We start from the raw sequence: 57,671 nt of genomic DNA, 5'->3' as shown, positions 1-57,671 counted from the left end.
ATACGTAATCTTAATATTATTTTTTTTAAACACTCAGTTATTCTCTCAAAATAATAATGAGTATTTAACAGCAACTATAATTGGCTCTGGATCACCAAAATTTAATACAGAACGCTCTGGCCCTTCAGTATTAATATCCTATAAAAACACTCATATTTTAGTAGATATGGGTAATGGAACACAAGCTAATTTGAATAAAGCAGGTATAAAAATTAAAAATATTGATGGATTGCTTTTTACACATCATCACTTAGACCACAATGAGGAGTTTGCCCCTATTTTTATAAAATCACTTCTTGGTGGTAATCAAATAATTATTGCTGGACCAGAACAAACCACATCTATAGTCGATAATATTCTTGAAATCTATAAAGAAGATATTACATACTGATTGTCAAGAACTAGAAGAAATACAAATAATGTCACTTCAAATTTTACTGCAAAAAATTTAAAAGGAAACACCTCCTTCTATATTGGTGATATTAAAATTACGTGTACTCCTGTAAAACACACCATTGCTACACTAGCCTATCGTTTTGATGTTGGTAATGAATCTATAGTAATTTCGGGAGATTTAACCTACTCAGAATCTTTACCAGTTTTAGCTAAAAATGCAGATTATTTAATAATGGACTCTGGTGGAGCTATTAGATTAGGAGCTAAAAAGATTAACAATAGAAATAAAAACATCCGCAAAACAAAACAAAAAGCCCACGTTAATCTAGCAGAAAGCTCACAAATGGCTAAAGAAGCTAATGTTAAAAATTTAGTTTTAACACACTTCAATTTTACCAATGTAGATGAAAATGCTACAAGTGCAGAGATAAGAAAGAATTATTCTGGAACAATTATATATGGCAAAGATTTAATGGTTTTACCTTTTAAATAAATATAACTACAAAACAGGACACAAATTTAAAACTTAGCTATCCAATTGTTGATACAGGGGTTAAAGACTACTATTTTAATACAACAAAATTACCCAATCCCTCCCCTTGTTGGAGAATCATTTTACAGACAAAAAACTAACTACAAAGTAAATCAACCCTCTTACACTAATAATGGTGACGGCACTATAACAGATAATGTTACAGGTTTATGTGGTAACAAGGTATAGGTAAAAGTTACTAAAACTTTATCGCATTTAAATCTTTACAGCTTTAGCTTAACCTTTATCTGTATTTTTTCAATAAATTTGCTTCGCTTAAAAAATAATTAATAGCAATTTTTATGAAAAATACAGCCTTAACTGAAACACACAAAGCTCTAGGTGCTAAAATGGTGCCTTTTGCAGGATTTAATATGCCTGTACAATACGAAGGCGTAAATATTGAACACGAAACCGTTAGAAACGCTGTTGGTGTGTTTGATGTATCTCATATGGGCGAGTTTTTAATTGAAGGCGAAACTGCCTTAGATTTGATTCAAAAAGTAAGTAGTAATGATGCTAGTAAGCTAACCATTGGTAAAGCCCAATATAGTTGTATGCCAAATGAAACGGGTGGTATAGTTGATGATTTAATTATTTATAGGATAAAAGAAAACACCTATTTACTGGTTGTTAATGCTAGTAATATTGATAAAGATTGGAATTGGATTGCCTCTAAAAACAACGTTGGTGCTACCATGAGAAATTTAAGTGATGACTATTCATTACTTGCTATTCAAGGTCCAAAAGCAGTTGAAGCTATGCAGAACTTAACAAGTCATGATTTATCTGCTATTAAATTCTATAATTTCATAGTTGGTGACTTTGCAGGTATTGAAAATGTTATTATTTCGGCTACAGGTTATACAGGCAGTGGTGGTTTTGAAATTTATTGTAAAAACACTGAGGTTAAACAAATTTGGGATAAAGTTTTTGAAGCAGGAGCTAATTATGGTATTAAACCAATTGGACTAGCTGCCCGAGATACTTTACGTTTAGAAATGGGCTATTGCCTTTATGGAAATGATATTGATGATACCACCTCTCCTATTGAAGCTGGTTTAGGCTGGATTACCAAATTCACCAAAGCATTTACAAATTCTGAAGCTTTAGAAGATGAAAAACGGCGTGGGCCAGAACGAAAACTGGTTGCCTTTGAATTAGATGAACGTGGTATCCCTAGAAATGGATATGATATTGTTGATGGCAACGGTAATAAAATAGGTAATGTTACATCTGGCACCATGTCTCCTAGTCTTAGTAAAGGCATAGGTTTAGGTTATGTACCCGTAGTGTTTTCTGAAATAGGCAGTAAAATTAATATTCAAATTCGAAAAAAAACTATTCCTGCAACGGTAGTAAAACTGCCATTTTATAAAAGCTAATGCCAGATTTTCAATCTATATTACGCACCATTTATAATAGTGCTACTAATCAAATTGAAAAAGGAACAGTAGCTACCTATATTCCAGAATTAGCAAAAATTGATATCAACAATTTTGGTATTTGCTTAAAAATAGTTGACGGAGAAAGTTTAGGTGTTGGTAATTTTAACACACCATTTTCAATTCAAAGTATCTCTAAAGTTTTGGCCTTAGCAAAGGCTATGGAATTGGTTAGAGAATCTATATGGAAACGTATTGATGTAGAACCTTCGGGTCACCCATTTAATCAACTAGCACTTCTTGAAGTTGAAAATGGCGTTCCTAGAAATCCGTTTATAAATTCTGGCGCCATTGTTATTGCAGATATATTGCTTTCAAATTTAAAAAATCCTAAAACCGATTTTTTAAATTTTGTTAGAGACTTATGTGGCGTAGATGATATAAATTATAACGCATCTGTGGCACTTTCAGAAAAACAGACAGGTTTTAAAAATTATGCGGCAGCCAATCTTTTAAAATCATTCAACAATCTTGAAAATGATGTAGAAGATGTTTTAGATTTTTATTTCCATCAATGTTCTTTAGAAATGACATGTAGTCAACTATCAAACGCTTTCTACTTTTTAGCCAATGATGGGTACTGCTTAAAAAATAAACTCCGCTTAACACGTTCTCAAGTAAAACGTATAAATGCTTTAATGCTAACTTGTGGGTTTTATGATGAAGCTGGCGAATTTGCTTTTGAAGTTGGTTTACCAGGAAAAAGTGGTGTTGGTGGCGGTATTGTTGCCTTATTGCCAAAGAATTTTATTATAACCACTTGGGCTCCAGGTTTAAATAAAAAAGGAAATTCACTATTAGGTATGACCGCTTTAGAGCAATTTACAACCAATACTAAACTTTCTATTTTTTAGTTTTAATATTCAAAAATTTATTGATTGTTAATGAAGAATGAAAAGCACAGAATATTAATACTTGGAGCTAGCGGATTTTTAGGAAATGCTATTTATAAAGAACTCTGCGCCTATTTCAACACCTACGGAACTTACCACACACCCAATAAACAATACGAAAAAAACCACCACTTTTTTGAATATAATTTTGAAGAAGATGATATTTATGAAATTTTAAATATTGTTAAACCAACCGTTATAGTTTCTGCACTTAGAGGTGATTTTTCTAAACAAGTTCTACTGCATGAGCATTTAATAGAATATGTGCGTTCTAAAAAAACAAAACTTATATTTTTATCATCAGCCAATGTTTTTGATGCTTATAGTAAATATCCAAGCTATGAAGAAGATAAAACATTAAGCAATAGTGTTTATGGGCATTTTAAAATAAAAATAGAAAACATGTTGCTTCGTTTGCCTAAAAAACAAATGGCCATTTTAAGATTACCAATGGTTTTTGGCGTACAATCTCCTAGGTTACAAGAAATTATTAAAAATATAAAAGAAAAAGAACCTGTAGAAGTTTTTCCAAACTTAGTAATGAATGTTACTAATGATGATAAACTTACACAACAAATACATTATATAATTAATAGAAATAAATCAGGAATTTTCCACTTAGGAAGCACAGATTTGGTGCATCATGATGATTTTATTAAAGAAATGGTAGAAACCCTTTGTCTGCCAAACGCTATTTACAAACACGTTTACACAACAAATGATGAGCGTTACTTAGCTGTTTTACCTAAAACAAACACACTACCAAAGCATTTAAAAATTGTAAGTGCAGATATTATAGAAGAGTTAAAAATAAATTGATTTAAAGCATATTATTCATTAATTTTAATTGCTTATTAATCCTTAATTATTATCATAATGAGTAAATTGTCAGAACAGGATATTGAAAAAAAATTGTTACATTTTCCAGATTGGGACTATTTTGATAACGCAATTCATGCCGAATTTGAATTTGAAAATTTTAAAGACTGCTTTAGTGCTATGAGCAGAATTGCTTTTGAATGTGAAGCACAAAACCATCACCCTAACTGGAGCAATGTATATAACGTGCTAACCATATCACTTTCTACACATGATGCTGGAGGTGTAACAAATAAAGATTTCAAATTAGCCGAAGCTATTGAAACTATTGTAGAACCGGTAGAATAATTTATTTTTGTCAAAATAAAAATTAACACAGTAATTTCGCTTACGCGGAAATAAAAAATACAAATTAATTATGGGAAGAGCTTTTGAGTTTAGAAAAGCAAGAAAATTAAAACGTTGGTCAGCAATGAGTAAAGCCTTTACTCGTATTGGTAAAGATATAGTAATGGCAGTAAAAGAAGGTGGTCCAGACCCCAGTAGTAATTCCCGCTTAAGAGCCGTTATACAGAATGCCAAATCTGTAAACATGCCTAAAGACAATATTGAGCGTGCTATAAAACGAGCTACAGATAAAAGCCAAGGCGATTATAAGGAAGTAATTTTTGAAGGTTATGCTCCTCACGGAATAGCTGTTTTAGTAGAAACTGCTACCGATAACAATACCCGTACCGTAGCCAATGTTCGTAGCTATTTTAATAAATGTGATGGTAGCTTAGGAACTTCGGGCTCTGTAGTTTTTATGTTTGATCACACTTGTAATTTTAAAATAAAAGGCGATAATTTAGATTTAGAGGAATTAGAACTTGAGCTAATAGATTTTGGTGTTGAAGAAATTTTTGAAGATACCGATGAAGATGCCGATGGTAATGAAGTTACTAGCGTAATGGTTTACGCGCCTTTTGAAAGTTTTGGCAAAATTCAATCATACTTAGAAGAAAATAATATTGAAATACTTTCATCTGGATTTGAGCGTATACCACAAGTAACTAAACAGCTTAATGCTGAACAAGCTGCAGATGTAGAAAAGCTTTTAGAAAAGCTAGAAGAAGATGATGATGTACAAAATGTATATCATACCATGCAAGAACTTACAGATTAAACATAAGTCAATTTAAAATATATGAACCCCAACGTAAAGTCAGTTACAAAAACAATTAAATGGGGAATTATAGGTTGTGGTAATGTTACCGAGGTTAAAAGTGGCCCTCCATATCAACAAACTAATGGGTTTGAATTAGTGGCAGTAATGAGGCGTAATGAAGAAAAAGCCAAAGATTACGCTAAAAGGCATCAAGTAAAAAAATACTACACCAATGCCAATGATTTAATTAATGATGATGAAATTAATGCTGTTTATATTGCCACCCCGCCAGATAGCCATAAAGAATATGCCCTAAAAGTGGCAAATGCTGGTAAAATTTGTTGTATTGAAAAACCAATGACTTCAAATTACCAAGATAGTTTAGCTATATATAAAACCTTTAAAGAAAAAAACATTCCACTTTTTGTAGCTTATTACAGGCGTTCATTACCTAGATTTCTAAAAGTAAAAGAATGGTTAGATGCTAATTTTATTGGTGAAATTAGACATATTAGTTGGATTCAAACCAAACCTGCTAGTGAGCTAGACAAATCTAAAGCATATAATTGGAGAACAGACTCTAAAATAGCTCCTGGTGGTTATTTTGATGATTTAGCTAGTCATGGTTTAGATTTATTCAATTTTTTACTAGGCAACATTAAAGATGCTTATGGCTTTAGCGCTAATCAGCAAAATTTATATAGTGCCAAAGATGCTTTTACTGCTAGCTGGATTCATGAAAACGGCATTACTGGCTCTGGAACATGGAATTTTGGTGCCTCTAACCATTTAGACTCAGTTACAATTTTTGGAAGCACAGGAAAAATTGAATTTGCAGTGTTTCATGAAACCCCCATTGTTTTAACTAGCCAATCTAAAAATGAAACCGTTTTTATTGAAAACCCAAAACATATTCAACATCCGCATGTTGAAGGTATGAGAGATGAGCTTGTTTTTAACAACTTTAAACACCCTTCAACAGGTGAAACTGCCTTACATGCTAATTGGGTAATGGATAAAATTTTAGGTAATCTATAATTCTTTTAAAGGTACAATCCTAAAAATTAATTATTGTAGACAATCTTAAAAATAAAAGCTATTTCTTTTGAAATAGCTTTTTGCTTTAAGTGTATTAGTTGATGTTTCTTTTTAGTGACAATAAATTGTTTACTTTATGTTTCATTTACTAGCACATCTACATATTTTCAAATTCTATGCCAAAAATTAAATTACTAAAATAGTATTAAGAATATTCGGGTATTTTCCCTTTTACGTTCTTAAAAAAATTACGAATAAACTTAAAATCTGCTTCGGTATCATTAGTTGGATAAAATGGTTCTGAAATTTTATTTTGCTTATTTTCAAAATCTAACGTAAACATTATTATTGGTACTTGTGCTTCTTTAGCAATATAATAAAATCCCGTTCTCCATTTTTCAACTTTTTCTCTTGTTCCTTCAGGAGACATGGCTAACCTAAACTCTTCTTTTTTCTTAAATATATTTGCTATTTCTTGAACTTGATTTTTATTTGAAGATCTGTTAACTGGTGCGCCACCAAGTGCTCTAAAAAACCATCCAAAAGGAAAAGCGAACAAACTTTTTTTACCAACAAAATTTGTTTTTACTCCTAAAACAGAGCGCAAAAGAACGCCTATATAGAAATCATGCCAACTAGTGTGGGGAGCAGCTATAATAACTGCTTTTTTAATTTGGTCTTTAGAAAGTGTTGTATTTCCAACAACTTTCCAACCAAGAATTTTATAGTAGATAAATTTAGCTAACCATTGCATATTACATTTTTTGGTATAGCTCTTTTAGCTTTTTTCTTGTAATTTTTTTCTGCCAATTTTTTCCTAAAGCATTTTCCCATAGCGGCACAAGGTCTAATGCTATATCTATCATTGTATCTAATTGGTCATCACTTAAATCGGCACAAATACCTTTAGGTAAAGAAATATTGTGTTTAATTTTCATTTCCTTAAAAAGTTTCACGCCTTCGGGATAAAACTCTTCTAAGTGGTCAAAAACAATACAATTACCAATGCCGTGTTTGGTACCTAATAGATAAGATAGACCATAACTCATAGCATGAGCTACCCCTACTTGAGAGTATGCAATACTCATACCTCCATGCCATGAAGCCATCATGAGTTTTTCTTGAATTTCAGTTTTTGACAATTCATCACTTAAAAATACTTCTTTACATAATGTTAAAGCAATATCTCCGTAACTCTGGCTAAAGGCGTTTAAATATGTTCCGTTTAATGATTCTATGCAATGAATGTAACAATCCATTCCTGTATAAAACCATTGGTCTGTGGGAACATTTTTTGTAAGTTCTGAATCTAAAACAACCTGATCAAACGGTGTGAAATCAGAATTAATTCCTAGCTTTTTACTTGGTCCTGTTAACACAGTAGTTCTAGAAACTTCGGCTCCTGTACCAGAAATAGTTGGAATACCTACGTGATAAACGGCAGGGTTTTTAACTAAATCCCAACCTTGATAATCTTTAGCTTCACCTTCATTGGTTAGCATTATGGCTACTGCTTTAGCCAAATCCAAAAGGGTACCGCCTCCTATGCCTATAATTCCAGAAGGTCTTTCTTTTGTGTTTAAAATAATTTCTTCAACCAAATCATCAACTTGTTCTGTTTTTGGTTCTTCATTTGCCGATATATAAAGAATTTTATCTTCATAAGATAATGGTATTCTTGAAGTTAACCATGTATCTGCCTTAAAAACATCATCTACTAAAAATATAAATGGAGCATTTATACTTAAGCGTTTTGGGGCTAAAATATCGCTTAACTGATTGAAACTACCTCTGCCAAAAATAACTCTTGGCACCATGGGAAAGTTTTTATAACTCATTTATTGTTGTTTTCTTTTTCAAAATGTAAAAATAAAACTATTTTAATTTTTACTGGTTGTAATACTGTTGAAATTTCTTCAGAATATATATTTATATTCTATGTTTTAATTTAATATTTTCAATAATTCTCTTAGAGAGCTTATAGTTTTATAGGATTTTCCGTTAGTTTCATTTTCACTAACTTCTTCATGTGCCCAAGTGGTATGAAAAGGAACATGTATGGCGTGGGCTTTTAAATTTACTATAGGTAATACATCAGATTTTAGAGAATTCCCTATCATTAAAAATTCTGAAGGTTGTACGTCTAAATGATTTAATAATTTAGAGTAATTGGCTTCTTTTTTATCGCTTAATACTTCAATGTGATGAAAATAGCTTGTTAATCCAGATTTTTCTAGTTTTCGTTCTTGATCCAATAAATCGCCTTTAGTAGCCAAAATTAAACGGTATTTTTTTGATAGCTCTTTTAACACATCTTCTACCCCATCTAACAATTCTACTGGCTTATTAAGCATATTTTTACCTATGTTTAATATTTTTTCTATGGTTTTATTTGAAACATTGTTGTTTGAAATTTCTAAAGCAGATTCTACCATTGACAAAACAAAGGCTTTAACACCATAACCATAAAGGTTTAGATTATTCATTTCCATTTTAAATAATTCTTGGTCTATTTTGTTAGGTGTTTCATATTCTAAAAGTAACTTACAAAATGCCTCTTCTGCCTCTCTAAAGTAGGTTTCGTTTACCCAAAGTGTATCATCGGCATCAAAGCCGATAACTTTTATGTTTTTATAATTTATTTCCATGCTTTTTTTGCGCGTTCTAAATCTTCAGGAGTATCAATTTCTATGCCTTGTACATTGGTTTCTACCATTTTTATTCTTTTTCCGTATTCTAAATACCTTAGTTGTTCTAATTTTTCTGAGGCTTCAAGCGTTAGCATGGGGAGTTTATAAAAATCCATTAACGCTTCTTTTCTAAAGGCATAAACCCCTTTATGTTTATAGTACTTAACATTTACATGCTTGTCTCTTGGGTATGGAATTGGACTTCGGGAAAAGTATAATGCAAAATCAAAAGTATCTATAATAACTTTTACAGTGTTAGGATTATTTATTTCGTCTTCATCTGTAATATGTACCATTAAAGAAGCTAAGTCAATTACCTTATCATCATCATTTTTAAAAACATTAATTAATTTAGATAGAGATTCTTTATCAGTAAAAGGTTCGTCTCCTTGCACATTAATAACAATATCAACATCCATATCTTCTACAGCTTCGGCTATTCTATCGCTACCAGAGTTATGTTCTTTTTTACTTTTTATGGCTTTACCACCATTATTAACAATTTCGTTATAAATAACATCACTATCGGTCACTACAAAAACATCATCAAATAAGTTAGTGCCAACCGTTGCTTGATAGGTTCTTAAAATAACAGACTTTCCGTTAAGGTCTTGCATGAGTTTTCCTGGAAATCTGGTTGCACTGTAACGTGCTGGAATCATTGAAATTATTCTCATAAGCTAATTAATCTACATGGCTTCAAAAATAGGATATTTTTTTATGGTTCAGCCTTTAGCCCTTTTAAACTTTTTATACAACTTTAAAATTATAAATAGAATTATTATAACCAATATAATGGCTAGAAAAGGCATAAAAATAGATACAACAGACATTACTACTGACGTTCCCGTTTCTAAAGTTGAAATTACAGGGTTTGCAACACCAGCTGTGGTAGCTGTTGATGCCAACCTTGTGGTACCAGATGTTCCTGCTATGGCTGCCGCTGTACCACCACCTGCAATAATAGCTAAAGACCAAGTAATTACGGGATCTAAATCTGCTACAGTAGAAAGCATAACTATGGTACCTGCAATACCTGCCAAAGGTACTGCAATGCTATCTAAAAGATTATCTATATATGGTATAAAATATGCTACAATTTCTACTAAAGTAGCCACTCCTAAAGTTATTAATGCTGTTGTGCTGCCTATCCATTGCCAAGATTCATTTAGGTGCCAAACATCAAAATATGCTGCTAAACTAAGTGCAAATAAAGGCAAAAACACTCTAAAACCTACTGAAGCAGCAAGTCCAATTCCTAAACATAAACTAATAATGGTTTCTGGTGTCATAGCTATAATTCTTCAAAAAAATCGTCTTTAAAACCAATAAGATACAATTTTTCTTTGGCTCTGGTTACAGCTGTGTAAAGCCAACGCAAATATTCTTTATCAATACCATTAGGTAAATATGGCTGCTCTACAAAAACGGTGTGCCATTGCCCGCCTTGAGATTTATGACAAGTTATAGCATATGAAAATTTCACTTGTAGTGCATTAAAGTGTTTGCTTGCTTTTATTTTTAAAAACTTGCGGTAGTTACTTTCGTTTTCAAAATCTTTGGCTACTTCTTGGTATAATCTGTTAGAATCTTCATAAGACAACGAAGGGGTTTCTGCATTAATTGTATCTAAAAGCAATACGGTTTCAAAAGGTCTCATTCTGGGGTAGTCTACCATTCTTATTTTAACTGTTGCAAACCTAAAACCATAGAGATCTTCAATTTTAAAAATTTCTAAAACTTCAATAATATCTCCATTGGCAATAAAACCAGCTTCGGTGGTTGGTTTAATCCAGAAATAATTGTTTTTAACTACCATTAAATAATCACCAGCAGATAATTCGTTTTCATTAAAAAGGATTCTACTTCTTATTTGTTGGTTGTATAAATTGGCGCGTTTATTACTTCTTACAATAATGGCGGTTTCTTCATTACCTAAATCACTATATGCGTCATTTATAGCATCCATAATTTCATGCCCATCAATAAGCCTTACAATATCTTTAAACCCTTTTAAATCAAATTTAAAATAATCAAACACTTCATTTGATAAAGCTTCACGTAATACCGTAGCGTTCATTAAAATACCAGAATCTTGTTCTTGCCTTACCACTTCATCAAGTTCCATTTTACTAACTTCTTTGTTGTAATTTAGGCTTAAAGTATTTTCGTTTAACGCCGGACTTAAATCTAATCTTACAGGAGGTAATTGTGCGGTATCACCAATTAAAAGTAGTTTACATTGGTGACCAGAATATACGTACTGCATTAAATCATCTAACAAAGAACCGTTTTCAAAAAGTTTAGAATCTCCAGGAGTATCAGGAATCATAGACGCTTCATCTACAATAAAAAGCGTGTTTTTATGCTTATTTGGCTGTAGCACAAATTTAACGCCTCCACCCTTTTCTTTTTTTGGAAAATAAATTTTTTTATGAATAGTAAAAGCCTCCTTTTTAGAGTAATTAGAAATTACTTTAGCAGCCCTACCTGTAGGCGCCATTAAAACAGCACTTTTTTTGGCTTTCCATAAATGAGTAACAATTGTACCTATAATTGTGGTCTTTCCTGTACCAGCATAACCTTTTAAAACGTATAAAGCATTTGGTGATTTACTAAAAATAAAGTTAGATAATTGCTGTAAAACAATATCTTGTTTTAAAGTAGGTTGAAACGGAAACTGCTGTTTTATAAGCGAATAAAATTCTGAACTTGTCATTAAAAAATAAATTATTCAAATATAGAATGATTTTTATTGAATTGGTGTTTTAACCATTAAAAAAAAATTGTAGATTTGCGAAAGACCTTTGATAACTTTTTAATTAAAATAACAATATAACAATGTTAAAATTTATTCTTATTGCTGTTGGTGTAGTACTATTAACTATTGTATTGGTTAAAATAGTAGACAAATTTGTACCACTAAAACTAAAACCTTTTTTAAGCATATTACTTTGGGTATTGATAGGATACCTTGGCTACCAAACTTACCAATCTATTTACGAGCCAATTAAATTCAATAAGATTAAGAAGAAGCGTTATGCTCAAGTAATAGAAAGTCTAAAAGATATTAGAGATGCTCAATTAGCACATAAAACGGTTACAGGTAAATTTGCTCAAGGTTTTGATGGATTAATCAAGTTTGTTGATACAGCGCAGTTTACTATTACACAACGAAGAGATACTAGTGTTTTAGATGTTGAAATGACTAAACGCTATCAAGTTGATATGTTTAAAGACGAAGTAATTATTGATACTTTAGGCTTTGTATCTGTTAAAGACTCTTTATTTAAAAATTCTGATAGATACAAAACTATGATGAATGTACCAGTAGGTAAACCAGGTGAAAAATTTAAAATGCAAGCTGGATTTTTAGAGCAAAATGGTTTAAACATACCTGTATTTGAAGCATCTGTTAAAAAAGATGTTATTCTATACGATTTAGATAAAGATTTATTAGTGCAAGAAAACCAAGTAGTTTCGGTAGATGGTGTTAATGGAGATGCCTTAAAAGTAGGATCAATGGAAGAGGTTAAAACTAATGGGAACTGGCCTAAAACATATGGCGATAACGAATAGAAATATAAATAAACTAACTAATAAACAATTGTCCATTCAACTTAGTTTGAATGGACTTTCTTTTTGTATTCTACAAAAAGATACAAATACTATTTCTACTTTAAAAGTTATTGACTTTGATAGAAAACTAAACCCTATAGAACTTTTAGATGAATTAAAAGGGCTATTCAACACAGAAACATCTCTACATGAAGACTTTGATAGCGTTTGCGTAATACACGATAATGAGTTGTCTACACTTGTACCCAAACCTCTATTTAATAAAGATGCCTTAGCAGATTATTTAAAATTCAACTCTAAAATTCTAAAGTCTGATTACATTACTTATGATAATGTTTTATTAAGCGATAGTGTTTGTGTTTATATACCATACATAAATATTAATAACTATTTAATTGATAAATTTGGGGCTTTTACTTTTAAACATATTTCAACCGTATTAATTGAATCCATTCTTCAATTAGAAAAAAATGCAGAAGTAACAAAAGTTTATGTAAACGTTAGCGCTAGCCACCTTGAAATAATAGTTATTGAAAAAGCAAAACTAATATTCTACAATACCTTTGAGTATATTACAAAAGAAGATTTTATTTATTACATTCTATTTACTGCCGAACAATTAAACTTAAATCCAGAAGTTTTTAATTTAGTATTTGTAGGCGATATAGATAAAGATGACGAGTTTTATAAAATTACATACCGATATGTAAGACATGTAACTTTTGGAAATAGAAACGACTCTTTTAAATTTATTGAAAATACAAAAACCAACTATTCAAATTTTGCTTTAATTAAAAGTTTTTAATGCGTATAATATCAGGAACATACAAAAGACGCAAAATTGTTGCGCCAAAAAACCTTCCAGTTCGCCCTACAACAGATATGGCAAAAGAATCGTTATTCAATATCTTAAATAACTCGTATTATTTTGAAGATATTTCGGTGCTAGATTTATTTGCTGGTACTGGTAACATTAGCTATGAATTTGCATCAAGAGGAACAACAAATATTGTGAGCGTTGATGAAAATTTTAACTGCATTAAGTTTATAAATAAAACAGCCGCTTCTTTTGAGATGCCTATACAAACCATAAAAAGTGATGTGTTTAAATTTTTAGAAAAAACTAAAATGCAATCTGATATTATTTTTGCAGACCCACCCTATAACTTTACAACAGAACAATTTTTAACCATTTCAGATTATGTTTTTAATAATAATTTGTTGCTTAATGATGGTGTGTTAATTATAGAACATTCTAAGCACACAGATTTATCAAATCATGTTAATTTTGATTATTCAAAAAGTTATGGCGGAAATACCTTTAGCTTTTTTAAATTAACAAAATAACAGTCACTTGTATAGGTAATTTCTTTTTTTTCAGTATCTTACAACTCTCCTTAAGAGTCCCAGACTCTATTTAGCACTTCTCTCAAATTAGAAAAACGTTTGTTTTTCTGGTCATGTTTATGGGCTTAAAATTGTATTACTAACTTTTAAACCATAAATGAAATGAAAACAATTAAATTATCTTTTGTATTAGCTGTTCTACTCTCGTTAAATGTAACTTTCTTATCTGCGCAACAAGCTTTTCAAATTCATCAAGACAATGTGAAGCCATCAAAATCAGCAGACTATGAAAAAATTGCAAAAGAATTTAATGAGGCTAGTACAGAATACAATTTACAAACCTCATGGGTAACCGCAATGAGAGATGACTTTACCTATTATTACATTACTCCTATTGAAAATTTTGCTGAATTAGATAAAAATCCTTTTGAAGATATGGCCAAAGCGATGGGAGAAAAATTTAGTGAAATGTTTAAAAACTTTGATAAATGCTATGACTCTCACGGAACTTACCTTTTGTACAAAATAGATGACTTAAGCTACAAAGCCCCTGAAGGTACAGATCTGTCTGATCAAAACTATCGTAAATGGATTCTTATGTACTATAAGCCAAAAAATGGAGCAAAACTAAAAGAAGGTTTAAAAGCAGTTAAAGATATGTTTGTTTCTAAAGGTTCAAAAGAATATTATAATGTCTATCAAAGTGGTTTTGGTACTATGGAAAGTTATTATTTAATCTCTGTGCCCGCAAAAAGTGAAGTTGAAGGAGCCCAAAGAGCCAAAGCAAATCAAGATGTTTTAGGACCTGATAGATATGAAACTTTTGATAAAGTGATAAAATATGTAGAAAAAATGGAAGAATATTCGGGCTGGATAAGAACAGATTTAAGTTATTCTCCTAAATAAATATATCCTACCTAATAACCAACCTATTTTAACCATAAACCCTTCTTGTAATTAAGAAGGGTTTATTAGTTTTTAAAAGTAAATCTGTAAGCCGAATTCTGTACTTTTTTAGTAAATACACTAAAAAAGCCCTTATCATTTATCTGAGTGCATTGTTACCAATACACTTTAGCTGTCTACCCTCCAACATTGGGCGCGCAACCCTTAAACGTTGGTATACATGACATTGCACCATATAGAGTTTACCTGATTTCACTACAGCATTACCTGTACATACTTTCTGTTGCACTTTTCCTAGTTTTACAACTGGTGGCCGTTAACCACTATATTGCGCTACGGTGTTCGGACTTTCCTCTACTATAAAAATAGCAGCGATAAGGCAATCTACTTTTTGCAAAATTAAGTAAACTAATTTTTTCTAATTATAAAAACATCAGTTATTTAAATACTATTTTATTTCTTTATGTCAACTTTTTTCACTTAATTTGGTTAACCAAACTGGATAACCAATTTTTAAAATAATTCAACTAAACTAAAATGAGCAAATCTACACAATCTAAATGGCATTTATATGTTTTTGTTATAATGCTAATGGGGTGTATTATGCCTTCAATGGCACAATTAGTACCTTCAGATTTAATGGATAATTGTAACCAATGGAAAATTACTTATCCCACTGGGGTTGAAGACAAAACTTTGTGTGGTGAACCCAACAATGAATTTTTTTATGTGAATACTACCGGAGATGCTATTGTGTTTAAAGCACCTATAAGAAGTGATAATGGTACCACACCTAATTCTAGTAACATTCGCTCTGAACTAAGAGAAAGAGTCTCAGATGGTAGTGCTGATATATATTGGACAACAGAAGGCACACATATGGTTTATGTTAAACAAGCAATTACTCATTTACCAATTAACAAACCTCATTTAGTAGCAACTCAAATTCACGGAAATAAAGACGATGGTATTGATGATGCCATGGTATTAAGATTAGAAAACTCTCACCTATTTTTATCATTTAATGGAGGTGATTTAAGGAGCGATGTAACTATTAAAACAAACTATACATTAGGAACCGTTCATGAAGTTATTTTTCTAATAAAAAATGGTAAGCATTATTGTTATTATTCTGAAGATGGAAATTTATTAAACGCCTATAACAACAACAATGCAAATTCTTATTTAGTTACAGATGGTGCTAATGATTATGTTTTAGATTTAAATTATGATGACTCTTATTTTAAAATAGGCAATTACACACAAAGTAATCCTGTTGAAGAAGGTGACGATACAGGTGATCCAAACAATTATGGTGAAGTTTTGGTATATGATTTCTTTGTAAACCATGACGATATAAGTGTATCTGGAGTATCATTATCTCCTAAAAATATCGATTTATTAGTTGGAAATACACAACAATTATCCGCATCAATAAATCCAGCAACAGCAACTAACCTTGGTGTTAGCTATCATAGTAATAATAGCAGTGTGGCAAGTGTAAATTCAAACGGATTAGTAACAGGAATAGCAGAAGGTTCTGCAATTATAACCGTAACAACAGATGATGGTAGTTATACCGATACTTCTGTAGTAAATGTAATAGCTGTAGCCACTAGCCCTAACCTAGCTCTAAATAAGCCTATTACAGGAACTGGTGTTCATGATGATGTACACGAAGTAGCAAACCTTGTTGATGGTTCAACTAATACAAGATGGTCTGTTTCTGGATTTCCACAAACCGCTATAATAGATTTAGGCGCTATTTATACTGTAGGTAGAACCGAGTTGGTTTGCTATAATGATAGAGACTATCAATTTACAGTATCTATCTCAAACACAGAAGATGGTACCTATACTCAAATAGTTGACAGATCTGATAACACTACCCCTGGGAGTAGTACAAACCCTATTATTGATACTTTTGCGGGTATAGATGGACGTTTTGTTAAAATAACAATTCTAGGAGCCGAAACTTATACTGGAACTTGGAGTAGCTTAATGGAATTTAGAGTATTTGAAACTGAAAGTTTATCTATCAATGAAATAAACAATACATCTGAAATAAAACTTTGGCCTAATCCAGCAACTAATCAAGTTAATATTAGATTTAACAATAATTTTCATACTCTAAAAGTTTATAATTATGTAGGTAAATTAGTTGTAAACCAATCTATTAACAGCAATTTGGTTGATACCTCTAATTTAAATCCTGGTCTTTACATTTTTCAACTTTCAGGTAACAATAGCACCATAACCAAAACTATTATCATTAAAAAGTAAGTGTTGATTATTATATTATAGAGGTAGGTATAAAACTCTCACGCCTACCTCTTTAATTTCGTTGTTAATAACTCCTATTAAATTCTGACTTCAAAATTCAAATTTTTTAATTGAATTTTTAACTTTGTTATATTCATAAATAGTACTTAAATTCAGTTAAATTGGAACATTTTGTAGTATCTGCCAGAAAATACAGACCACAGTCTTTTAAAGATGTTGTTGGCCAACAGGCTATTACAAATACCCTTTTAAATGCTATTGAAAACAATCATTTAGCACAAGCATTACTTTTTACAGGTCCTAGAGGTGTAGGCAAAACTACTTGTGCGCGTATTCTTGCTAAAATGATTAATAGCGATGGAAATGAAACTGAAGAAGACTTTGCTTTTAATATTTTTGAGTTAGATGCAGCATCAAACAACTCGGTTGATGATATTAGAAATTTAACAGACCAGGTTAGAATTCCTCCACAAGTTGGTAAATATAAAGTGTATATTATTGATGAGGTACACATGCTTTCTCAAGCAGCTTTTAATGCGTTTCTTAAAACATTAGAAGAACCACCAAAACACTGTATTTTTATTTTAGCAACTACTGAAAAACATAAAATAATACCAACTATTTTATCGCGTTGTCAAATTTTTGATTTTAAACGTATTACAGTAAAAGATGCTAAAGAGTATTTAAAACATATAGCTAAAGAGCAAAATATTGAAGCTGAAGATGACGCCCTACACATTATAGCTCAAAAAGCAGATGGTGCTATGCGCGATGCACTATCTATATTTGATAGGGTTGTGAGTTTTTCTGGTAAAAACCTAACCAGAAAAGCTGTTACAGAAAATTTAAATGTGCTTGATTATGAAACTTATTTTAAAAGCACCGATTTAATTTTAGAAAATAAAATTCCAGAATTACTACTACTTTTTAATAACACACTCTCAAAAGGTTTTGATGGGCATCACTATATTTCTGGTTTAGCATCGCACTTTAGAGATTTACTTGTTAGTAAAACCGAAAACACCATAAAACTTTTAGAAGTTGGTGATGAAACTAAACAAAAGTATTTAGAACAATCTAGAAAAGCTAGTAGGGAATTTTTAATAAAAGGAATTGATTTAGCAAACGACTGTGATCTCAAGTATAAAAACAGTAAAAACCAGCGCCTCCTGGTTGAACTTTGTTTAATGCAACTTGCCTCTATCACTTTTGATGGAGAAAAAAAAAATAGCAAACATTACATAATTCCTGCTTCTTATTTTAAAAATAAGGGTATTACTCCAGTTCCAGTATCGGTTCCTAAGCAATCAAATAATACTATTTCAAAAGAAAATAAAGAGAAAGCATTAGTTAATGAAGATGATAATAACCCAATTAAATCATTTCAAGTAAAAGAACCACCAAAGATTGTATTAAAGCAAGAAAAAAAACGTACCTCGGGTCTTTCTTTAAAAAGTTTAAAAGCAAAAAAAGAGCATCAAATAAAACAAATGAATGTTGTTATTGATGAAGAAGATTTGCCAAAAGAACCTTTTACAGAACAAGAACTAATAAAAGTTTGGAATACATATATTGATAATTTACAAAGCCAAGGAAAGCGCAATTTAGCTTCTATTTTATCAATAGACACTCCAAAAGTAAAAGACACTGTTATACACTTAGAGTTTCCTAACTCTACAAATAAAATAGAAGTTGAGCGCAATCAGTATGATTTGTTAGCCTTTATTAGAAAATCACTAAGTAATTATGATATCAATTTATCCATTACGGTTAATGAAGTAATGGAAAAGCAGTACGCCTACACGCCTATTGAAAAATATGAAAAATTAAAAGAAAAAAATCCAAATATTGAGCTTCTAAAAAAAACTTTTAATTTAGATGTATAAAGGCGTTTATAGAATCTATTTAAAAGAGATTTATACCATTGAAATTAACAAAACAGGTTATTGAATAAGATAAATTATGCTAGGACTTAAATTACCAACAGACCCAAGATGGGTTAATATAGTTGAAAAAAATATTGAAGAAATTTTAACAGACCATGCTTTTTGTGAACAAAAGGCAACTAGTACAGCTATATCTTTAATTGTTAGTTTTCCAGAATACACAGAGTTGGTTCAGGAAATGGTAGCCCTTGTAAAAGAAGAAATAAGTCATTTTAAAATGGTACATGACAAAATTCTTGAACGCGGTTGGGTTTTAGGTAGAGACCGAAAAGATGATTATGTTATTCAATTAGTTAAATTTTTTCCTAAGGGAGGTAGCAGAACTACACAATTGGTTCATAGGTTACTTTATGCAGCTTTAATTGAAGCTAGAAGTTGTGAGCGTTTTAGATTACTTTCTGAAGAATTAGAAGATAAAGAACTGGCTGAATTTTATAGAAAACTTATGATAAGTGAAGCTAATCATTATACCATGTTTTTAGGTTTTGCTAGAAAATATGGTAATAAAAAAGAAGTTGATACCAAATGGCAACAACTTCTTGAATATGAAGCAAAAATTATGTCAGATTTAGGAAAAAAGGAAACCGTACACGGTTAGTTTAAAATTTATATCCTATTCCTATTTGAATATTGGTGTTCTTAGCAGTAATATCAGAAACTTCATCAAATATATTTGTAATTCCGTAAGTATATCTGGCATCTGCAAATAACATATGGTTTATTTTAAATTCAATACCACCAACAGCAGAATAAGCCATGTTTTTAACACCATCTTCATATTTATGAACTTTTAATCCTGCTTGCGGACCAGCGGCTAAATGAAACTTTTCACTTAATCTAACGCGTAATAAAATAGGCATTTGAATATAATCTAAATGTAATTTTTCATCATTAGCTCCTTCTGCAGAAAACTGTAGTTCTGGAACTAAAGAAAGTGTTCTTGATAAGCCTATATTGGCAAACGCACCAAAATACACACTGTTTCTGTGTTTGTTTTCCATAATTGGTGTTTCATCAAAAGCTAAATTTGAAATATTGAAACCACCTCTTACACCATATTTTACTCCTTTAGATACAAAATTGTTAGTATTAGTAGAATCGGTAGTGGTTGTTTCTAAATTTTCTTCTTGCGAAAATCCATAAACAGAAAACACAAGTAATACCGTAGATAGTAATATTTTTTTCATAAGTAATAAATTTGGGCCTATAATTTATAGTAATTACATACCACGAATATATGTTTTATAATTAAATTCCTATATTTTACAAGGTAAAATGCAAAATTTTACTGTGTATTACTTGAAACGGTATCGTAATATATGCTTTTTATAATGCCATCTGATAGTCCTATTTTTGGAACATAAATATGTTTTGAGTTACTCCATTTCATAGCAAAAAGATAAATTCTCATAGCAGGAATAATAACATCTGCCCTATCTTGATTAAGCTCTAGTTCTGTTATGCGCTCTTCATAAGAGTACGTTTGAAGTGTATTATAATAAGATGTCATGTAAAAATAAGAAAGCGGTTTTCCCATTTTTTTACCAGAAATCTTAAATATTTTATTAATGTTACCACCAGAGCCAATAACATTTATTTTATGATAATCTGCTGTGTTAATTTTAATCCAATTTTCTAACTCTTGCCAAGTTTCATTTTTAACCATATCATTTAACAAACGAACGGTACCTATTTTAAATGATTTAGAAACAACGGGTTTCCCTTGGTAAAAAACTGTAAACTCTGTACTACCACCACCAACATCAACGTATAAGTAGGTTTTAGTTGTATCAATATATTTATTTAAGTCTGTAGCAGCAATTATAGCAGCTTCTTCTTCTCCATTTATAACATCAATGCTTATACCTGCTTCTTTTAAAACTTTTTCTACAACTTCTTTTCCGTTAGTAGATTCTCTCATAGCAGAAGTAGCACAAGCTTTATATTTTACTACTTTGTGAGATTTCATTAAAAGCTTAAAAGCTAACATGGTATCTACAATGCGCTCTGTGTTTTCTTTTGAAATTCTTTTTTTAACAAATACATCGGCTCCTAACCTAATAGGCACTCTAACCAACGAATTTTTTTTAAACCTAACTGGTTTACCTTTTTCTTCTATTATATTAGAAATTAATAATCTTACTGCATTTGAACCTATATCAATTGCTGCATATTTTTTTATTGAAAGCATATTAATTTTTAAGCTTTTCTAAATAATAATCGTAAATAGCAACTTGAGATCTTACTTTTGGATTATTATTGGTTCTATATTCATTTTCTTTTGAAGTGTTGATAAGTCTAGCCTTTACGTTATCACTCCAACAAATACTAAAAGTATCTATAACTTCTTGTTTTACATCAGGGTCATAAATTGGGCAACTTACTTCTACCCTATTATGTATGTTTCTTGTCATCCAATCTGCAGAAGAAATATAAACTTTAACATTGTCTCCCTTTCCAAACATATATACTCTTGGGTGTTCTAAAAATTTATCAACTATACTTATTACTCTAATATTTTCACTCATGCCTTTAATACCGGGAATTAAACAGCAAATACCACGAATTATCATATCTATTTTTACACCGGCATTACTAGCTTCGTACAGTTTATCTACCATTGCGTAGTTTGATAAACTATTCATTTTAACTCTTATGTAGCCTTCATTTCCTTTTTTACATTCTTTTATTTGCTCATCTATTAATTTGAAAAACTTTTTTTCAGTATAATGAGGAGATACTATTAAGTGTTTATAAGTATAAACTCTATAGTTAGTTTCAAAGAAATTAAAGATTTTGTTTACTTCTTTTAATATAGGCTGGTTATAAGTAAATAATGTATAATCTGTATAAATTTTAGCTGTAGACTCGTTAAAATTCCCCGTACTTATAAAACCATAACGTTTAAGTTTTTTACCTTCTTCGCGCTCTATTACACACATTTTACTGTGCACTTTTAATCCTGGTACGCCAAAGTGAAGGTTAACCCCTTCTTTTTTCATTTGTTCGGCATAATAAATATTGGCTTCTTCATCAAACCTTGCTCTAAGTTCTATTGAAACTGTTACGGCTTTACCATTAATGGCTGCGTTTATTAAAGCACTCGCAACATGCGATATTTCGGCAAGTCTATAAATGGTTATTTTAATGGTTTTAACTTTGGGATCTAGTGCAGCTTCACGCAAAAATTTAATAATATAAGTAAATGTATGGTATGGTGCGTGTACCATATAGTCCTTCTCTGCAATAGCTTTAAAAAGACTAGATTTTAAACTTAATCCTTTTACTTCTAAAGGCTTAATTTTTTCATACATTAAATCGGTTCTTCCTAAGCTTGGAAAACTCATGTAATCTCGCTTATTATGATAACGCCCACCAGGTATAACACTATCTGTATTATCAATACCCATTTGATTCATTAAATACTCTAATGTATCTTGGTCTATGGTTTTATCATAAACAAAACGAACCGGATCTCCTATTTCTCTATGTTTAACACTATCAGATAGTTTTTCAATAAAACTTTTACTTAAATCACTTTCAAAATCTAACTCTGCATCTCTAGTAATTTTAATCATGTGCGCCGAAATAGACTCGTAATCAAAAATGCTAAAAATATCACTTAAGCAGTAGCGCAAAAGGTCATCATACATAATAATGTAATTATTACCATTTTGTTTTGGCAAAACAATAAAACGCTCTACGCCTTTTGGTATTTCAATTAAACCAAATTGTTTAGTTCCGTCTTTCATCTGCATTTTTACAGTTAAATAGGCGGCACTATCTTTAAGATTAGGGAGTTTAACTAAATCATTTAAAATAATAGTAACTAATGCAGAACTTACATTTTGGAAAAAGTAATTTTTAATAAAATCATGTTGATTGCTATCAACCTGAGTTTCATCAATTATATAAATATGTTCTTTTTTTAGTTCTTTATCTACTTCTTCTAAAATTCTAATACTTTCAGCCTGTTGCTTTATTACTATTTGAGTAATAATATCTAATAACTCTTTTGCTTTAATACCTCCAAGCTGGTTTTTACCACCTTTACCAACCTCAACAATTCGTTTTACAGTAGCATATCTTACTTTAAAAAACTCATCTAAATTGTTAGAGAAAATACCCAAAAAACGCAACCGTTCAATTAAAGGTACTTTTTCATCAGAAGCTTCTTGTAAAACACGGGCATTAAATTGCAGCCAACTTATTTCTCTGTTTATGTAAGTATCGTTGATAGTTTCAGTATCAATCATAGTATCAGGATTAGTTATCCTAACAAATATATTCTATTTAGACTGAAAAAAGAATTGACTTAGTTTAAATTTAATTAAAATTATTTATAAATATTATGGGCGTTACACCTCCTCTGTCGGTGTCGGGCTATACGTTACAAGTCCTCGCGCCAAAAAGCGCTGTGGGCTTTCCACTACTATCCCTAACGCATTATTAGTGATGTACAGGGTCTTGTGTACAAGGACAATTACTTATACCCTGTAAAAAGTCTACACCAATAGTTACTACATGAGTACCAGAGTTATAGGCAGATAAATCGTTGGCAGTAATTTGGTAGGCATAACCAAAATAAAAGATTGATTTTTTAAACCCTACCATAGGGCCTATGTTTAATGGTTTAAAAAACTGATCATTTAAAAACCGGTACGAAATACCTGCCCAATAGTAATCTTCATTTCTATTGTATTTTCTAAATTTAAAATTCACATCGGTAGCAGAACGTTTATCACTAGTAAACATTTGGTAAAATACAGAAGGCTCAAACTCTAAACCACTTTTTTTAGGGCCTCTAAAGGTGTACCCAGAGTAAACCTGATAGTTTAAAAGTAAGTTAGGCTCAAACACTCTTTCAAATGAATCTAAATCTTTATCTAAAAGGTTATTCAAGTTTAAACTTATAAAGAATCCTTTCATTCTAAACAAGGCACCAATATCAAAGTTATGATTAGTTGTTCTTCTATCATCTGTTACAAAAGGGTCTAATGAAGGGTTTTCATAGGTTGTATTAAAGTTATCAATATCTATTCTAAAATTATTTATGTTATACGAAATACCTAGAGACAAATACATTTTTGCATAATAGTCTAGTATTAAATGATGCGCAAACGAAAATTTAGCTCCTGTTTGTATTGTGTTACCATTTCTATCGTTATATAAAGATAAGCCCACACCACTTCTATCTGCAATTCTTACATCGCCATAAAATGATTGATTATCTGGCGCTCCTTTAATACCAACCCATTGTGTTAAACCATTGGCTCTTAGTTTTACATTATCACCTATACCTGCATAGGTTGGTGACACAACAAAATTATTGTCTGCCAAATATTGGGTAAATACAGGCAAATTAAGCTCTTGTCCGTAGTTATAAGTTACTAGTAAGAATGTTACGTATGTAAATAATTTTCGCATTTTATTTTATTTTAACTACCTATATAATGTAAAGTGTCCTACAAAACTTCTCTTATCTTTATCATCATTTAATTTTACAATATACCAGTAGTCTCCAGTTGGTAATTCTTTTCCGTTATAAGTACCATCCCATTTTTCATTTACACGAAGCGTAGCAACTTTACGTCCGTATCTATCAAAAATATCAAAGGTTAAATCTTTATATTGAGATGTACAACCAGGACCCCATGTATCTAAATTTCCATCGCCATTTGGAGTGAAATAATTGGTTATACATACATCTATAAACTCAAAGTATCTTGACGCGGTAGCTACACATCCATTACTATCTGTAACTGATACTGTATATTCTCCAGATTCGTAAATAACAAATGTTCCTGTATCTCCATAAGGTTCAAAATCAACTTCATTTACACGCTGAATAGCATATTCATAATCTCCAGAACCACCACTAGCTTGTGCTACTATTTCATTAATACCACCATCACTTAAAGCTATTTCTAATGGATTGTACTGGTTAACATCAAAGTAAACTACTTGTTCACAGCCATTGGTATGTCTAACTGTTATAGATTGATTTAATCCAGCAGGAACATCAATAAACATGTTATTGCTTTGGAAATTAATGCCATCTAAAGAGTAATCTACATCTGCAGGATCTACACTAGAATCTACAGTAACAGTTACCGCATTACTTGTTGCATCTGCTACATCTGTACAATACTCTACTGTTACTTGAGGGTCTAATAATACCGATTCTGGGAAGGTTATATTCCATTCAGACTCACAACCTTCGGCATCAACAACATACACAATATGGTCTCCGCCACTTAATCCTGTAAAATCAAATACAGTTTGAGTTGCTCCACCTGTTATATAAGTTCCATTTATATCATCTAAAGCAACACTATAAGGTAAGGTACCGCCAGAAATTTCAATACTAAACTCACCATTCATATCTCCGTAACACATTTCTGGTAAAATAGAATTAGGCACTATATTAACCATAACAGGTGTTGGTTCATTAACAATGAAATCAAATAATACGTAGCAACCTAATTCATCTTGAACAATGGCTTGATAATTTCCAGGAGCTAAATCTTCAAAAATAGGCTCATCAAAAAACTGATTCATTTGAGGTGAAATAGCGTACTTTATAATTCCTGTACCTCCTGTAGCTATAATTTCTAAAATACCATTATTCTCCCCGTAACAAGTAACATCAGAAACTGTATAGGTTACTTGAAGAGGTAAACTAGGTTCTGTAATGCTAACTGATACTGAGGTAGCTAAACAATCATCACTTTGTACCATTACCTGATAATCTCCTGCTGGCAGTTCTGTGAAAACACCTGGGCTATTTTGGGTAACTGGAGTTATATCATTTCCAGACGTATCTTGAAGCGTGTAAACATAGTTACCTAAACCGCCTTCAGCTACAGCTACTATAACACCGGTAGTATCACCAGCACAATTAATTGTTGCGTTTTCAACATCTAAATTAACTTTTAATTCAGATATAGGTTCTACAGTAATTTCATTAGACACGTAAGCGGTACAACCATTAGTATCTCTAACATAATAAGCATACGTTCCATCTACAACGGGGATAGTTACAGATGATGTAAACGTTCCTAAAGAAGTAGAGAAAGAAGCATCAGTACTATATTCATAAGAACCAGAACCTCCAGTAGCACTTAAAGTAAGTTCAGCATCTGTAGTACAAGTTAATGGATCTGACTTAACCAAGGTAGCCTGCACTTCATTAGGCTCTGTAATTACTATATCTGCTGAAGTAGCGCTACAATTATAGCCATCGGTTACACTTACATTATAAGTACCTGCAACTAATCCATTGAATACAGGTGAGGTTTGTGGACCAGATGAACTAGCAGTTGGAGAAACCATATTTAATGTATAAGTATAGTTACTTCCTTGTCCGCCACTTGCATTTGCTGTTATTTGTCCATTAGAATCTCCAAAACAAGTTAATGCCACTACATCTGGATTGAGTGTTACCGAAATAGGTGGTGGATTTACTAAACTTACGTTAGTAGATGCAATACAACCTTTATAATCTCTTACACTTACCACATAATCTCCTGCCGATAAATTTGTGAAATAATACTGATCACTAAAAGCAGTTATTATAGTTCCGCTTGTAAGCTCTAATTGGTATTGGTAACCACCAGGCCAACCACCAGTAGCACTTGCAGTAATAGATCCATCATTATAGCTACTTACACAAGTAATTTCGGTATGAGTTTCTGTTATATCCAGTGCTGCTGTTGGAGCTGTGATAGTAAAGTTTTTAGTAACTGTACAGAATGGTGCATTGGTTAAAACAGCCTCTATTGAATAGGTTCCAGCAGCTAAACCTGTAATAGTGGTAGGACCTGCATTTGGTACTACACCTGTGGTTACAGTATTTCCTAAATTATCATACACGGTATAACTAAATGGTCCTGCTTCATCTGTTGGTGTAGGCGTTCTATCTATAAACGTAACATCAACACTTCCATCATTATCATTAAAACAAGTTACATCTACAACTGAGTCTATATTAAGGTCGAAAGTATTTGGCTCATTAACATAATGCACTGTTTGAAGCGAACAATTTGTATCTAAATTGGTTACCGAAATTGAATAATTACCAATTGGCAAGCCTGTAAATATACCTGTTGTATTGGTTTGGCTGTAAACAGTTCCTATTGCACCGGTAGCATCAATATCTTCAACTATAAATTCTAAATTAGTTGGCGTTGGACCAGTAGTTGTTACTGATACGGTTATATCTTCGTCATTATTACAAGTTATAGCATTATCTACTGTAACATTTAAACTTTCTAAAGATGTAAAAGATGTAATAATTTCTGTTGTAGTTCCTAAACAACCGTTGTCATCATATACATTTATAGTGTAAGTACCTCCAGATAAATCAGCTTCGGTGTATGTAGTTTGTGAACCAGACTGAACAATTGTACCACCTTTTATAAATTCATAATTTACATAATTACCAGATCCACCGCTTACACTAGTTACACTAATGGAAGCATAATTTGGTGCATTTACACCAGCAGAACAAGCATATTCAACCACTGAAGTTGCGTCTATAGATATCGCGTTTGGCTCGTTAATTGTAACCATTTCAGTAGCAGAACAATTTCTACCAGAAGTTACCTGTACGGTATAAGTTCCTGGACTTAATCCTTCAAAAATATTTGATGTTTGAGGAGCTACCGTTATAGGTGCAATTATTTCATAAGTATAAATTGGGTTATCATTACTTGCTGGTAAATTAACGGTAATACTTCCATCACTACTTCCGTTACAGCTTACATCGGTTGCTACAGGAGTAAATACCACAGGTGTTGGTAAATCTAACGTTACATCAACATCTGCATAACACAATGTATTAGTATCATTAACTCTAACTGTATAAGTGCCTGCTGCAAGCCCTGTAAATGTATTTGACACTTGAGCACCAGCTGTTATTGGTCCTGATATAATTTCATAGGTAAAACTACCTGTACCTCCTACTGCGGTTACAGAAATTTGTCCGTCATTATTCAAACAACTAGGTAAAACATCAATAGTTGGTGTTATACCTAAAGGCTTTTCAATAGTAACAGACACATTATTACCACAACCATTGGCATCCTGAACCTCTATGGTGTGCGTTCCTGATGATAGGTTAGTTATGGTATATGGGAAAGTTACCGTTTGGTACGCTCCACCATCAACACGCAATCTATATGGAGGGATACCTACTGTAGTTAAGGTAACATCAATTTCAAAATCACCTTCTGTTGCAGTACATTGGTTACTTACTGCAGCAGCAATTACTGGTGTTGGATCATTATTTAATATTTGAGCTGATGTCGTTTTAATACAACCGTAAGCATCCATGACATGTACATAATAGGTACCAGCATCTACATTAAACGTACTAGCCGAATCCCATAAAGCATCTGAAGGTAACGGTTGGGTTGATGTAGTTGTAATTTGATACACATACGGTGGTGTACCATCGGTAGCTATCGCCGAAATTACTCCCGAATTTGGATTACAATTGGCATTTTTATCTACAGATGCCGTAATACCTAAATCTATAGCAGATTCGGTAATATTAAAAGGTGTTTGTGTAACAACACTACAGCCTTCATTTGTGGCGCCTGCATCTTCTGTTACCAAAATAATGTAGTTGCCAAATGGTAATAATCCTAAGTCGGTTACCGATAGTGTTCCATTAGCAGGTACAGTACCTGATCCAGAAACACCAATACTTGCTAAAGACTGTGAATCTAATACCTCATAAGTTACATCGGTAACTGTTGGGTATGTACTTGTAATATCAAAACTTACCATACCATCAGCACTTCCTTTACAAGTAATGTTTTTAGGTACTACCGAATTTACCGTTAAGGTAGAGTTGGTTGGTATTGGGGTTGTTGCTGTTTCGTAATAATAACATTTAGTTGTATCATCATAGACAATAAAGGTATAAGTTACCCCGGGTATTAAACCTGTAAATGTAGTATGTTCTGGAGTATCTTCGGGTTGCCATTCTGGTCCAGGGTAAGTCATTCCTGGTCCTGTGTAAATAGCAAAGTAATAAGGCCCTGATCCTGCCAAGGGTGTTCCTATACTAACTTCTGCTGTTCCTTTTAAAGTACAATCGGCTGTTGCATCTATACTAATATCTAAATCATCTGGTGGTGATGCTACTAATATGTTTTGCTCTAATAATGAACAACCGTTGGCATCAGTAATAATAACTTCGTACAAACCAAAATCTACTACTTCAAAAACCTGTGTACTACCATCTTGATTGGTTCTTATGTTATTATAACCATTAATACCTGTTACATGATACGTGTAATTAGGGGTACCTCCAGTAACACTATTAATAATTATATCTCCTTTAGACACTCCCCTGCACCACAAGTAATTGGAGTAACATCATAATCTAGAACCATAGAAGTTGGTTCTGAAATTGTTATGGTTTCAGTATCTGTACATGATTTAGCATCGGTTAAAGTAACAGTATAATCTCCCGCAGGTAAACTTGTGGTTTGAGTACCATAATCTGTTCCTGTGGTGTTATTATAAACATTTATTGTAAATGGAGGGGTACCTACACTATTATCTATATTAACTTGAATAGCTGCATCACTACCGCCATTACATAATATAGATTGGGTTTCTACAACCGAAATAATATCCGGATAACTTATAGGGTTAACCGTATTCACAGCAGATAAAGCTGTACAACCTTGGGCATCTGTAATGCGGAATTGGTATGCTCCGTCACTAGCTGATGAATACGTAAAAGAACTTCCTATACTTCCTAGTGAAGTAAATGCAGAACCATTTATTGCAACTTCATAAGTATAAGGCGGATAACCTCCTGATATTGTTCCTGTAATTACAGCATCTGATGAAGCAGTACAATCTAGATCTTTTGTTAAAACAGTACTTACCAGTAACTGTTCTGCTATAACTTCTGTTGGAAGTGTAAATGTACAGCCATTAGCATCTCTAACGGTTATATCGTAGTTTCCTGGAGTTAAATTAGCAAAGATATTACTAGATACAAATGGACTACCATTTAAACTATACTCATAGGGTGCCAAACCTCCACTAGCTAATACTTCAAGTGTAGCTCCATTAACTGTATCATAACATTTATCTGATGATGTTTGAATAGTAGCTGTTGGATTTGTTGGAGTTGTTATATTAATGGGTGTTGACTCAGCGGTACATCCATTAGCATCTGTAACTCTTACTACATAATTACCAGTTGATACATTAGTTAAAACACCATTTGATGGGAAACTTGCTACGAAATTTAATGTGGCTTCATCTAACAATTCAAAAGAATAATTTGGTGTTCCTCCAGTAGCTGTAGCTTCAATAATTGCACCATCTGAACAAGTTGCTGGTGTTACAGTTGTGTTTACTTCTAAAAGAGAAGGTGATGTAATATTTTGTGTGAAACTAAAATCACAGCCTACAGAAGTAGCATCATAACGTACTTGAACGTTATAAGTACCAGTACCTAAGCCTGTAATAGTATATGGCGATGTTGTTAATGTAGTCCAATTAGCACCACCATCTATAGAATATTGATAACCGTTTGTTGTATCGAAATTTTGAGCTGAAATTTCAATAGTTCCATCTGTGTTACCTTCACAAGTTGTATCACTATATCCAATTATTTCTGCAGAAAAAGCTTTACCAGGTTCTACTACAAAAGGAAATTCTACTTCTGTTGTACAAACTGCTGGAAGTTGATAAACTTTAATATCATCAATAGCTACATCATTACCACTTGTTTGTTGTACGTTTGATCTTACAATAAACTTTAAGGTAGTATTAGATCCTGGATCTAAAGTCATTGGGGTTTTAGGATACACTTCCCATTGTTCAGATTTTGGTATTGCTCCAGTGTCAAATGAAGATATTTCTTTACCAGAAGCATCAACTAAAGCCACTGTTAAATTAGGGTCATATTGACCATTAGTTGACTTAAGCAAGTTGAAGGCATAGAACTCAAAATTAATGGGTTGATTGGGTATAATATCATTAATCTCTTTTTCATACAAAATTTCTGTTGCAGGAATTGTAGACCCAATATTTACAACCAAGAACCTTCCATCTGGTGTTGCTGGAGTAGTTGGAGGTGTGTGATCTCCTGGGTCTATCCATGCTCCAAACGGTTGTACAATATGTGCTGTTACCGAATAATCTCCATCATTAATACTAATACTTCCTCTACATTTTGTTGCTTCAACTTGGCGCTCAAAACAATAATACGTTGGATTTATACCCGGAGATGATGTGTCTTCTCCATAACCAAAATTCTCATACAACAAATTACTATATGTAGGTACATCAGTCAAAGTGTATTCTACTTTAATAGTATGATCTCCATCTGGCACGTTTAAAAAGGTAGTAGGATCTGAGGTATTAGGGTTTTCTACACCATCTAAATAATACCTATAAGTATATGATGCACTACCATTAGAGTTATTAACAGTAACGGTAGTATTAGCTGTTCCGTCACAATTAAAATCTGGATCATCTACTGTTATGGTTGGAGACACTGGTTCTGGATCTAAAATAATTTCGGGCATAGCATAAATACATCCATTAGAATCCCTTATATACAAGGTATAAGTACCTGGCATTACATCAGCTTCATTGGTTGTTACCCAAGTTGCTTGATTATCAAAACTATACTCGTAAGGTGGCGTTCCTCCTTGTGGATTGGTAATACGAACGGTACCTTCGCCAGATGGACCGCAACCCGCTAATCGTGATACTCCGCTTGTAGCGGTTACAGCTGCATCTGGTTGTGTTATGGTTATATCTTGAGTAGTACTAAAACACTCTACTCCATCTAATGAATATTTTATTCCAGCTGTGTAAACACCTACATCTAAATTTGAAAATGTTGGTGAACTACTGTATGTGGTACCTCCGTCTATAGTATACTCTATGGAATAACCATTACCATTAGTGACATTAAATTGAATTTCACCAGTATTTGAATTATAACATAAAATATCTGATGAGGCAATAGTAAAGTCTGGAGTTTCAATTTCCTCTACTGTAATTGATGTTTCAGCAGAACAGTTGTTAGAATCTACAACCGTTATATTATAGGTTCCTGCTGTAGATACATCTATAATTGGTGTACTTTGAAATGCTGTAGTACTATTAATAAAGTAGTAATAAGGAGCTGTTCCTCCTTCAGGATACACAGTAATTTCACCATTTGTACATGTTAAAGGTTGCGTTAAAGCAGCAGTAACTGTTAATAAAGGCGGTTCAATAATATCTACAGTTCCTGTATAGTCACAACCATCTTCTGTTGAAACTTCAACTGTATAGGTTCCTGGATTTAAATTTTCAAACGTATAATTATTTTCTGTAATTGGCCCTACATTACTAACAAGTGTAGCACCTTCATAAATTGAAAAGTAATATTGTGGTTCAACATCATTAGCTGCTAAAACAATACTTCCTAAATCGCCATAACATAGAGGTTGTAAAACAGTTGTTGATACTGTAAAATTTCGTTCTCTTATTTGAACGTCCGGTACTTCAAAAATACATGGATTTGGTGATACCCCAATTTGTCTTACATACACAGAATAAATACCTGCTGTTGTTACTTCAAAAGTATTACTAGTTTGATAATTTACGCCATCAATACTATACTCATAACCACTTGGTACACCACCTACAACAATTTCGCCTGGTGTTGTACAAATAATATCTTTAGAAGTTGCCGTTGGCTCTAATAAGTTTTCATAAACATTAAAATAGTATTGATTAAAACAACCTCCTGTATAGTTTAGTGTTAACCTGTATTGTCCAACGGTATCTATAGTGTAATCAGGACCTGTTTCAACTTGAATCCATGAACAAGCAGGATCTTCGTTAGCACAATCTTGATTTATTACTGCAGAACAACTCGTTTCATCTAATCGTTCCCAAATCATTGATGAGGTATCTGTAATTCCTGTCTCAATAACTCTTACATCATTATCGCCACATAAGAAGAAATTTGGTAATTCTTTCCCATCATTAGGACAAGTAACTACCTGATCTGCAAATGGAATTACAGGGTTAGGAACTCCAGCTCCGTAGGTTATAACATCAAAAACTTGATCTATAGATTGACACGGTGCTGTAGCTGTATTATGTACGTAATACGTACCAACTTCAGTTACTGTAATAGATTGTGTGTTTCCAATAACGGGCGTTCCTGTAGGGCTTGTAGACCATGTGTAGGAATCATAATTATCGCCTGCGGTTAATACTACACTATCACCACATAAAATTACTTCTTCTCTAAATTCACAATCAATATCTGCTAAGAAATTAGTAGCACCAGGACTTATTAAACACCCTGTGTTAGTATTAAAACTTGGATCATCTGAAATTTCAAAAAAAGGATTTAAAGTACCATTATATTTACTATAAGCCTGGTTTTCAATTATGTTGTCACAAGCGTCATTTAACAAACTACAGGTTTGTACTACCGTTACTTTAAACCTAATTTCTTGAACCGGATCATTTACTTCTACAACAGAATCATCTACTTCAAAAACAATTTCTCTTGTTGTAGGGTCATAACTCTGTACTGAAACTCCCGGTGGTAAACTAACTATATCTGAAGGGTAATTAAAAACAATATTTACAGGTAGAATATCTCTTATTGTTAAATTGGTTGCATTATCATTACCTGTATTTTGAAAACCAATCACATAATTTAATTCATCTCCTAAACTAACCAATTCGCCACCAATATCATTACCAGCTGTATCTTCAACTATTTTTGTAAGTACAATATTAGGTTCTATTATATCGACTGCAAGTGCGAAAAAATATGGAAAATAAGTATCTCCGCTAGTCTCTAAACGAACAGTTGCTGAAGTAGAGTTATTTGCAATAACACTGTTTCCTGGGTTTGGCACCACCATAACACCTGTGTCAAAACCAAGAGTGTTTGTACTATTAGGATTTCTATTAGTAACAGGGGTAGCATCAAGTTGTGTTACAGAACTATTGAAAAAATTAGTAGCTGGCCTATCTGCTGCAGATAGGTTGTAACCATTAAGTAGTAACTGATCTCCTAAAATACGCTTATCTCCTTCTAATGTAGCAAAAGCAAAATTTGCTCTAACTGGTGTAGGAGCAGGAACCGTTCTAAATCCAGAAACTGGAATATCTAAGTTAGGGTTTTCAGATAGACTAATAGCACTAAACCCATCAAAACTAGTTATTGACTTACCTGGTAAAGTTGGGTCTTCATAAACTATAAACAAAGACCAACCAGCCGAATGTCCTGTCCCGTTATATGGATTATAACTACTAGTTCTACCTTCGGCACTAGAAACATTGGCAACCGTATAAGTTCCTAAATTATTAGCTAAACTCGTTACAATACTAGTTACATCTGCATAACATGCGTATGGATAGCTATCACCACCATCAACAGATGTTCCACTAGCATCAAAAACTACAGTTCCTACAATATCATGATAACCTCCTGTAGGTCCTTTTAGTTTTACATTAGTAATTGGTTCATCTCCTGGGTTAACAGCACTCCAGTATAAACCTGCATGTACTATTTTGTAACAACTTGGATTTGCTATTTCCAAATCTGCACTTGAAGAACTAAAAGTAGAAGGGTCTCCATCAATATCAATATAACGCATGTTTTGATTATGATTGTAAGCATAATTATTATTAAATGCGTTATTGCTTGGACCAAGGATATTGTTTCCTATTAAAACAATATCTCCTTTTAAATCTTGATTAAATCTTGGTGAGAAGGGAACAAAGTTTTGTGCAAACAATTGCGTACCCAACAACAAAAATACAACAACAATGTTATAAGTTACATAAGTAGTTTTTTTCATGGGTGGTTATTTTAGTATCTAATTTTAGGGGCATTAAAAAAGATATTTTAGCTATTGCTTTAACCAAATCTATATTTGTAAGTATAATATTTCAAGTTATTATTTCAACCATTAAAATATACTTTTTAACGACGTAAATATCGTAAATTTTTTCTTAACAATGAAAGTGTTTTTAATATTTTTATGCATTTCATCGATAAACAATGTTAATTAATCATTTTTTACATAAAAAACCATAAGATTTAAACTACAAAAATATTTCTTAACCCTTATTGTAAAAGAAATTCATAATTATTGTATTTTGAATAAAAAAAATCCAACAACAATAGTTATTGGATTTTAAGATTTATTAAGACAACTTTATTAATTTTCTATTTTAACAATAGACATTTTGGCATTGTAAGGTTCATTTCCTTTAGATTGTAGTAAGCGTTGTGCTTCCTCAATATTATCAAATTTACTATAATAAATAAAGTATTTATTGGTATTTACATCAAAGAAGAACTCTATATCTTTTCTACCCATAGACACAACTTTTCTTAAAAATTCATCACGTTTAGCCTCATTTTCATGGATTGCAATTACCATATAATATCCGCTTTCTGCATTTGTTACATTTTTAACAATTTGAATATTGTCATTTGGTTCATCACCAAAATCAAAATCATCTTCTGTAAATACTAAATTAGATGGCTGTGCAAACTTTTTAATTGAAGCTAAAGTGGTGCTATCTTTCTTATATCTATCTTGTTGATTATCATAAGCTGCACGTTTAATTCTACGTTTTCTTTCAAACTCTGTAGCCACTTTAATTGTTTCTAACGAATTTTCTAATTCTGCTTTAGCTTTTATTGCTTGTAATTGTTGCGCTTTTAATTTTTCTATAGCTTTAGAATATTTGATATTTAATGCATCATTATCATCTTTAACTTTACGTTTTCTGGTAATGTACACCGCTTCTAATTCTTCTATTTTTATTCTTTGCTCTTCAATTACTTTATCTAATTGTTCTTTTAAAGCTTCTATTTCAGCGTTTTCTGCTGTTACACTTTTAAATGGTTTAGGCTCTACATAAATACCTTGTTCACTTAAATCATTTTCTTGTTTTAAGTCGTCTAAATCTTTTTGTTTTATAGCAACTTTTTCTGCTAATTTATCCATTAATTCAGATTGTTGTTTTTTAGATTCTTTAGCAGACTCATTTATTTTATTTATTGAATTAATTGTTTCTTGATCTAAATCTGATGTGATTTCAATTAAATTTTCTTCGTTAGCTTTTCTTTCAGTCTCAAGTTTTGCAGCTGCTTCTGCTTCTGCCTTCAATCTAGCTTCCTCCCTAGCTTTAGCTTCGGCTGCTAGTCTTTGAGCTTCTTGTTCTGCTTTAATTCTGTCTGCCTCTTCTTTAGCTTTTCTTTCAGTCTCAAGTTTTGCAGCTGCTTCTGCTTCTGCCTTCAATCTAGCTTCCTCCCTAGCTTTAGCTTCGGCTGCTAGTCTTTGAGCTTCTTGTTCTGCTTTAATTCTGTCTGCCTCTTCTTTAGCTTTTCTCTCAGCTTCAAGTTTTGCAGCAGCTTCTGCTTCAGCCTTCAATCTAGCTTCCTCCCTAGCTTTTGCCTCCGCCGCTTGTCTTTGAGCTTCTTGTTCTGCTTTAATTCTAGCTGCTTCTTCTTTAGCTTTTCTTTCAGCTTCAAGTTTCTCAGCAGTTTCTACATTTTCACTTGTCTCTACAACATCTTTTGCTTCTTCTTTATTGTTGTTTTCTTCTGTATTTACTGCTAAGGCTTCTTGTTCTGCTTTTCTTAAACGTTCAGCTTCTTGACGTGCTAGACGTTTTTCTTCTAAGGCTTGCTTTCTTTTTTCTATTTCTTCTGCTTTCAATCGAGCAGCTTCTTCTCTATCTACTTTTGGTTTTGAGCTAGAAGCACGATTTGCTATGGTTCGTTTTTTTCTTTTTGGTGTGAAGACTGACTTTTCTTCATCATCTCCATTATATAAATACCTGTTGTTATTTTTAAATCTATAGGCAATGGTGAATTCATGAGAATTACCAAAACCTGACAATTCACCAACAGATTGCTCATAATTATATTCTACTGCAATTTGTTCTGTAATATTAATACCTACTCCTGCAGATGCACCGTATAATGTGTTATATCCAACTTGTCCCCATATACCTTTTGGTATTGTTAACATAGCAAGACCAGAAAGAACTGTGGTTTCTTTTTTAAATTCTGAACGAATTAAAGTTGAAAATTTACTTTCATCAAGAAAACCACGGCTATCCATATAACCCGTATACATAATATGAGCTTGGTAACTTTGCTCTGGATTGTCTTCTATTATTTTTGAAGCACTTAAATTATATGACACCAGATTATTAACTGAAAAACCAAAATCAAAAAAAGCGGTACCGTAATTAATACCTGGATTTACTGTTAATAGCGTGTTTTTAGGAATATTTTGAAGTGCGGGATCTTGAAAATTAGTTACAACATTACCTTCGTTTATACTACTCTGATAAGCTCCTACATTCAACCCAAAAGTTAAGTTGCTATCTCTGTCTAAAACTGCGTTATAGGCAAAGTTTAGCATACCACCAAATACAGTTTGCACTCCGTAATTTTGTTGAAATAAACCAATTCCGGCACCTATATTTTCTTTAAATCTTCCTGAATAACTAAATAAATACGATTGTGGCGCATCATCAAACTGCACCCACTGTCTTTTATTTGTAAAACTTATATACTTATTCTGTTCTCTAACAAAACTAAATGTTGGATTTACAGCATATTTATTAAATTTTAAAGAATTTCTTATAGGTAAATCTATAGCTACAACCCCATTATCTTGTGAGTGAGAGGTTTGCGCTAAGCATAAAAACAAAATCAGGTATAGTAGATTTTTATTCATGTCATTTGATCACCGTAATTGATCCTTTACGTGTTTGGTTATTTGGGGTTGTTATTATATAATAGTAAACTGGGTTTACATCTTTAAAACTTAAGTTTTCTGGCCAATTATTTTGATAATTATTGGTATTAAGCACAATTTTACCTTGCGGACTTATAATCATAACTTGAGTATCTGTTCCACTTGTATATTCTTGTGGAATAATCCAAGTATCATTAATACCATCTCCATTAGGACTTATTAAATTTGGTATTTTGGCTACATCTGGAAATTGTTCTGTAACGCTAAATGTAAATTCTTTAGTTGATAAACAACCTACATTTTGAGTAATTACCACACTGTAATTACCAGATTCTGAAATTTCATAACTGTTTGATGTGGCTCCTGATATTAAGACCCCATCTTTAAACCATTCATATGTTGGGGTTATTGCTGATGTAGTAACTGTAGCAATTAACGTTTCTCCTTCTTCTAAATCATTTACATCTTCAACATCTATACTACTTGTAAAGCCACTATTCTCTAAATCTATTGAAGCTGTAGCACTACATTCTCCTAAATTTACAATAACAGAATATGTACCACTTTCATTGGTTTCATACATTTGTTCTGTAGCATCATTAATAGGTTCTCCATCTTTAAACCATTTATAACTATCTCCTTTTATAGTACTTAAAACTGTAGGTCCATTTGTATGACAATAAGGGTTTCCTAAAGAAGAATTAATGGTAACAGTTGTTTCACTAGATATTGCTTCTGTAACTGTAACTCTATTAGAGAACGAATTTGAAGTACAAGAACCATAGTTGGTCTCAACAAAATAAGTACCTGCCTCTGTAACTTCTAAACTTTCACCAGAAGCAACGAAAACCGAAGTTGTTTCGCTAGTTTCTTTATACCAATTAAAAGTTAGTGATGGATACTGTAATGGAGAATCGTTCATTTCTCCTCCTGGATTATCAATAGTTAATAAATAACTACCTCCAGAGCAAAAAATAGCAGTTTCTATTAAATTATTAATGGTAAATGGGGAATCTTGAATTTTATAATAAGCTGGAAAAGGGTCAGACCCGCTACTAGTTGCTTCGGGAGATGTACTTTTAATTCTAATTTTATAAGCTTCACCTGCTGTATCGGTTGGCAATGAAAAATTTAATGTTGCTGGAGAAGTGGTTATACTTCCTGCAGCTGATGTGTATATGGTAGTGGGATTTGAAAAATCTCCTGTTTCATCAGAAAGTTCTATAATAAATTGGTTTGAACTAGTTAAACTAGATTCTGGTGTAAATGAAAATGTAACATTATAACTATTAAATGAAGCACTAGCGCAGGCTTGAGTATAACCTAAATTAGGTTTACTAATAACAATTTGTGCTTGGGCTTTAACAGTTAGTGAACAAATAAAAACCGCTATAAGTATAATTTTTTTCATTAGATAACTTTCTGTTTATACTCATATCATAATAATGTACAGTGATTAGTCTCCATTTACATCTGAATCAAGATTTGTTGCAATTATTTTATTAATTCGCAACCTGTAGTCTGGTCTTCTTTTATTTTGAATATCAATAAAAGTTTCTTCATTAGTACTTTTAGAATACACGTTAAAAAATGCCGCATTACCATACCAATTTTCTAAATCGTCATTATTGCTATTATTGTTAACGTATATATTACCCTTGCAGTTATTAAAATACATGTTTGTAAACCTAATTCGCTCAAGGTTTTCTTGATTTATACGAATTCTATCATCTAATATAACAGCAGGGTTAAACCCAGAAATAACGCTTTTGTTTATATCTAAAAAGGTTTCTTGCCCAACATAAATAGCTTCACTAACCAAGCCTTTTTCTATATCACTATTTAGAGTCTCACTATCATTAAGAAATGTTAAATTTTCGGCAACAACATGGGTTCCATTTTTTGAAAAGTCAACTTCTTGCTTATTATCATACGATAAAACCCTTAGACAACGAGAACCTTCACTACTAGATATATATGGAGATCTTACTGCTAAAGAATTTTTTAAATAACCTTGAGCCCCATAATTGAACACAAAATCATTACTACTTGTTCTATAAGAAACGGCTTTATTAATAGTAACCTCTCCTCCTAAAACTTCAAAAGCATCACCAGCACAGTAGCTAACCATTATATTTTCTAAAACTGTTTCTGACCCCACTCCTGCCAATAATAAACCATTAAGATAACCTGCGCCCTTAATTCTTTTACCTGCATACTCTATTCTAACATATTTTAATACACCAGAATTACTTATAGTATCATTACCACCATAATTTACATTAGCGTAATTTGAAGCATCTAAATTATCGTGTAAATTAGCAACAGAACCATTCCCGAATTTATTTAAAGGCGCATCACCCAACAACATTATCCCTCCCCAGTCTCCTGCACGTTTTAAGCTTTTGTTAGAAGAAAACACAATAGGATCTGTTTCTGTACCTTCAGCAATTATTTTTGCTCCTTTAGATACTGTTAAAGACGCTTTTGAGTTATAATCTGCTAAAACAACTGTTCCTGGCTCTATGGTAAGTGTTGCATTATTTGTAACAAAAACACTACCTACCAATAAATAGGTATCTCTTTTAGAAAGCCTTGTGTCTTTAGTTATGTTACCAGAAATAATTTGAGTTGGTTCTCTGTAGCTTTGTTGCTTAGGATTAAATTCTGTCCAATTATCTAACCAATTAGTATTACCAACTATTCCTTTTTCTTGTTGTGCAAAAATGTTAGCGCATAACAAAAATAATACGTAGGTTAATTTTGTAAAATTTTTCATAATCAATCGTTTATGATTTTGTAGAAATGGGGGTTCCTAATAATTCGATTCAAACATACAATAAAATCTACGAAATACCAAATTAATCGATAAAATACATTTTATTTATGTTAATTATCATTAAAAAAACTTCAGAAACCGCTTATTTTACAGATGTTTATTGGATTTTAGCTAAAAAAGGGAGTGATTTAAAAAGCAACCCCTTAATTTATTAATATTTATCCTATCCTAAAATAGCAATAACACTAAGGGTTTAATTTAATGAAACTCACTATATTCATGTAATGATTTTAACGTAGATTCATAAAACAGTATAGCAGATACTAAATTATCTGTATCTGAATACGGAAGTATTGTTTCCTGAAATTCCCTATTGGCTGTTAAAAAATCGGCAGTAGCTTCAAATTGTTCATCAAGAATCTTTCTATTATCATTATTATTAGGGATTCCTAAACTAGACATTGTAACTCCAGGTTTTGTTGCAAAAGCAATGTAAGGTAATAATTGAACTAAACTTTCAATTCTTTCAATATACAAACCTAGCAACTCTCCTTTTTGTTTTCTATCTAATTCTTCTTTACTGTGATATTTTCTTATAGCAACTTTATCGCTAATAATGCTTTTAGGTGTATTCTTTTTTTGAGCAAATCCAACTCCAGTTATAAAGAAAAAGCCAAAACAAAGTAGGATTAATTTAGTTTTCATTTTTAATAAGATTTGAGATTTAGACCGCTAATTTATACATTTTGTCATTAAAAACAATCATTTTATCGATTTTTTTTAATTTTTTTTTATAACCTAACTCGTAATTTAACTAAATGACTATAATTAAGGTAATTATTACTTTTTTAAATCTCTTGGAAATACTTTTAAAATTGTAGTTCCTCTTTCTAAATCTTGCCATTTTTTTATATCAAATTCAATAACTACCACTCCACTTGTTGGTACATTATCTATATATTCACTCCCATAAGTATTTACAAAAGTAGTTAACGCATAATTATGACCAAAAATCATTAAGTTGTTAATTGAATTATCACTACTTTTAATTACTCGTAATAAATCACTTCCTTCAAAATCATACAAACTATGATTATACTCCACAATATTTTCATCAATATTTAATTTTTCTAAAAAAATTTGAGCGGTTAGTTTAGTTCTTAAAGCATCACTTGATAAAATTTTATCTAAACTTTTTATTTTCCCTCTTAAAAAATTAGAAACAATACGCGCATCATTTATTCCTCTTTTTTTTAGGGGTCTTTCATGATCTATAACATTGTATTCCCATGAAGATTTTGCGTGTCTTATTAAAATTAAATTTTTCACATCAATCGATTAAATGCATTTTTAATCGACAAAAAGTTGTTTATTTCGATTAAAATCAATTTATTTGTTCTGTAAATATAATTAATTAGCTAATAATCAAATAATTTCAAAAAAAACAATAAAATTAAACACCAAGAAAATAGATAGTTAGAGAGGTCATTCGGTAAAAAACGCAAACAACCGATTAAATGTTGTTAAAATACTGTTAATCGAATTTATAAGTGATTTACCATTAATTTTTGAGAAACTAGCCACAACTTATTTCTTTTGTTTCACCTATTAAATATTGAAAGTATGACCCCAAATCTAATTTCTAAAGTAAATATGGTATTGAAGACCAATACTTTTCCCTCACTGTTTTTTCCCTCAAAAACTTTATTACTATTCGTTTTAATTGTTAATATTAATGACAAATAAGTGACTATGTAAGACTCTTTTGTGTCTCAAAAGTATTTTTTAATGTGTAATATTATTTATTATGGAAAATAAATCAACTATAAAAAAGTATACCTTTTCTCTATTTTTCCTTGTTTCATTTTTATCATTTACAGCTTTTGCTCAAGAAAATGGAATTTATGAATTGAAATCAGAATCTAATTCCACTACATTTAATAAAACTAGTTCTAAAGGATTTAGTGTTACAAAAAGTAGTAAATCTTCTATTGACTCAAGAAGTGAATTTAATAATCTTGCTTATAAACTACACACAACAGTATATGTTGAAAATAGTATTGTAAAAGCAAAATATGGTGATGGTGATGTCATTAAAATTATTTTAGAAGATATTAATTCTATAGAGACTCTTAGCTCTTTAATAGCAAAATACCCTAAAACTAAGATACTTATCATAAAATTAAATTCAATAAACGATTTAACTAAAAGTTACAACCTCAGTACAATGCTTAAATCAAATAATTTAAGATACCTATTAATACAAGGTAATTTTCCTTGTAATGAAAGTAATATGAATAATTTTATTAAAACACCCCAATCCATAAGAGTTTTTTACTCTTGTGCTTACTCTGATTAGTTACAAAATATACTGGTTAACAAAAGATGAACCTTATCATGAAAAAACTTTACCCATATATTCACTTTTTAAAACATAATAATTTTAATAAGATATTATGTATTCTCTTTTTTGCTATAGCAAGCATTAGTTCAACCTATGGTCAAGTTAGGGTTGATTTTGAAGCTAGAAAATCTCAAATTCCTCCCATCGATTCCATCTATAAGATTAAAGGTGATTTTGCTATGCTAGGTAATACCAACCTTACATTGCAGAATTACTCTACTACGGCAACTAATGACAATACAATGGTTTATGTTGACAGAGATGATATTGTTTTTCCTGGAAACACATTTAATACATTTAACTCATCTTCGGCTAATTTGCAATTTTCTACTGAAAATGGTGCTGCTGCAGAATGTTCTAAAATTATATATGCCGGATTATATTGGGTAGGTAGAGCAGATAGTGGAAATGATTCAAATTTAGATGGGGACAATAACTCAAACACCTTTGAGGTAACAAAGAATGGAATTACTAAAGTTTTTGATAAACAAAAAGTACTCTTAAAAGGTCCTTCTGAAGTAAATTATTCTCCAATAAATGCCAGCGAAATATATTTTCCTACTAATGCAGATCGTAATATATTTTCAGCATACGCAGATGTTACACAATATGTTCGTGATAATGGACCTGGAGAATACTGGGTTGCCGATATTGCTCTAAACGAAGGATTTATAGATTTGACAGGACTTTCTGGAGGTTGGGGCATGGTTGTTGTTTATGAAAATTCAGACATGAAATGGAGAGATATTACTGTTTTTGATGGTCATGCTTTTGTTAAAGGAAGTGACAATGATGAATATACTATAACTATTGATGGTTTTGAAGCTGCAACATCAGGCGATGTAAATATTAAACTAGGACTAATGGCTAGTGAAGGAGAACCTATTGGTGGTGATTATTTTGAAATTGAGGTTCAAAATTCAGGCAACTACCAAAGACTTTCCAATAACAATGGAATTACCAATAACTTTTTTACTTCTTCAATCTTAACTGGAAGTAATCCAAGAAATCCTAATTTAGTAAATAATACAGGGGTAGATATTTTTACCTTAAACGTTCCTAATACAGGAAATAGTTTAATAACTAATGGCCAAACTAAAACATCTTTTAAATATGGTTCAACCCGAGACACCTATGCTATATTCAATTTAACTTTTGCTGTTGACGCTTATGTACCAGAACCAGAAGGTATTATAAGTAACACTACAATTAACGGCAATCCTCCAGGTCCTACTAATAATTCTTTGGAGCCAAATGAAGAAGCCGATTATAGTATTGAAATAAAAAATACAGGAACAGAAGCTATTGATAATGCAGTTTTAACACTGCCACTTCCTGCTTCTGTAAACCCTAGTGGCTTAAATATTGTTAGTAATACTTATTCTCCGTTTTCAACAGCAAATACTCCATCTTACGTCTCGTCTATTGGAGTAAATGGAGCTATTGTTTGGGATTTAGGAACATTACCTTTACCATCAAACCCTGATGACGTTTTAGCAGATATAAGTTTCACCTTAACGGTAACAACAGATTGTAATATTTTAAGTGACCCTATGTTAGGACAAACAGTTTCCTTAGCGGGTACTTTAAGCGGTGTTGGTGCCATTTCTGGAGTTTCTTTTTCTACTGATTTAATACAAGGTTATGAAACTACTGGAGCATGTACAGGAGAACCTATACCTGTTCCACATATTATAGATATTGATTATGAAGATTTTGTAAACGAAGCCCCTGTAATAACAGCCCCTAGCCCAATAAATATAGATGGCTGTGATGAAAATGATATTACTGCTTTAACTGCAAGATATCCATATAGTGCTACCCAATCTGCCAATATAAAAGACTCATATGCCGATGTTGCAGGATATACTGCTTCTGATAATGGAACGATTGTAAGTATTACTTATACTGATGAAATAACTCCAAATTCAAACTGCCCGCTTGTAATTACCAGAACTTTTACAGTTACTGATGATTGTGAAAATACTGCTATAGCAAAACAAACTATTAATGTAAGCGATACAACAGATCCTGTTATTAGCGGTACTATCGCTGATACTACTGTTGAAGGTTGTGATGCTACAGATGCTACATCTGCTGTAACTACTGTTGCCGACTTAGAAGCGCTTGGTTTAACTATTGAAGATAATTGTACCGAGGATGCTAACTTAACTGTTACTAGCTCTGATTCAGCTACTGGTACGTGCCCTATTGTTGTGACTAGAACCTATACTATTACCGATACCTGTGGTAACTCTTCATCTGTAGAACAAACTATTAATGTAAGCGATACAACAGATCCTGTTATTAGCGGTACTATCGCTGATACTACTGTTGAAGGGTGTGATGCTACAGATGCTACACCTGCTGTAACTACTGTTGCCGACTTAGAAGCGCTTGGTTTAACTATTGAAGATAATTGTACCGAGGATACTAACTTAACTGTTACTAGCTCTGATTCCGCTACTGGCACATGTCCTATTGTTGTGACTAGAACCTATACTATTACCGATGCTTGTGGTAACTCTTCATCTGTAGAACAAACTATTAATGTAAGCGATACAACAGATCCTACAGCTCCAACTGCTCCTGCTGATATAACTTATCAATGTATTGATGATGTGCCTGCTCCTGGTGATTTAACTGCTACTGATAACTGTAGCGCTGATATTACTGTTACTGGAGTTGATAGTATTGACGACTCTGATGCTTGTAATATTGTTATTACTCGTACGTGGACTTTTACCGATGCCTGTGGTAACTCTTCATCTGTAGAACAAACTATTAATGTAAGCGATACAACAGACCCTGTTATTTCTTGCCCTACAAATATTACCGTAACTGCAGATGCTGGACAACCTAGTGCAAATGTTACTATTGCCCTTCCTACAGTTTCTGATAATTGTGATGCTAATGTGAGTTTTACTAATGATTATACCAATGCTGAAGATGCTAGTGGCACTTACAACCTAGGAACTACAACAGTAACTTATACCGCAACTGATGATTGTGGAAATACCACTGTGTGTTCATTTACCGTAACTGTAAACGATAATGAAGCTCCTGAAATAAATTGTCCGCCTACAATAGATGTTAGTTGTATCGGAGATGTTCCTGCTGCATATGCTAATTATACTGAATTTGAAAATGCTGGCGGTTCTGCTTCTGATAATAATGGTATTGATGAAACTACTTTTACTCTTGTTAATCAAACTAGCGATAACAATTCTTGTCCTGAAACTATTAGCAGAGTATATGCTATATCTGATTTTGATGGTAATACCTCTCAATGTACTCAACTTATTATTGTTAATGATGATGTAGATCCTACTATTAGCGGTACTATCGCTGATACCACTGTTGATGGTTGTGATGCTACAGATGCTACATCTGCTGTAACTACTGTTGCCGACTTAGAAGCGCTTGGTTTAACTATTGAAGATAATTGTACCGAGGATGCTAACTTAACTGTTACTAGCTCTGATTCAGCTACTGGCACATGCCCTATTGTTGTGACTAGAACCTATACTATTACCGATGCCTGTGGTAACTCTTCATCTGTAGAACAAACTATTAATGTAGATGATACAACAGATCCTGTTATTAGCGGTACTATCGCTGATACTACTGTTGAAGGGTGTGATGCTACAGATGCTACATCTGCTGTAACTACTGTTGCCGACTTAGAAGCGCTTGGTTTAACTATTGAAGATAATTGTACCGAGGATGCTAACTTAACTGTTACTAGCTCTGATTCAGCTACTGGCACATGCCCTATTGTTGTGACTAGAACCTATACTATTACCGATACCTGTGGTAACTCTTCATCTGTAGAACAAACTATTAATGTAGATGATACAACAGTTCCTACTATTAGTGGTACTATTGCTGATACTACTGTTGAAGGTTGTGATGCTACAGATGCTACACCTGCTGTAACTACTGTTGCCGAATTAGAAACGCTTGGTTTAACTATTGAAGATAATTGTACTGAGGATGTTAACTTAACTGTTACTAGCTCTGATTCAGCTACTGGTACATGTCCTATTGTTGTGACTAGAACCTATACTATTACCGATGCTTGTGGTAACTCTTCATCTGTAGAACAAACTATTAATGTAGATGATACAACAGATCCTGTTATTAGCGGTACTATCGCTGATACTACTGTTGAAGGTTGTGATGCTACAGATGCTACACCTGCTGTGACTACTGTTGCCAACTTAGAAGCGCTTGGTTTAACTATTGAAGATAATTGTACCGAAGATACTAACTTAACTGTTACTAGCTCTGATTCAGCTACTGGTACATGCCCTATTGTTGTTACTAGAACGTATACTATTACTGATGCCTGTGGTAACTCTTCATCTGTAGAACAAACTATTAATGTAAGCGACACAACAGACCCTGTTATTTCTTGCCCTACAAATATTACCGTAACTGCAGATGCTGGACAACCTAGTGCAAATGTTACTATTGCCCTTCCTACAGTTTCTGATAATTGTGATGCTAATGTGAGTTTTACTAATGATTATACCAATGCTGAAGATGCTAGTGGCACTTACAACCTAGGAACTACAACAGTAACTTATACCGCAACTGATGATTGTGGAAATACCACTGTGTGTTCATTTACCGTAACTGTAAACGATAATGAAGCTCCTGAAATAAATTGCCCGCCTACAATAGATGTTAGTTGTATCGGAGATGTTCCTGCTGCATATGCTAATTATACTGAATTTGAAAATGCTGGCGGTTCTGCTTCTGATAATAATGGTATTGATGAAACTACTTTTACTCTTGTTAGTCAAACTAGCGATAACAATTCTTGTCCTGAAACTATTAGCAGAGTATATGCTATATCTGATTTTGATGGTAATACCTCTCAATGTACTCAACTTATTATTGTTAATGATGATGTAACTCCTACTATTAGCGGTACTATCGCTGATACCACTGTTGATGGTTGTGATGCTACAGATGCTACACCTGCTGTAACTACTGTTGCCGACTTAGAAGCGCTTGGTTTAACTATTGATGATAATTGTACCGAGGATGCTAACTTAACTGTTACTAGCTCTGATTCAGCTACTGGTACGTGTCCTATTGTTGTGACTAGAACCTATACTATTACCGATGCTTGTGGTAACTCTTCATCTGTAGAACAAACTATTAATGTAAGCGATACAACAGATCCTGTTATTAGCGGTACTATCGCTGATACTACTGTTGAAGGCTGTGATGCTACAGATGCTACACCTGCTGTAACTACTGTTGCCGACTTAGAAGCGCTTGGTTTAACTATTGAAGATAATTGTACCGAGGATGCTAACTTAACTGTTACTAGCTCTGATTCAGCTACTGGCACATGCCCTATTGTTGTGACTAGAACGTATACTATTACTGATGCTTGTGGTAACTCTTCATCTGTAGAACAAACTATTAATGTAGATGATTCTACGCCTCCTGCTATTAGCGGTACTATTGCTGATACTACTGTTGAAGGGTGTGATGCTACAGATGCTACATCTGCTGTAACTACTGTTGCCGAATTAGAAACGCTTGGTTTAACTATTGAAGATAATTGTACCGAGGATGCTAACTTAACTGTTACTAGCTCTGATTCAGCTACTGGTACATGCCCTATTGTTGTGACTAGAACATATACTATTACTGATGCTTGTGGTAACTCTTCATCTTTAGAACAAACTATTAATGTTATTCCTAGCACTATTACTTACACAGCTCCATCTAATGATTCTTCTACTGCGGCTGAGTTTGATAATCCAGACCCAGATACAGCACAAGCTAACCTTGATGCTGACCTTGCTGCGTGGATAGATGCACAAAACACAACTATCAATGGAAGTGTTTCCGGAGGTTGTTCTCCTGTAATTACTAACGATTATGCTGGACAAACATTAACGTTCTGTTCTTCTGGTAGTGTTACCATTACTTGGACTATTACAGATAAATGTGAAACTATTAATAACATCACTGCAACTTATACATTTACGCAACCAGAAAGTATTAGTTTTACTAATCCTTCTAACAAAACTGTAGATACTTGTGACTTTGATAAAGATGACCCAGCTATAGCGCAAACAGACCTTGATGCAGATATTGCCAATTGGGTAACTGAGCAAACTAATACTATTACTAGTAGCCTTACTGGAGGATCTCCTGAGGTAACACATAACTTCACCAACCAGTCGATTGACTTGTGTATGGGTGGTTCTATAACCATTACTTGGTCTATTGATGATATTTGCGAAAATATTAATGTGGCGGCTACTTATACTTTAAATCCTGCTAGTACTATTACTTATGATCCGCTTTCTGATGATTCTTCAGATGCATGTGAATTTAATACAGATGATTTAAGTACTGCTCAAGCAGAACTTGATGCTGATATTGCTGCTTGGTATAATTCTCAGCAAGGAATAATTAGTGGAAGCCTTACAGGTGGTTGTTCGCCAGTAATTACAAGTGATTATAACAATGAGTCTATTGATTTCTGTACTGGTGGATCTATAACTATTACGTGGACTGTTGAAGATTTATGTGAAACTTTCACCCTAACATCAACATATACATTTACCAAACCAACAGAACCAGTATTTGATCAAGCTACTTTACCAACAGACATAACAGTAGAGTGCGATGCTGTTCCTGCTCCTGTAGTTCTAACAGCTTCAAATTCTTGTGGTGCAATTAATGTTGTATATACTGAAAATAGAATAGATGGCGATTGTGCTAGTAGCTATGTTCTTGAAAGAACTTGGGTTGCAACTAATATTTGTGATGTATCAGCTACACATCAGCAAACCATTACAGTTCAAGATACTACTGCGCCTGAATTAACATTACCACCTAATGTTTCTGCAGAATGTAGTGATGATTTATCACCTGTTTCATTTGGAACAGCAACAGCTACTGATAACTGTGATGACAATCCTGTTATTACATTTACTGATGTTAAAACAGAAGGCCCTTGCGAAGGTACATATACTATTACTCGTACTTGGACCGCTACAGATGCTTGTGGAAACTCTGTAAGTAAAGATCAGGTAATTTCAACATCTGATTTAACAGCACCTGAATTCGATCAAACCGAATTACCTGGTGACATTACAGTAGAATGTGATGGTATACCTGAAGCAGAAACCTTAACTGCCACTGATAATTGTGGTGATGCAACAGTAACTGTTCAAGACGAAAGAACTGACGGTGATTGTCCTTACAATTACACAATTAAAAGAACTTATACAGCGACTGATGATTGTGGATTAACTAAAACTCATGTACAAATCATAACTGTACAAGATATAACACCACCAACTTTTGTTGAAGCTCTTCCTCCTACAAATTTAGTTGTAGAATGTGATGCTGTACCTGAAGCAGAAATCTTAACTGCCACTGATAATTGTGGTAATGCTTCGGTAACTGTACAAGATGTAAGAACTGATGGTGATTGTCCTAACAACTATGTTATTGCGCGTACTTGGACGGCTACTGATGAATGTGGGTTAACAACTACACATACTCAAACAATCATAGTTCAAGATACTACAGCTCCGGTATTTGAATCTAATCTTCCAACTGATATCACAGTTGAATGTGATAATATTCCAGAGGTAGAAACCTTAACAGCCACTGATAATTGTGGTGAAGCAGAAGTAACTGTTCAAGACGTAATAACTGATGGAGATTGTCCTAACAATTACATCATAAATAGAACCTATACAGCTACTGATGAATGTGGATTAACAACAACACACACACAAATAATTACCGTTCAAGATACTACAGCTCCTACTCCAACTTCTACATATGAAGAAACATTAGAGGTGAGTTGTACAGACATCCCTGATGCTCCAGAATTAGAATTTGAAGATAACTGTTCTAGTTCTAGTAACTTAACTGTAGTATTTAATGAAACGAGTACTTATGAAGAAAATGTTTATGAAGACTATGTAATTACTAGAACATGGACTGTAAGAGATGAATGTAACAATGAAGCTACATACACCCAAACTCTCAATGTTATACTAGATGAAATAATTACAGACATTGTTGCTCCAGATTGGTGTTTTGATGAAGGTATTATAAATATGAATGATTTATTACCAGAAGATTTAAACACTAATGGTACTTGGGAAATGTTAGAAGGTGATACTGCGGCAACATTAACAGGTAATATATTTGACCCAACAACTTTAGAATTAAGTTTTGATTTCTTACCTGATGACGGTGGAATTGATTATAGATTTAGATACACAACCACTAATGAAGGATGTATAAGTATCACAGAAATAACAATGAATATTCATGCAGACTGTGTAGTATTACCGTGTGGTGAAAAAGATGTAGATATATCTACTGCTATCACTCCTAATGGAGATGCCTATAATGAAACATTTGAAATAAAAGGTATTGAACTATGTGGTTTTGAATATAATGTGAAAATCTTCAATAGATGGGGAGCTTTAGTGTACGAGTCTGATGATTACCAAAATGACTGGAATGGTACTAGCTCTAAAGCATCTGTAGGTAGTGCTGGTAAAGTACCTAATGGAACATATTATTATATAATAACTATAAAAGATAGTGGATTGCCTCCATTTACTGGACCACTTTATATTGGAACCAAATAAAAAAACCTTAACCTATGACACGTTTAAAACATTTAATATTAGCCTTTGCATTGTTTGGTTGTGCTTCAGGAATTGCGCAGCAATTACCTCAATTTACACAATACATGTACAATACAATTTCTGTAAATCCTGCCTATGCTGGTAGTAGAGAGGCTTTAAGTATTGTTGGATTACACCGTAGCCAATGGGTTGGTTTCAAAGGTGGGCCAATAACTCAAACTTTTTCAATTCATACTCCTTTACGTAATGATAGAATTGGTTTAGGATTATCTTTTATAGAAGATGATTTAGGTCCGCAAAACTTTTCATACCTATACGGAGATTTCTCATATTCAATACCAACTGGTTATGATGGTAAATTATCATTCGGATTAAAAGCTGGTTTTACACAGTTTAGTTTTGATACAGATTTTCGTCTAGATCCAGATAATCAAAATGACCCCTTAATTTATGGTACAGAAGACAGATGGACACCCAATTTAGGTGCCGGTGTTTATTGGAGTACTAATAGAATTTATGCAGGTTTATCTGCTCCAAGAATATTAAATAATGACTTTAGCAACAAAAATGATGATTTTGAAGCTTTAGAACGTATTAGTTACTACTTTACAGTTGGTGGAGTAATAGACCTAAGTAAAAACATTAAATTTAAACCAGCTGGTTTAATTAAAGCCACTAACGGAGCTCCAATGTCTTTTGATTTAACAGCAAACTTCTTGTTTAATGAGAAGTTATGGCTAGGTGGTTCTTATAGAATTAATGAACAAACAGCTGCTATTGGTGGTATTGCAGATTTTCAAATATCTAGACAATTACGTATAGGTTATGCCTATGAAAAACCAATTTCTGACATTGCAGATTATACATCTGGAACTCATGAAATTTTATTAATGTATGAATTTAAGTTCTTAAGTTCTAAACTAAAATCACCAAGATATTTCTAATATAAATCATGATATGAGATCAAAACATTACATATTAGTTTGTATCACATTAGCTTTAAGTTTTTCTGCTTTCCCTCAACAAGGAAGACAAAAAAGAGCAGACACTTTATTTAACAAATTTTCTTTTGTTAAAGCTGCTAAAGTTTACCAGGAGCTTATTCAAAAAAATTATAATAAAGACTACGCTACAAGACGTTTAGCAGATTGTTATGCTTTAATGAGAGACCCTAAAAATGCGTCTCGTTATTACAAAAGTGTTGTTAAACAAGAAAATGTTCCTATCGATTATTATTATCGCTATGCTCAAGCTTTACGTGGTATTAAAAAATATAAAGAATCTAGTATCTGGTTAAAGAGATATAAAGATTCTGGAGGTGTTGTAAATTCTAACGACTTCTCAAAAGACGCAAATTTTATTACCAGTGTTTTCAATGCTAAAAAGCAATATTTTTTAGATAGAGTTAGATTTAACTCAAAATATAGTGATTTTGGTGCTTTTGAGCATAATGGCAAAGTATATTTTGCTTCTTCTAGAGATGAAGGCGTTTCTATAAAACGCTTATACGGTTGGAATGAACAGCCTTTTTTAGATGTTTATGTAACAGATGTTGGTTCTAGAAAAAATGTAGATCACACAGGTAAATTAAAAGGTGATGTTAACTCCATCTATCATGATGGACCAGTTACCATTACTAAAGACGGTAAACACATGTACTACTCTAGTAATAACTTCAGTAATCAAATTGAATTTAAAGATAAAAAAGGCATGACCAATATGAAAATATACCGTGCTACTTATAGAGACAGTATATGGACAGATATTGAAGACCTTTCAATAAACAGTGATGCTTTTTCAACGCAACACCCTGCTCTAAATAAAGATGATAACAAACTTTATTTTGCCTCAGACAGACCAGGTGGATATGGAGGATCTGATATTTATGTAGTTGACATTAATCCTGATGGCTCTCTGGGAGAACCTAAAAATCTGGGACCAATAGTAAATACAGAAAATGCTGAAGGTTTTCCTTTTATGAATCAAGAAGATGTATTATTCTTTTCTTCTGATGGACATACCGGTTTAGGGCTTTTAGACATTTTTGCAACTATTAAAGATGAAGAAGGTAACATTGCCGATGTAGTTAATTTAGGAGTACCTATTAACTCAAACAAAGATGATTTTTCATTCACTATGAACCCTAACGGAATAACTGGTTATTTTGCTTCAAATAGAGCTGGTGGTCGTGGTTCTGATGATATTTATGCCTACCATAGAGAACCAACTTTACATGTGGAAGGGGTAGTTACAGATGCAATTAACACACAACCTATAGAAGGTGCAAAAATTACTTTATTTGATGATAAAGGCAACCAAATTGCTTATATGGAAACTGATGAAAACGGTTTTTATCAAATAAATATAGATAGAAATCAAGATTATAAAATTGTTGCAAACCAAGATAAATATATTGAAGATTATAGAGAATTCACTTCGAAAAACATTCAAACGGAGTTAACTACTATTAATGCTAATTTATTATTAAACCCCGTTCCTAACGTGGTGAAATTAGCAGAATTAAATACCATTTATTTTGATTTTGATAGTCATAAAATACGTAAAGATGCTGCTGAAGAGCTTGATAAAATAGTTGATTTAATGACTAATGATTATCCAGAAATGGTCATTAGAATTGAATCACATACAGACTCTAGAGGTGCGCTTACTTATAACGATAAATTATCTATTGATAGAGCTAACTCTACCTATGAGTATTTAATTTCTAACGGCATAGATCCTGCTAGAATTACTGCACATGAAGGTTTTGGTGAACGTAGATTAACAAATGGATGTGAAGATGGCGCAAAATGTGAAGAAGAAGAACATCAATTAAACCGTCGTACACAATTTATTGTGGTAAAAATGGAATAAACTCACACCTATTTGTGTGGTTACATAACTATAACCAGTAGATTTTTAATTTAAAAAAGACCCCATGAAATTAAAAAATTACATATTAGCCTGTTTTGCTATACTAATTAGTATTACAACCTACGCACAATATGGCTTTCAAAAAAAGGCAGATAATCTATTTAACAAATTTGCTTTTGCAGATGCTGCAGAAGTATATCATGAACTTATAAATAAAAACTATAATGCAGATTATGCTACAAGACAATTAGCCGATAGTTATGCTTTTATGCGTAACCCTGATAGTGCTGTTGTTTACTATAAAAAAGTAGTTGAGCAAAAAAATATTCCTATAGCATATTATTATAACTATGCACAAGCATTAAGAGGGGTTAAAAACTATAAAGAATCTCGCAAATGGTTACGTAAATACAAGAAAGAGGGTGGCAAAATTAATGATCTTAATTTTTCAAAAGACGAAGATTTTATCAGCTCTATATTCAATGCTAAACAACAATATTTTTTAACCGATGTTAAGTTCAACTCAAAATATGCAGATTTTGGAGCCTATGAGCATAACGGTACTATTTATTTTGCTTCATCAAGAGACGAAGGTGTTTCTTCTAAACATATTTATGGATGGAATGGAGAACCTTTTCTAGATATCTATACAACAAGTAATCGTACTGATAGTATTGTAAACCATAAATCTAAATTAAAAGGAGATGTAAATAGCATTTATCATGAAGGTCCTATTACCATCACTAAAGATGGTAAAACCATGTATTTCTCTAGAAATGACTATAACAAAAATACTTTAGGAAATGACCAAAATGGTATTACAAATTTAAAAATTTATAAAGCCTCATTAATTGATGGCGAATGGACTAATATTGAAGAACTTAGTTTTAATAATAATTCATATTCTAATGGGCATCCTGCTTTAAGTCATGACGAAACAAAATTATATTTTGCTTCAGATATGCCTGGAGGATATGGTGGATCTGATATTTATTACGTTGATATAAAAGACGATGGCACATACGGAACACCACAAAACGCAGGAAATATAATTAATACTAATAAAAATGAACGTTTCCCTTTTGTAAACAGTGAAGGCATTTTATTCTTTGCTTCAGATGGTCACCCTGGTTTAGGTATGTTGGATATTTTTGGAACTGTTTTAGATAAAAACAACAATATAGTAAGCGTAATAAACTTAGGCGTACCAGTAAACTCCAGTAAAGATGATTTTTCCTTCTTTATGAATGAAGATGGTTTGTCTGGTTTCTTTGCTTCTAATAGAAATGGTGGCGTTGGTAGTGATGATATTTATGCTTATGATAGAATTCCTAATTTAATTATTGAAGGCACCGTAACAGATGCCAATAACAATGAACCCGTATCTAACGCATTGGTTACTTTAAAAGATATTGGTGGTAATAAAATTGCCGACTTAATTACTGATGAAAACGGTTATTATCAAATAAATATTGATAGAGACACCAATTATATTCTTGATACTAAAAAGGAAAACTATGTTGATAACAGTCAAAATGTTACCTCAAAAGGAGTTAAAAGAAGTGTAACAAGCATAACAACAGATATAACTTTAAATCCAGTTTCTATTGAAGATATACCTATTGAAGAACTGTATCCTATTTACTTCGATTTTAATAAATATAATATTAGAGAAGATGGTACAGTAGAATTAAACAGGATTGTTAATTTAATGATGAATGTTTACCCTAATATGGTTATTAAAATAGAATCTCATACAGACTCTAGAGGACCTGATGCTTATAATCTTATTCTTTCTCAAGAAAGAGCAAAAGCAACATACGACTATTTAATTAAAAACGGTGTAGATCCTTCCAGAATTACAGAATACAAAGGCTACGGTGAAGAAAAACTAACCAATAAATGTGATGGAACCGTTAAATGTACCGAAGAAGAACATCAATTAAACCGCCGTACACAATTTATTGTTATAAAAATGAAATAGCTTATAATATATTACAACTCATAAACCATCATTAGATTAATTCTATTGATGGTTTTTGTTTTTATATACTAAGAAGCTTTAAAACAAACTAACGCTCAAAAAATAACTGTATAATAAAAAACCCTTTCATTTCTGAAAGGGTTTTACCTAAAGCTAAATTTAACAACAAAAAGTCATTAAAATAACCTATTTAATTTTTTAATTACACAATACCTCTATTATGTAAAGCTGCTAATAATCAGTAAATCAAATAAGGTTATAAGGTTTACGCAACTAATAAAGCAGCGTTATTTTTTTATGAAAATATTGGTGAAATACCATCTGCCTTTTTCATTCATTTCAGCAGCAACATCACAATTAGTAAAATCACCTTCTATATTGGCTTTATGACCTTCACTTTTTAACCATGCGTTTACAACGGTTTCTGCAGTACTATAACCGTAAGCAACATTTTCAGATACTTTTACAGCTCCGGCATTTTCTTTTAAATAATTACTACGTGTATAAAAATAATCATGAGAAACCTCTCCTGTATCAAGCATATAATCTGTATGACTGTATGCAACAGACTTAACTATGGTCATATCCTCTAAAGGATTTAAACCTAAAGATAGCCTGTGGTTATTAATATACTCTAAAATTTCAATTTCTATTGATTTTGTTTCGGGTGTAATAAGGCTTAACTCTATTTCTTCGGCCTTATCATCAAAACTGTCTGTTGAGCAAGAAAAACTCAAAACAGCTAACAGTGCCAATAATGGCAATTTTGTTAACAACTTCATAAGTAGGTAAATTTAGATTTGGTCTTATAAAGTTATTAACTATGTACTGCTACTGCATATATTAAATATTAAATTCGATAAACGACATATTTCAAATCGATAAAAAACATATTTTAACGATTAAGTGTAGTTTAAAGTATTCAAATCTGCATTTAATCGGATTAATTAAGGAGATAATCGATTTATTTGCCAATTATAATCTGGCTGAAGTGTATATCTAATTCTATCATGTAATCTATTAGGCCTACCTTGCCAAAATTCAAATTCAACTGGTTTTACAATATAACCTCCCCAGTTTTTTGGTCTTGGTATTTCTTTACCATTATACTTAATTTCTAAGTCAGATAATTTTTTATCTAAAGATTCTCGGCTTTCA

The 57,671-nt window shown here is 32.3% G+C and carries 39 protein-coding genes and 1 other RNA gene (2 of these 40 only partly in view); 20 read left to right on the top strand and 20 right to left on the bottom strand.

Annotated features, from left to right (window positions below; genetic code table 11):
• The 8 genes from BWZ22_RS16520 to BWZ22_RS14135 form a co-directional block, all read left to right on the top strand.
• Positions 1–391 carry the 3' portion of an MBL fold metallo-hydrolase gene (locus tag BWZ22_RS16520; protein ID WP_083692375.1) on the top strand. It extends 8 nt beyond the left edge of the window, so 391 of the gene's 399 nt are visible here — the last part of the coding sequence; its start codon lies off the left edge, out of view; the stop codon is at positions 389–391.
• Positions 392–889, top strand: a complete 498-nt coding sequence (locus BWZ22_RS16515; protein ID WP_083692373.1) for an MBL fold metallo-hydrolase — start codon at positions 392–394, stop codon at positions 887–889.
• Between the two features lie 341 nt (positions 890–1,230).
• Positions 1,231–2,313, top strand: coding sequence for a glycine cleavage system aminomethyltransferase GcvT (gene gcvT / locus BWZ22_RS14160; RefSeq protein ID WP_076701109.1), 1,083 nt, complete (start codon positions 1,231–1,233; stop codon positions 2,311–2,313).
• A complete protein-coding gene (locus BWZ22_RS14155; protein ID WP_076701106.1) occupies positions 2,313–3,227 on the top strand; it encodes a glutaminase in 915 nt (304 codons plus the stop codon). The genes gcvT and BWZ22_RS14155 overlap by 1 nt, the downstream gene beginning before the upstream one ends.
• Positions 3,228–3,257: 30 nt before the next feature.
• Positions 3,258–4,085 (top strand): sugar nucleotide-binding protein, encoded by an 828-nt coding sequence (locus BWZ22_RS14150; protein ID WP_076701104.1) that lies wholly within the window; start codon positions 3,258–3,260, stop codon positions 4,083–4,085.
• A gap of 57 nt (positions 4,086–4,142) precedes the next feature.
• Positions 4,143–4,433: a 4a-hydroxytetrahydrobiopterin dehydratase gene (locus BWZ22_RS14145; protein WP_076701101.1), complete on the top strand. Its 291-nt coding sequence runs from the start codon at positions 4,143–4,145 to the stop codon at positions 4,431–4,433.
• A 70-nt stretch (positions 4,434–4,503) separates the two neighbouring features.
• Entirely contained in the window at positions 4,504–5,250 is a 747-nt protein-coding gene (locus BWZ22_RS14140; RefSeq protein WP_076701098.1) for a YebC/PmpR family DNA-binding transcriptional regulator, read from the top strand.
• 21 nt (positions 5,251–5,271) lie between these two features.
• Positions 5,272–6,270 carry a Gfo/Idh/MocA family protein gene (locus BWZ22_RS14135; RefSeq protein WP_076701097.1) on the top strand — a complete coding sequence of 333 codons (999 nt, stop codon included), beginning with the start codon at positions 5,272–5,274 and terminating at the stop codon, positions 6,268–6,270.
• Between the two features lie 205 nt (positions 6,271–6,475).
• Here the strand turns inward: BWZ22_RS14135 and BWZ22_RS14130 are convergent, their stop codons facing one another.
• The 6 genes from BWZ22_RS14130 to BWZ22_RS14105 all read right to left on the bottom strand — a co-directional run bounded on the left by BWZ22_RS14130 (position 6,476) and on the right by BWZ22_RS14105 (position 11,679).
• Positions 6,476–7,024, bottom strand: coding sequence for a 1-acyl-sn-glycerol-3-phosphate acyltransferase (locus BWZ22_RS14130; protein ID WP_076701094.1), 549 nt, complete (start codon positions 7,022–7,024; stop codon positions 6,476–6,478).
• Position 7,025: 1 nt separating this feature from the next.
• Positions 7,026–8,108, bottom strand: coding sequence for an iron-containing alcohol dehydrogenase family protein (locus BWZ22_RS14125; RefSeq protein ID WP_076701092.1), 1,083 nt, complete (start codon positions 8,106–8,108; stop codon positions 7,026–7,028).
• A gap of 105 nt (positions 8,109–8,213) precedes the next feature.
• Positions 8,214–8,918: an HAD family hydrolase gene (locus BWZ22_RS14120; RefSeq protein WP_076701089.1), complete on the bottom strand. Its 705-nt coding sequence runs from the start codon at positions 8,916–8,918 to the stop codon at positions 8,214–8,216.
• Complete coding sequence (gene kdsB / locus BWZ22_RS14115) at positions 8,909–9,637, bottom strand: 3-deoxy-manno-octulosonate cytidylyltransferase (RefSeq protein ID WP_076701086.1); 729 nt, start codon at positions 9,635–9,637, stop codon at positions 8,909–8,911. The genes BWZ22_RS14120 and kdsB overlap by 10 nt, the downstream gene beginning before the upstream one ends.
• A 48-nt stretch (positions 9,638–9,685) precedes the next feature.
• Positions 9,686–10,252: a DUF4126 domain-containing protein gene (locus BWZ22_RS14110; RefSeq protein WP_076701082.1), complete on the bottom strand. Its 567-nt coding sequence runs from the start codon at positions 10,250–10,252 to the stop codon at positions 9,686–9,688.
• A gap of 2 nt (positions 10,253–10,254) precedes the next feature.
• Positions 10,255–11,679, bottom strand: a complete 1,425-nt coding sequence (locus BWZ22_RS14105) for an ATP-dependent RecD-like DNA helicase (protein ID WP_076701079.1) — start codon at positions 11,677–11,679, stop codon at positions 10,255–10,257.
• 122 nt (positions 11,680–11,801) lie between these two features.
• Between BWZ22_RS14105 and BWZ22_RS14100 the strand changes: the two genes are divergently transcribed.
• From BWZ22_RS14100 to BWZ22_RS14085, 4 genes are all read left to right on the top strand, one after another.
• Entirely contained in the window at positions 11,802–12,539 is a 738-nt protein-coding gene (locus BWZ22_RS14100) for a hypothetical protein (RefSeq protein WP_198027626.1), read from the top strand.
• A 28-nt stretch (positions 12,540–12,567) separates the two neighbouring features.
• On the top strand, positions 12,568–13,344 hold the full coding sequence (locus BWZ22_RS14095; protein WP_232225183.1) for a DUF3822 family protein: 777 nt from the start codon (positions 12,568–12,570) through the stop codon (positions 13,342–13,344).
• Positions 13,344–13,886 carry an RsmD family RNA methyltransferase gene (locus BWZ22_RS14090; protein ID WP_076701074.1) on the top strand — a complete coding sequence of 181 codons (543 nt, stop codon included), beginning with the start codon at positions 13,344–13,346 and terminating at the stop codon, positions 13,884–13,886. Before BWZ22_RS14095 ends, BWZ22_RS14090 begins: the two co-directional genes overlap by 1 nt.
• Before the next feature lie 162 nt (positions 13,887–14,048).
• Positions 14,049–14,792, top strand: a complete 744-nt coding sequence (locus BWZ22_RS14085; RefSeq protein ID WP_076701072.1) for a hypothetical protein — start codon at positions 14,049–14,051, stop codon at positions 14,790–14,792.
• Between the two features lie 71 nt (positions 14,793–14,863).
• Here BWZ22_RS14085 and rnpB read toward each other — a convergent pair.
• Positions 14,864–15,183, bottom strand: an RNA gene (gene rnpB, locus BWZ22_RS14080) — RNase P RNA component class A.
• A 146-nt stretch (positions 15,184–15,329) separates the two neighbouring features.
• Here rnpB and BWZ22_RS17020 point away from each other — a divergent pair.
• The 3 genes from BWZ22_RS17020 to BWZ22_RS14065 all read left to right on the top strand — a co-directional run bounded on the left by BWZ22_RS17020 (position 15,330) and on the right by BWZ22_RS14065 (position 19,619).
• Positions 15,330–17,075 (top strand): polysaccharide lyase family 7 protein, encoded by a 1,746-nt coding sequence (locus BWZ22_RS17020; protein ID WP_076701069.1) that lies wholly within the window; start codon positions 15,330–15,332, stop codon positions 17,073–17,075.
• Between the two features lie 161 nt (positions 17,076–17,236).
• Positions 17,237–18,961, top strand: coding sequence for a DNA polymerase III subunit gamma/tau (dnaX, locus tag BWZ22_RS14070; protein WP_076701066.1), 1,725 nt, complete (start codon positions 17,237–17,239; stop codon positions 18,959–18,961).
• 76 nt (positions 18,962–19,037) lie between these two features.
• Positions 19,038–19,619 (top strand): tRNA-(ms[2]io[6]A)-hydroxylase, encoded by a 582-nt coding sequence (locus tag BWZ22_RS14065; protein ID WP_076701063.1) that lies wholly within the window; start codon positions 19,038–19,040, stop codon positions 19,617–19,619.
• A gap of 1 nt (position 19,620) precedes the next feature.
• Here the strand turns inward: BWZ22_RS14065 and BWZ22_RS14060 are convergent, their stop codons facing one another.
• The 11 genes from BWZ22_RS14060 to BWZ22_RS14010 all read right to left on the bottom strand — a co-directional run bounded on the left by BWZ22_RS14060 (position 19,621) and on the right by BWZ22_RS14010 (position 41,923).
• Positions 19,621–20,208: a porin family protein gene (locus BWZ22_RS14060; RefSeq protein ID WP_076701060.1), complete on the bottom strand. Its 588-nt coding sequence runs from the start codon at positions 20,206–20,208 to the stop codon at positions 19,621–19,623.
• Positions 20,209–20,306: 98 nt separating this feature from the next.
• The gene (locus BWZ22_RS14055; RefSeq protein WP_076701058.1) at positions 20,307–21,212 is read right to left on the bottom strand and encodes a Ppx/GppA phosphatase family protein; all 906 of its coding nucleotides are present in this window, start codon (positions 21,210–21,212) and stop codon (positions 20,307–20,309) included.
• Position 21,213: 1 nt separating this feature from the next.
• Entirely contained in the window at positions 21,214–23,277 is a 2,064-nt protein-coding gene (gene ppk1 / locus BWZ22_RS14050; protein WP_076701055.1) for a polyphosphate kinase 1, read from the bottom strand.
• Between the two features lie 193 nt (positions 23,278–23,470).
• On the bottom strand, positions 23,471–24,448 hold the full coding sequence (locus BWZ22_RS14045; RefSeq protein WP_076701052.1) for a type IX secretion system membrane protein PorP/SprF: 978 nt from the start codon (positions 24,446–24,448) through the stop codon (positions 23,471–23,473).
• 15 nt (positions 24,449–24,463) lie between these two features.
• Entirely contained in the window at positions 24,464–29,380 is a 4,917-nt protein-coding gene (locus BWZ22_RS14040) for a T9SS type B sorting domain-containing protein (RefSeq protein ID WP_076701049.1), read from the bottom strand.
• On the bottom strand, positions 29,362–34,887 hold the full coding sequence (locus BWZ22_RS14035) for a DUF11 domain-containing protein (protein WP_076701046.1): 5,526 nt from the start codon (positions 34,885–34,887) through the stop codon (positions 29,362–29,364). The genes BWZ22_RS14040 and BWZ22_RS14035 overlap by 19 nt, the downstream gene beginning before the upstream one ends.
• 363 nt (positions 34,888–35,250) lie before the next feature.
• A complete protein-coding gene (locus BWZ22_RS14030) occupies positions 35,251–37,794 on the bottom strand; it encodes a PorP/SprF family type IX secretion system membrane protein (RefSeq protein ID WP_076701044.1) in 2,544 nt (847 codons plus the stop codon).
• A gap of 1 nt (position 37,795) precedes the next feature.
• Positions 37,796–39,226 carry a gliding motility-associated C-terminal domain-containing protein gene (locus tag BWZ22_RS14025; RefSeq protein WP_076701041.1) on the bottom strand — a complete coding sequence of 477 codons (1,431 nt, stop codon included), beginning with the start codon at positions 39,224–39,226 and terminating at the stop codon, positions 37,796–37,798.
• A 45-nt stretch (positions 39,227–39,271) separates the two neighbouring features.
• A complete protein-coding gene (locus BWZ22_RS14020; protein WP_076701038.1) occupies positions 39,272–40,594 on the bottom strand; it encodes a hypothetical protein in 1,323 nt (440 codons plus the stop codon).
• Between the two features lie 258 nt (positions 40,595–40,852).
• Complete coding sequence (locus BWZ22_RS14015; RefSeq protein WP_076701036.1) at positions 40,853–41,299, bottom strand: hypothetical protein; 447 nt, start codon at positions 41,297–41,299, stop codon at positions 40,853–40,855.
• A gap of 135 nt (positions 41,300–41,434) precedes the next feature.
• Complete coding sequence (locus BWZ22_RS14010; RefSeq protein ID WP_076701034.1) at positions 41,435–41,923, bottom strand: histidine phosphatase family protein; 489 nt, start codon at positions 41,921–41,923, stop codon at positions 41,435–41,437.
• A 478-nt stretch (positions 41,924–42,401) separates the two neighbouring features.
• On the opposite strand from BWZ22_RS14010, the gene BWZ22_RS14005 reads away from it, so the two are divergent.
• The 5 genes from BWZ22_RS14005 (at position 42,402) to BWZ22_RS13965 (ending at position 56,513) form a co-directional block, all read left to right on the top strand.
• Positions 42,402–42,953, top strand: a complete 552-nt coding sequence (locus BWZ22_RS14005) for a hypothetical protein (RefSeq protein ID WP_076701032.1) — start codon at positions 42,402–42,404, stop codon at positions 42,951–42,953.
• A gap of 38 nt (positions 42,954–42,991) precedes the next feature.
• Positions 42,992–51,655, top strand: a complete 8,664-nt coding sequence (locus tag BWZ22_RS16510) for an HYR domain-containing protein (protein WP_198027625.1) — start codon at positions 42,992–42,994, stop codon at positions 51,653–51,655.
• Positions 51,656–51,669: 14 nt separating this feature from the next.
• Positions 51,670–52,599, top strand: coding sequence for a type IX secretion system membrane protein PorP/SprF (locus tag BWZ22_RS13975; protein WP_076701029.1), 930 nt, complete (start codon positions 51,670–51,672; stop codon positions 52,597–52,599).
• A 13-nt stretch (positions 52,600–52,612) separates the two neighbouring features.
• Complete coding sequence (locus BWZ22_RS13970; protein WP_076701027.1) at positions 52,613–54,529, top strand: OmpA family protein; 1,917 nt, start codon at positions 52,613–52,615, stop codon at positions 54,527–54,529.
• Between the two features lie 64 nt (positions 54,530–54,593).
• Entirely contained in the window at positions 54,594–56,513 is a 1,920-nt protein-coding gene (locus BWZ22_RS13965; protein WP_076701024.1) for an OmpA family protein, read from the top strand.
• 287 nt (positions 56,514–56,800) lie between these two features.
• On the opposite strand, the gene BWZ22_RS13960 is transcribed toward BWZ22_RS13965, so the two are convergent.
• The gene (locus BWZ22_RS13960; RefSeq protein WP_076701021.1) at positions 56,801–57,295 is read right to left on the bottom strand and encodes a CAP domain-containing protein; all 495 of its coding nucleotides are present in this window, start codon (positions 57,293–57,295) and stop codon (positions 56,801–56,803) included.
• A 165-nt stretch (positions 57,296–57,460) separates the two neighbouring features.
• Positions 57,461–57,671, bottom strand: the 3' end of a protein-coding gene (gene pdxH / locus BWZ22_RS13955) for a pyridoxamine 5'-phosphate oxidase (protein ID WP_076701018.1). The gene runs 437 nt beyond the window's last position; only the last 211 of its 648 coding nucleotides appear in the window; its start codon lies off the right edge, out of view — the gene reads right to left on this strand; its stop codon occupies positions 57,461–57,463.

Source organism: Seonamhaeicola sp. S2-3, from assembly GCF_001971785.1.
In the GTDB taxonomy this organism is placed as follows: Bacteria; Bacteroidota; Bacteroidia; order Flavobacteriales; family Flavobacteriaceae; genus Seonamhaeicola.
Note: the sequence above shows the minus strand (reverse complement) of the source record. Positions and strands in the feature narration are given on the sequence as shown.

Bases quoted from the DNA above. Each gene is read 5' to 3' on its own strand.
- BWZ22_RS14035 (WP_076701046.1), bottom strand. From the start codon at position 34,887: ATGAAAAAAACTACTTATGTAACTTATAACATTGTTGTTGTATTTTTG.
- BWZ22_RS14130 (WP_076701094.1), bottom strand. From the start codon at position 7,024: ATGCAATGGTTAGCTAAATTTATCTACTATAAAATTCTTGGTTGGAAA.
- BWZ22_RS14155 (WP_076701106.1), top strand. From the start codon at position 2,313: ATGCCAGATTTTCAATCTATATTACGCACCATTTATAATAGTGCTACT.
- BWZ22_RS14150 (WP_076701104.1), top strand. From the start codon at position 3,258: ATGAAGAATGAAAAGCACAGAATATTAATACTTGGAGCTAGCGGATTT.
- ppk1 (WP_076701055.1), bottom strand. From the start codon at position 23,277: ATGATTGATACTGAAACTATCAACGATACTTACATAAACAGAGAAATA.
- BWZ22_RS14145 (WP_076701101.1), top strand. From the start codon at position 4,143: ATGAGTAAATTGTCAGAACAGGATATTGAAAAAAAATTGTTACATTTT.
- BWZ22_RS14110 (WP_076701082.1), bottom strand. From the start codon at position 10,252: ATGACACCAGAAACCATTATTAGTTTATGTTTAGGAATTGGACTTGCT.
- BWZ22_RS14090 (WP_076701074.1), top strand. From the start codon at position 13,344: ATGCGTATAATATCAGGAACATACAAAAGACGCAAAATTGTTGCGCCA.
- gcvT (WP_076701109.1), top strand. From the start codon at position 1,231: ATGAAAAATACAGCCTTAACTGAAACACACAAAGCTCTAGGTGCTAAA.
- BWZ22_RS14100 (WP_198027626.1), top strand. From the start codon at position 11,802: ATGTTAAAATTTATTCTTATTGCTGTTGGTGTAGTACTATTAACTATT.
- BWZ22_RS14140 (WP_076701098.1), top strand. From the start codon at position 4,504: ATGGGAAGAGCTTTTGAGTTTAGAAAAGCAAGAAAATTAAAACGTTGG.
- BWZ22_RS14030 (WP_076701044.1), bottom strand. From the start codon at position 37,794: ATGAATAAAAATCTACTATACCTGATTTTGTTTTTATGCTTAGCGCAA.
- BWZ22_RS14055 (WP_076701058.1), bottom strand. From the start codon at position 21,212: ATGCTTTCAATAAAAAAATATGCAGCAATTGATATAGGTTCAAATGCA.
- BWZ22_RS17020 (WP_076701069.1), top strand. From the start codon at position 15,330: ATGAGCAAATCTACACAATCTAAATGGCATTTATATGTTTTTGTTATA.
- BWZ22_RS14125 (WP_076701092.1), bottom strand. From the start codon at position 8,108: ATGAGTTATAAAAACTTTCCCATGGTGCCAAGAGTTATTTTTGGCAGA.
- BWZ22_RS14065 (WP_076701063.1), top strand. From the start codon at position 19,038: ATGCTAGGACTTAAATTACCAACAGACCCAAGATGGGTTAATATAGTT.
- BWZ22_RS16510 (WP_198027625.1), top strand. From the start codon at position 42,992: ATGAAAAAACTTTACCCATATATTCACTTTTTAAAACATAATAATTTT.
- BWZ22_RS14085 (WP_076701072.1), top strand. From the start codon at position 14,049: ATGAAAACAATTAAATTATCTTTTGTATTAGCTGTTCTACTCTCGTTA.
- BWZ22_RS14015 (WP_076701036.1), bottom strand. From the start codon at position 41,299: ATGAAAACTAAATTAATCCTACTTTGTTTTGGCTTTTTCTTTATAACT.
- BWZ22_RS13965 (WP_076701024.1), top strand. From the start codon at position 54,594: ATGAAATTAAAAAATTACATATTAGCCTGTTTTGCTATACTAATTAGT.
- BWZ22_RS14025 (WP_076701041.1), bottom strand. From the start codon at position 39,226: ATGAAAAAAATTATACTTATAGCGGTTTTTATTTGTTCACTAACTGTT.
- BWZ22_RS14105 (WP_076701079.1), bottom strand. From the start codon at position 11,679: ATGACAAGTTCAGAATTTTATTCGCTTATAAAACAGCAGTTTCCGTTT.
- BWZ22_RS14135 (WP_076701097.1), top strand. From the start codon at position 5,272: ATGAACCCCAACGTAAAGTCAGTTACAAAAACAATTAAATGGGGAATT.
- BWZ22_RS14060 (WP_076701060.1), bottom strand. From the start codon at position 20,208: ATGAAAAAAATATTACTATCTACGGTATTACTTGTGTTTTCTGTTTAT.
- BWZ22_RS13975 (WP_076701029.1), top strand. From the start codon at position 51,670: ATGACACGTTTAAAACATTTAATATTAGCCTTTGCATTGTTTGGTTGT.
- BWZ22_RS13970 (WP_076701027.1), top strand. From the start codon at position 52,613: ATGAGATCAAAACATTACATATTAGTTTGTATCACATTAGCTTTAAGT.
- BWZ22_RS14120 (WP_076701089.1), bottom strand. From the start codon at position 8,918: ATGGAAATAAATTATAAAAACATAAAAGTTATCGGCTTTGATGCCGAT.
- BWZ22_RS14020 (WP_076701038.1), bottom strand. From the start codon at position 40,594: ATGAAAAATTTTACAAAATTAACCTACGTATTATTTTTGTTATGCGCT.
- BWZ22_RS14005 (WP_076701032.1), top strand. From the start codon at position 42,402: ATGGAAAATAAATCAACTATAAAAAAGTATACCTTTTCTCTATTTTTC.
- BWZ22_RS14045 (WP_076701052.1), bottom strand. From the start codon at position 24,448: ATGCGAAAATTATTTACATACGTAACATTCTTACTAGTAACTTATAAC.
- kdsB (WP_076701086.1), bottom strand. From the start codon at position 9,637: ATGAGAATAATTTCAATGATTCCAGCACGTTACAGTGCAACCAGATTT.
- BWZ22_RS13960 (WP_076701021.1), bottom strand. From the start codon at position 57,295: ATGAAGTTGTTAACAAAATTGCCATTATTGGCACTGTTAGCTGTTTTG.